The sequence below is a fragment of the Microbacterium sp. SS28 genome, assembly GCF_022761035.1.
GTDB lineage: Bacteria > Actinomycetota > Actinomycetes > Actinomycetales > Microbacteriaceae > Microbacterium.
In genome coordinates this window covers 170,608-227,222 of record NZ_JAKWJP010000003.1, presented here as the reverse complement: position 1 = coordinate 227,222, position 56,615 = coordinate 170,608, and the positions used below count along the sequence as shown (strand labels likewise).

Annotated in this window: 52 protein-coding genes (2 of these 52 only partly in view); 18 read left to right on the top strand and 34 right to left on the bottom strand. The window is 71.6% G+C overall.

Annotation, left to right across the window (positions count from 1 at the left end; all coding sequences use genetic code 11):
- The 3 genes from MJ607_RS10210 to MJ607_RS10200 all read left to right on the top strand — a co-directional run.
- Positions 1–113 carry the 3' end of an ABC transporter substrate-binding protein gene (locus MJ607_RS10210; protein ID WP_243075485.1) on the top strand. The gene continues 883 nt to the left of window position 1, outside the view, so only the last 113 of its 996 coding nucleotides appear in the window; its start codon lies off the left edge, out of view; the stop codon is at positions 111–113.
- A gap of 74 nt (positions 114–187) precedes the next feature.
- Positions 188–1,357: an LLM class flavin-dependent oxidoreductase gene (locus MJ607_RS10205; RefSeq protein ID WP_243075484.1), complete on the top strand. Its 1,170-nt coding sequence runs from the start codon at positions 188–190 to the stop codon at positions 1,355–1,357.
- Positions 1,354–1,878: a GNAT family N-acetyltransferase gene (locus MJ607_RS10200; protein WP_243075483.1), complete on the top strand. Its 525-nt coding sequence runs from the start codon at positions 1,354–1,356 to the stop codon at positions 1,876–1,878. Before MJ607_RS10205 ends, MJ607_RS10200 begins: the two co-directional genes overlap by 4 nt.
- On the opposite strand, the gene MJ607_RS10195 is transcribed toward MJ607_RS10200, so the two are convergent.
- From MJ607_RS10195 to MJ607_RS10125, 15 genes are all read right to left on the bottom strand, one after another.
- The gene (locus tag MJ607_RS10195) at positions 1,865–2,980 is read right to left on the bottom strand and encodes an FAD-dependent oxidoreductase (protein WP_243075482.1); all 1,116 of its coding nucleotides are present in this window, start codon (positions 2,978–2,980) and stop codon (positions 1,865–1,867) included. The genes MJ607_RS10200 and MJ607_RS10195 overlap by 14 nt on opposite strands.
- A complete protein-coding gene (locus MJ607_RS10190; RefSeq protein WP_243075481.1) occupies positions 2,977–4,932 on the bottom strand; it encodes an MFS transporter in 1,956 nt (651 codons plus the stop codon). The genes MJ607_RS10195 and MJ607_RS10190 overlap by 4 nt, the downstream gene beginning before the upstream one ends.
- On the bottom strand, positions 4,929–6,023 hold the full coding sequence (locus MJ607_RS10185; RefSeq protein ID WP_243075480.1) for an LLM class flavin-dependent oxidoreductase: 1,095 nt from the start codon (positions 6,021–6,023) through the stop codon (positions 4,929–4,931). The genes MJ607_RS10190 and MJ607_RS10185 overlap by 4 nt, the downstream gene beginning before the upstream one ends.
- Entirely contained in the window at positions 6,020–6,871 is an 852-nt protein-coding gene (locus MJ607_RS10180; RefSeq protein WP_243075479.1) for a DUF1684 domain-containing protein, read from the bottom strand. Before MJ607_RS10180 ends, MJ607_RS10185 begins: the two co-directional genes overlap by 4 nt.
- 10 nt (positions 6,872–6,881) lie before the next feature.
- Complete coding sequence (locus MJ607_RS10175; protein ID WP_243075478.1) at positions 6,882–8,252, bottom strand: NtaA/DmoA family FMN-dependent monooxygenase; 1,371 nt, start codon at positions 8,250–8,252, stop codon at positions 6,882–6,884.
- Between the two features lie 23 nt (positions 8,253–8,275).
- The gene (locus MJ607_RS10170) at positions 8,276–9,496 is read right to left on the bottom strand and encodes an LLM class flavin-dependent oxidoreductase (RefSeq protein WP_243075477.1); all 1,221 of its coding nucleotides are present in this window, start codon (positions 9,494–9,496) and stop codon (positions 8,276–8,278) included.
- 73 nt (positions 9,497–9,569) lie between these two features.
- Complete coding sequence (locus tag MJ607_RS10165) at positions 9,570–10,637, bottom strand: LLM class flavin-dependent oxidoreductase (RefSeq protein ID WP_243075476.1); 1,068 nt, start codon at positions 10,635–10,637, stop codon at positions 9,570–9,572.
- On the bottom strand, positions 10,634–12,253 hold the full coding sequence (locus MJ607_RS10160; protein ID WP_243075475.1) for an ABC transporter substrate-binding protein: 1,620 nt from the start codon (positions 12,251–12,253) through the stop codon (positions 10,634–10,636). The genes MJ607_RS10165 and MJ607_RS10160 overlap by 4 nt, the downstream gene beginning before the upstream one ends.
- Entirely contained in the window at positions 12,250–13,926 is a 1,677-nt protein-coding gene (locus MJ607_RS10155; RefSeq protein WP_243075474.1) for an ABC transporter ATP-binding protein, read from the bottom strand. Before MJ607_RS10155 ends, MJ607_RS10160 begins: the two co-directional genes overlap by 4 nt.
- Positions 13,923–14,855, bottom strand: a complete 933-nt coding sequence (locus tag MJ607_RS10150; RefSeq protein ID WP_243075473.1) for an ABC transporter permease — start codon at positions 14,853–14,855, stop codon at positions 13,923–13,925. Before MJ607_RS10150 ends, MJ607_RS10155 begins: the two co-directional genes overlap by 4 nt.
- Entirely contained in the window at positions 14,852–15,883 is a 1,032-nt protein-coding gene (locus tag MJ607_RS10145) for an ABC transporter permease (protein WP_243075472.1), read from the bottom strand. Before MJ607_RS10145 ends, MJ607_RS10150 begins: the two co-directional genes overlap by 4 nt.
- A gap of 137 nt (positions 15,884–16,020) precedes the next feature.
- Positions 16,021–16,872 carry a fumarylacetoacetate hydrolase family protein gene (locus MJ607_RS10140; protein WP_243075471.1) on the bottom strand — a complete coding sequence of 284 codons (852 nt, stop codon included), beginning with the start codon at positions 16,870–16,872 and terminating at the stop codon, positions 16,021–16,023.
- Entirely contained in the window at positions 16,869–17,744 is an 876-nt protein-coding gene (locus tag MJ607_RS10135; protein ID WP_243075470.1) for a fumarylacetoacetate hydrolase family protein, read from the bottom strand. Before MJ607_RS10135 ends, MJ607_RS10140 begins: the two co-directional genes overlap by 4 nt.
- 1 nt (position 17,745) lies before the next feature.
- On the bottom strand, positions 17,746–18,525 hold the full coding sequence (locus MJ607_RS10130; protein ID WP_243075469.1) for an SDR family NAD(P)-dependent oxidoreductase: 780 nt from the start codon (positions 18,523–18,525) through the stop codon (positions 17,746–17,748).
- 13 nt (positions 18,526–18,538) lie between these two features.
- Complete coding sequence (locus MJ607_RS10125; protein WP_243075468.1) at positions 18,539–19,321, bottom strand: SDR family NAD(P)-dependent oxidoreductase; 783 nt, start codon at positions 19,319–19,321, stop codon at positions 18,539–18,541.
- A 92-nt stretch (positions 19,322–19,413) separates the two neighbouring features.
- Between MJ607_RS10125 and MJ607_RS10120 the strand changes: the two genes are divergently transcribed.
- A complete protein-coding gene (locus MJ607_RS10120; RefSeq protein WP_243075467.1) occupies positions 19,414–19,971 on the top strand; it encodes a carboxymuconolactone decarboxylase family protein in 558 nt (185 codons plus the stop codon).
- A 39-nt stretch (positions 19,972–20,010) separates the two neighbouring features.
- Positions 20,011–20,817, top strand: coding sequence for an IclR family transcriptional regulator (locus tag MJ607_RS10115; RefSeq protein ID WP_243075466.1), 807 nt, complete (start codon positions 20,011–20,013; stop codon positions 20,815–20,817).
- A gap of 10 nt (positions 20,818–20,827) precedes the next feature.
- On the opposite strand, the gene MJ607_RS10110 is transcribed toward MJ607_RS10115, so the two are convergent.
- The 4 genes from MJ607_RS10110 to MJ607_RS10095 are packed head-to-tail and all read right to left on the bottom strand — an operon-like array spanning position 20,828 to position 25,339.
- Positions 20,828–21,721 (bottom strand): alpha/beta hydrolase, encoded by an 894-nt coding sequence (locus MJ607_RS10110; protein ID WP_243075465.1) that lies wholly within the window; start codon positions 21,719–21,721, stop codon positions 20,828–20,830.
- 13 nt (positions 21,722–21,734) lie between these two features.
- On the bottom strand, positions 21,735–23,975 hold the full coding sequence (locus MJ607_RS10105; RefSeq protein ID WP_243075464.1) for an alpha-L-rhamnosidase: 2,241 nt from the start codon (positions 23,973–23,975) through the stop codon (positions 21,735–21,737).
- Positions 23,976–24,014: 39 nt separating this feature from the next.
- Positions 24,015–24,785 (bottom strand): alpha/beta hydrolase, encoded by a 771-nt coding sequence (locus MJ607_RS10100; protein WP_243075463.1) that lies wholly within the window; start codon positions 24,783–24,785, stop codon positions 24,015–24,017.
- An 8-nt stretch (positions 24,786–24,793) separates the two neighbouring features.
- The gene (locus MJ607_RS10095) at positions 24,794–25,339 is read right to left on the bottom strand and encodes a quercetin 2,3-dioxygenase (protein WP_243075462.1); all 546 of its coding nucleotides are present in this window, start codon (positions 25,337–25,339) and stop codon (positions 24,794–24,796) included.
- Positions 25,340–25,492: 153 nt separating this feature from the next.
- On the opposite strand from MJ607_RS10095, the gene MJ607_RS10090 reads away from it, so the two are divergent.
- Positions 25,493–26,404 carry a LysR family transcriptional regulator gene (locus tag MJ607_RS10090; protein ID WP_243075461.1) on the top strand — a complete coding sequence of 304 codons (912 nt, stop codon included), beginning with the start codon at positions 25,493–25,495 and terminating at the stop codon, positions 26,402–26,404.
- Positions 26,405–26,417: 13 nt separating this feature from the next.
- Here the strand turns inward: MJ607_RS10090 and MJ607_RS10085 are convergent, their stop codons facing one another.
- The 4 genes from MJ607_RS10085 to MJ607_RS10070 are packed head-to-tail and all read right to left on the bottom strand — an operon-like array spanning position 26,418 to position 32,011.
- Positions 26,418–27,281: an ATP-binding cassette domain-containing protein gene (locus tag MJ607_RS10085; protein WP_243075460.1), complete on the bottom strand. Its 864-nt coding sequence runs from the start codon at positions 27,279–27,281 to the stop codon at positions 26,418–26,420.
- The gene (locus MJ607_RS10080; protein ID WP_243075459.1) at positions 27,278–29,449 is read right to left on the bottom strand and encodes a dipeptide/oligopeptide/nickel ABC transporter permease/ATP-binding protein; all 2,172 of its coding nucleotides are present in this window, start codon (positions 29,447–29,449) and stop codon (positions 27,278–27,280) included. Before MJ607_RS10080 ends, MJ607_RS10085 begins: the two co-directional genes overlap by 4 nt.
- A complete protein-coding gene (locus MJ607_RS10075) occupies positions 29,446–30,387 on the bottom strand; it encodes an ABC transporter permease (protein WP_243075458.1) in 942 nt (313 codons plus the stop codon). Before MJ607_RS10075 ends, MJ607_RS10080 begins: the two co-directional genes overlap by 4 nt.
- 58 nt (positions 30,388–30,445) lie before the next feature.
- Positions 30,446–32,011, bottom strand: a complete 1,566-nt coding sequence (locus MJ607_RS10070) for an ABC transporter substrate-binding protein (protein WP_243075457.1) — start codon at positions 32,009–32,011, stop codon at positions 30,446–30,448.
- 238 nt (positions 32,012–32,249) lie between these two features.
- On the opposite strand from MJ607_RS10070, the gene MJ607_RS10065 reads away from it, so the two are divergent.
- Together MJ607_RS10065 and MJ607_RS10060 are read left to right on the top strand one after the other, a co-directional pair.
- Positions 32,250–33,506, top strand: coding sequence for a glycoside hydrolase family 1 protein (locus tag MJ607_RS10065; RefSeq protein WP_243075456.1), 1,257 nt, complete (start codon positions 32,250–32,252; stop codon positions 33,504–33,506).
- 96 nt (positions 33,507–33,602) lie between these two features.
- Positions 33,603–34,721: a YihY/virulence factor BrkB family protein gene (locus tag MJ607_RS10060; RefSeq protein WP_243075455.1), complete on the top strand. Its 1,119-nt coding sequence runs from the start codon at positions 33,603–33,605 to the stop codon at positions 34,719–34,721.
- On the opposite strand, the gene MJ607_RS10055 is transcribed toward MJ607_RS10060, so the two are convergent.
- Both MJ607_RS10055 and MJ607_RS10050 read right to left on the bottom strand, forming a co-directional pair.
- Positions 34,718–35,035 carry a helix-turn-helix transcriptional regulator gene (locus MJ607_RS10055; protein WP_243075454.1) on the bottom strand — a complete coding sequence of 106 codons (318 nt, stop codon included), beginning with the start codon at positions 35,033–35,035 and terminating at the stop codon, positions 34,718–34,720. The genes MJ607_RS10060 and MJ607_RS10055 overlap by 4 nt on opposite strands.
- Positions 35,032–35,511, bottom strand: coding sequence for an SRPBCC domain-containing protein (locus MJ607_RS10050; RefSeq protein WP_243075453.1), 480 nt, complete (start codon positions 35,509–35,511; stop codon positions 35,032–35,034). Before MJ607_RS10050 ends, MJ607_RS10055 begins: the two co-directional genes overlap by 4 nt.
- A gap of 182 nt (positions 35,512–35,693) precedes the next feature.
- Here MJ607_RS10050 and MJ607_RS10045 point away from each other — a divergent pair, with 182 nt between their 5' ends.
- Positions 35,694–36,887 (top strand): CaiB/BaiF CoA-transferase family protein, encoded by a 1,194-nt coding sequence (locus MJ607_RS10045; protein WP_243075452.1) that lies wholly within the window; start codon positions 35,694–35,696, stop codon positions 36,885–36,887.
- Here MJ607_RS10045 and MJ607_RS10040 read toward each other — a convergent pair.
- Positions 36,800–37,786, bottom strand: a complete 987-nt coding sequence (locus tag MJ607_RS10040) for a LysR family transcriptional regulator (RefSeq protein ID WP_243075451.1) — start codon at positions 37,784–37,786, stop codon at positions 36,800–36,802. The genes MJ607_RS10045 and MJ607_RS10040 overlap by 88 nt on opposite strands.
- Before the next feature lie 67 nt (positions 37,787–37,853).
- On the opposite strand from MJ607_RS10040, the gene MJ607_RS10035 reads away from it, so the two are divergent.
- The 7 genes from MJ607_RS10035 (at position 37,854) to MJ607_RS10005 (ending at position 45,259) form a co-directional block, all read left to right on the top strand.
- Positions 37,854–38,870, top strand: a complete 1,017-nt coding sequence (locus MJ607_RS10035; RefSeq protein ID WP_243075450.1) for a LacI family DNA-binding transcriptional regulator — start codon at positions 37,854–37,856, stop codon at positions 38,868–38,870.
- Between the two features lie 340 nt (positions 38,871–39,210).
- Positions 39,211–40,515, top strand: coding sequence for an ABC transporter substrate-binding protein (locus MJ607_RS10030; RefSeq protein ID WP_243075449.1), 1,305 nt, complete (start codon positions 39,211–39,213; stop codon positions 40,513–40,515).
- A 63-nt stretch (positions 40,516–40,578) separates the two neighbouring features.
- Positions 40,579–41,493: a carbohydrate ABC transporter permease gene (locus tag MJ607_RS10025; protein ID WP_243075448.1), complete on the top strand. Its 915-nt coding sequence runs from the start codon at positions 40,579–40,581 to the stop codon at positions 41,491–41,493.
- Positions 41,490–42,407 (top strand): carbohydrate ABC transporter permease, encoded by a 918-nt coding sequence (locus MJ607_RS10020; protein ID WP_243075447.1) that lies wholly within the window; start codon positions 41,490–41,492, stop codon positions 42,405–42,407. The genes MJ607_RS10025 and MJ607_RS10020 overlap by 4 nt, the downstream gene beginning before the upstream one ends.
- A complete protein-coding gene (locus MJ607_RS10015) occupies positions 42,404–43,342 on the top strand; it encodes a dihydrodipicolinate synthase family protein (RefSeq protein WP_243075446.1) in 939 nt (312 codons plus the stop codon). Before MJ607_RS10020 ends, MJ607_RS10015 begins: the two co-directional genes overlap by 4 nt.
- 25 nt (positions 43,343–43,367) lie before the next feature.
- Positions 43,368–44,297 (top strand): dihydrodipicolinate synthase family protein, encoded by a 930-nt coding sequence (locus MJ607_RS10010; protein ID WP_243075445.1) that lies wholly within the window; start codon positions 43,368–43,370, stop codon positions 44,295–44,297.
- Positions 44,294–45,259 (top strand): aldo/keto reductase, encoded by a 966-nt coding sequence (locus MJ607_RS10005; protein ID WP_243075444.1) that lies wholly within the window; start codon positions 44,294–44,296, stop codon positions 45,257–45,259. Before MJ607_RS10010 ends, MJ607_RS10005 begins: the two co-directional genes overlap by 4 nt.
- A gap of 41 nt (positions 45,260–45,300) precedes the next feature.
- Here the strand turns inward: MJ607_RS10005 and MJ607_RS10000 are convergent, their stop codons facing one another.
- Genes MJ607_RS10000 through MJ607_RS09990 form a run of 3 tightly spaced genes read right to left on the bottom strand, consistent with a single transcriptional unit; the run spans position 45,301 to position 48,830 of the window.
- Positions 45,301–47,064 (bottom strand): cytochrome b/b6 domain-containing protein, encoded by a 1,764-nt coding sequence (locus MJ607_RS10000; protein WP_243075443.1) that lies wholly within the window; start codon positions 47,062–47,064, stop codon positions 45,301–45,303.
- 6 nt (positions 47,065–47,070) lie between these two features.
- The gene (locus MJ607_RS09995) at positions 47,071–48,045 is read right to left on the bottom strand and encodes an electron transfer flavoprotein subunit alpha/FixB family protein (protein ID WP_243075442.1); all 975 of its coding nucleotides are present in this window, start codon (positions 48,043–48,045) and stop codon (positions 47,071–47,073) included.
- Between the two features lie 8 nt (positions 48,046–48,053).
- The gene (locus MJ607_RS09990; protein WP_243075441.1) at positions 48,054–48,830 is read right to left on the bottom strand and encodes an electron transfer flavoprotein subunit beta/FixA family protein; all 777 of its coding nucleotides are present in this window, start codon (positions 48,828–48,830) and stop codon (positions 48,054–48,056) included.
- A gap of 123 nt (positions 48,831–48,953) precedes the next feature.
- Here MJ607_RS09990 and MJ607_RS09985 point away from each other — a divergent pair, with 123 nt between their 5' ends.
- Positions 48,954–49,490 (top strand): MarR family winged helix-turn-helix transcriptional regulator, encoded by a 537-nt coding sequence (locus MJ607_RS09985; protein WP_243075440.1) that lies wholly within the window; start codon positions 48,954–48,956, stop codon positions 49,488–49,490.
- Here the strand turns inward: MJ607_RS09985 and MJ607_RS09980 are convergent.
- Genes MJ607_RS09980 through MJ607_RS09960 form a run of 5 tightly spaced genes read right to left on the bottom strand, consistent with a single transcriptional unit; the run spans position 49,423 to position 54,480 of the window.
- On the bottom strand, positions 49,423–50,556 hold the full coding sequence (locus MJ607_RS09980; RefSeq protein ID WP_243075439.1) for a phosphotransferase family protein: 1,134 nt from the start codon (positions 50,554–50,556) through the stop codon (positions 49,423–49,425). The genes MJ607_RS09985 and MJ607_RS09980 overlap by 68 nt on opposite strands.
- Positions 50,553–51,734, bottom strand: coding sequence for an acyl-CoA dehydrogenase family protein (locus tag MJ607_RS09975; RefSeq protein ID WP_243075438.1), 1,182 nt, complete (start codon positions 51,732–51,734; stop codon positions 50,553–50,555). Before MJ607_RS09975 ends, MJ607_RS09980 begins: the two co-directional genes overlap by 4 nt.
- On the bottom strand, positions 51,731–52,501 hold the full coding sequence (locus tag MJ607_RS09970) for an SDR family oxidoreductase (RefSeq protein ID WP_243075437.1): 771 nt from the start codon (positions 52,499–52,501) through the stop codon (positions 51,731–51,733). The genes MJ607_RS09975 and MJ607_RS09970 overlap by 4 nt, the downstream gene beginning before the upstream one ends.
- Before the next feature lie 19 nt (positions 52,502–52,520).
- On the bottom strand, positions 52,521–53,297 hold the full coding sequence (locus MJ607_RS09965) for an enoyl-CoA hydratase (RefSeq protein WP_243075436.1): 777 nt from the start codon (positions 53,295–53,297) through the stop codon (positions 52,521–52,523).
- A 10-nt stretch (positions 53,298–53,307) separates the two neighbouring features.
- A complete protein-coding gene (locus MJ607_RS09960; RefSeq protein ID WP_243075435.1) occupies positions 53,308–54,480 on the bottom strand; it encodes an acyl-CoA dehydrogenase family protein in 1,173 nt (390 codons plus the stop codon).
- 226 nt (positions 54,481–54,706) lie between these two features.
- On the opposite strand from MJ607_RS09960, the gene MJ607_RS09955 reads away from it, so the two are divergent.
- Positions 54,707–56,615: the 5' portion of a choice-of-anchor I family protein gene (locus tag MJ607_RS09955; protein ID WP_243075434.1), read on the top strand. It continues 353 nt past the right edge of the window; only the first 1,909 of its 2,262 coding nucleotides appear in the window; its start codon is at positions 54,707–54,709; its stop codon lies off the right edge, out of view.

Sequence of the window (56,615 nt, the reverse complement as noted above, 5' to 3'; positions counted from 1 at the left end):
TCAACACCCTCATCGAGGACGGCACGTACGGCGAGGTCCTCGAGTTCTGGGGTCTCGAGTCCGAGGCCGTGACGAGCTCCGAGATCAACCCGCAGGGACTCCCCAAGTCCTGACGACCGCCAGGGGCGGGACCGGATCTCCCGGTCCCGCCCCTGCACGCTTCCCGCACCGCGAAGACGAGAGAACCATGACCACGACACCGCTTTCCGTGCTCGACCTGTCCCCCTTCGGCCAGGGCCAGACCCCCGCGGACGGACTGCGCGCGAGCATCTCCCTCGCACAGCGCGCCGAGCGCCTCGGATACTCGCGGTACTGGCTCGCGGAGCACCACCTCAACCCCGGCGTCGCGGGCGCGGCGCCGCACGTGCTGCTCGCCGCGATCGCGGCGGCGACGTCGCAGATCCGCATCGGGACCGCCGCGACGATCATCGGCAACTACTCGCCGCTGCAGGTCGTCGAGGCCGCGGGCGTCGTCGCGGCGGTGCATCCGGGTCGCTTCGACCTCGGCATCGGCCGCTCCGGCTCGACGAGCTCGGCGCAGACCCCGCCGCCGCCGAGCGAGATCCCCGACCGCCTCGTCGCGGGGCTCCTCCTGCCCGCGGCGCGGCCCTTCGCCTTCGACAAGCCGCGCTTCGCCGCACAGACGCGGCTCCTGGGCCGCACCCCCGGCGATGCCGACCGCTTCGTGCAGGACGTGCACGACATCCTCGATCTCATCGCGGGCACCTACGTCGCCCCCGAGGGCGTGCCGATCCATGCGACGCCCGCCGAGGGCCAGGACATCCAGGTCTGGCTCCACGGCAGCACGGCGGGCCCGAGCGCCGAGCTCGCGGGCCGGCTCGGCCTGCCGTTCGGCGCGAACTACCACGTCGCCCCGACCTTCGTCCTCGACGCCGTCCGCGCCTATCGCGCCGCGTTCCGCCCCGGCGTGCTGGACGAGCCGTACGTCACCGTCTCGGTCGACGTCGTCGCGGCCGACTCCACCTCCGAGGCTCTGCGCCTCGCGGCGGGCTACCCTCACTGGGTGCACAGCATTCGCGCCGGCGACGGCGCCATCCCCTACCCGACGACCGAATGGGCCCTCGAGAACCCCCTCGACGCGGCAGCCATCGAGGTCGTCAAGGACCGCGTCGCGACGCAGTTCGCCGGCACTGCCGCGACGGTCGCCGAGCGGCTCGAGACCCTCCAGCGCGCGACCGGCGCCGATGAACTGCTCGTCACGAGCATCACGCACGACCCCGCCGACCGCGAGCACTCGTACGCGCTGCTCGCCGAGGCATGGGGCCTCGAGCCCCTCGAGACGGACGACGAGATCCCGGATGCCGCGGCCGAGCGGCTCGAGGCGGTGGGCGTGTGACCGCCGTCTCCATCCGACTCGTGCGGCCCGAGGAGTACGCCGAGGCGGGCGCCGTCACGGCCGATGCCTACACCGCGAGCTACTCGCAGCTCTCCGACTCGTACCTCGCGTCACTGCGCGACGTCGAGGGCCGCCTCGCGGCGGGCGATGTCTGGGTCGCGGTCGACGACGACGGAGCGATCCTCGGGACGGTCTGGGTCGCGCCCGAGGGACGCCCGCTCTCGCCCGTCGCCGAGCCCGGCGAGACCGATTTCCGCCAGCTCGCCGTGGCTCCCGCAGCGCGCGGGAGAGGCATCGGCGAGGCGCTCACGCGGCACGTCATCGCGCTCGCCGAGGAGCGCGGATCGCACCGCGTCATCATGAACAGCGGCCCCGAGATGCTTGGCGCACACGCCCTCTACGCGAAGATCGGCTTCCAGCGCCTCACCGAGCGCGAGAAGCGCATCGAGGTCGAGCCCGGCCGCTGGATCGACCTGCTCACGTTCGGCCTCGACGTCCCGGTGCGAGCTAGCGTGCCGTGATCAGGTCAGCGAGCACCCTCCCGATGGTGGGCGCGAACTTGAAGCCCTGACCCGAGAAGCCCGCACCGACCGTTACGGGACCGACCCGCTCGAGGAAGAACGCCGAATCGGGGGTCGAGGTGTAGGTGCACGTGATCTCGGCGAGGGATGCGGCATCCACCCCGGGAAGCCATTCCTGCGCGTAACGCCGGATCCGCGCCGAGAGCCCGGGATCGGCGACGAACGTGCGCCGGTCGGGATGCGTCTCGGGCCCGACTCCGTGCCAGCCGGCCTTGACGCCCTCGCCGGGCGAGCCCATGCCGTAGACGCCGCTCGGGAACCACGCCGTGGCAGGGTCGTCGGGCGAGGACGAGTGGTTGAACCCCGGCCAGTCCTCGAGCGCCTCGGCCCCCGCGAGCGGCGCGAAGAAGGCGGGCTGCTCCTGCGTCACGCGCAGCGGGGGCAGCGCGAACGTCGCTCCGAGCGACGCCAGCACGTCGACCGTCCAGGCGCCCGCCGTCACGACGACGCGATCGACGCGCAGCTCCTGCTCGGCCCCGTCCGCAGCGCGCAGCCGCAGCGCGACCCCGTCGTCGACGGAGCCGACGGATCCGCCCACGACGGCCGTCTCGGTCAGCACGCGCGCGCCGCGGGCGGCCGCGGCATCCGCGAATCCCGCGCGGGCGCGGTCGGCGTGCAGGCGCCCCGCCTGCGGCGTGTGCAGCACGGGCCCCGCGAAGCGGAAGCCGGGCCACCGCGCCGACGCCTCGGCCGCGTCGAGCAGCTCCGTCTCGAAGCCTCCCGCCGCGATCGCGCGCCCCGCGGCGACGAGGTCGCGCCCCGGGCCGTGGTTGACGATGCCGGTCGTCGTCAGGATGCCGGCACCCGTCTCGGCCTCGAGCTCACGCCACAGCACGGATGCCTCGCGCAGCCACGCGAGCAGCGCGGGGTCCTCGTAGCTGACGTTGAAGTTGCGCGAGGCTCCGTGGGACGCGCCGAAGACGTGGCCTCGGCCGAAGCGCTCGACGAGCACGACGTCGACGCCGCGTCGGGCGAGCTGCCACGCGGTCGCGGCGCCCATGACCCCGCCGCCGACGACGGCGACCTGCGCGTCGCGCGTCACGCCGGGACGCGCTTCTCGAAGCAGTGCGAGAACGAGATCTCGAGGTAGGGCGGATAGATCGGGATGCGCGCGTAGCCGATCTTCTCGTACAGTGCGATCGCGTCGGGCTGGCGGTCGCCCGTCTGCAGGATGAGCCGGTCCGCCCCCGAGTCCGCCGCGACGCGCTCGAGTTCCGCCATGAGCGCCCGGCTCAGGCCCGAACCCCGCGCGCCCGGCTCGACGAAGACGCGCTTGACCTCGAGCGAGCCCTCGAAGGCGTCTCCGAGGTCGCGCAGCGCGGCGTGGCCGACGGGCCGGCCACCGGCATCCGTCGCCACGATCGTCGCGACGATCGTCGCGGGATCGATCGAGAGGGCCGCCCCGAGGCGCGCCGCCTCGTCGTCCGAGAGGTCGTCGAACCGGTCGGCGTAGCGCGGTCCGATCTCGGCGTCCATGGCCGAGCGGAGGGCCGACGCGCGCTCGTCGTCCCACGCGACGGTCTCGAGGGTCCACTCCGCGGTCGTCTCAGGCATTCCGACATTCTCGCCTGCGCGACCACCCGAGACCGGCGCGTCGGCAACACCCCGTAACCCGGCCGCGGCCCGGCGCAGCGACGGATCGAGCGAGACGAGCGTCGAGACGCCGACCGCGACAGCGCACACCGTGAGCGCCGCCTGGAGCGAGCCCGCGCTCGCGGCTCCCGCGGCGCCCAGCAGGATGCCGGTCGCGAGCGCCACGACGTACGTCGCCGAGAGCCGCTGCGTGAGCTGCAGGAACGAGGCCGCGACCCCGTGCAGGGCCGGCGTCGCGTGCGAGAGCGTCACGGTGCGCAGCGGCGGCTCGACGAGACCGCCTGCGATGCCGAGTCCGAGGTTCGCGGCCGCGACGAGCACGAGCAGCGCCGGCGTCGCGAGGGCCGTCGCGCTCACGGCGAGCGTCGTCGCGAGCACCGTCTCGACAGCGAGTCCCGCGACGAGCACGCCGATGCCGAAGCGCGCGAAGAGGCGCCGACTCACGAGCGAGACGAGCAGCCGGCCGAGCGCGCCCGGGACGAACACGGCGGCGATGATGATCGCCGGCGCGCCCGTGGTCTGCAGCAGATAGAGGGTCAGGACACTCCCCTGCGCGAGCAGCGCGCCGAACCACAGCAGCGCGACGAGGTTGCCGGCGACGAATCCGCGCGAGCGCACCAGGACGGGCGTGAACAGCGCGAGCCGTCCGCGGCGCACGTACGCCCGCTCCCACACGACGAGGGCGACGAGCAGAAGAGTGGATGCCGCGTACACGGCCGTCACGGCGGCTTCGTGCAGCCCCGGCTCGATGACGGGGAGCATGAGCAGCACGACGAGCGCGCCCAGCAGGGCGATGCCGGGCAGGTCGAGCGTCACGCGGGGCGCGGCGACGTCGGTGCGCGGGAGCCCCCGCAGCGCGAGGACGATGGCGGCCGCCGTGAGCGGCAGCGGAGCGAGCAGGATGAGCCGCCACGCCGCGTCGGGGGGCGCGACGGTGAGGATGACGCCCGCGACGAGCGGTCCCGTGAGCCCCGCGACGGCCCCGACCGCCGTGTAGGCGACGAACGCGCGGATGCGCGCGGCACCGTGGTAGAGGTCCTGGATGACCCCGAGCACCTGCGCGCTGACGAATCCCGCGCCGAGACCCTGGACGAACCGGCCGGCGACGACGGCGCCGATCTCGGGACCGCCCGCCGAGAGCAGGCCGCCCACGAGGAAGACGAGCAGGCCCGCGACGAACAGCCGGCGGCGCCCGAAGGCGTCGCCGAGCCGCCCCGCGGGCACGAGCCCGAGACCGAAGGTGAGCGAGAACGACGCGAGGAACCACTGCAGCGCCGCCGTCGACGCGTCGAGGCTCGCCGCGAGCGAGGGCACCGTGTAGGCGACGGTCGTCGCGTCGAAGAGCGTCGCGAACCCCGCGCCGAGGCACGACCACAGAGCGGCCGAGCGGGCCCTGCTCACGCGGCCGCTGGGATGCGGTCCCCGACCCGCGCGCCGGCGTCCTGCGCCGTCCACAGCGTCGTCGGCAGCTCGCGCCGCAGCACCGGGATCACCTCGGTCGCGAAGCGCTCGAGGATCTCGAGCTGCTGCGCGAACGGAACTGTCGTGGGCAGGCTCACGGACTGCAGCGAGTGGCCGAGACGCCCGTGGAAGCGGGCGATCTTGTCGATGACCTGCTGCGCCGTACCGACGAGCACGGGTCCCTCGGCGACGGCGTGCGCGATGTCGCGGTAGGGCGTGTTGTTGCCCGGAACGTTGGTCGCCGCGACGATCGCGTCGTAGACGGGCCCGTACTGGCGCACGGCCTCCTGCGTCGTGTCGGCGATGAAGAGAGCACCGGCTCCTGCCGCGACGTAGTCCTGCCCCGGCGCGTGCCCGTGGCGCACGTACTCGCGGCGGTAGTGGTCGACCAGGACCGCGTAGTTCTCGAGCGGCTGGATCGCGTTCGCGCTGAACAGCGGGTCGCCCCAGCGCGCCGCGAGACCCGCCGAGAAGAGGGTCGTCGCCGACCCGTGCCACACACGCGGGGCGCCGTCGAACGGACGGGGCAGGGTCGTGACCCCCGTGAGCGGGCGCGTGAACTCGCCGCCCGGCCACGTGACATCCTCGCCGTCCCACAGTGCCCGCAGCAGCGCGTACTTCTCGGCGAGCAGCTCCCACTGGTCGTCGATCTCGTACCCGAACAGCGGGAACTGCAGGGCCTCGTTTCCCTTGCCGATCGTCAGGTCGAGGCGTCCGCGCGAGAGCTGGTCGATCGTCGCGTAGTCCTCCGCGACACGGACGGGGTCCAGCACCGGCAGGACCGTGACACCCGAGTTGAGCCGGATGCGCTTCGTCGAGGCCGCGATCGCGCCGAGCAGCACGGTGGGCGACGACGACAGGAAGGGTCCCGCGTGCCGCTCGCCGACGGCGACGGCGACGGCGTCGAAACCGAGCTCCTCGGCCCGCACGGCCGCCGCGACGGTCTCTTCGAGCCGCTCGGCCGCCGACGCCTGCCGCCCCGTGAGGGGGTCGGCGCGGTACGGCACGATGTCGAGGAGCTGGAACTTCATGCGCTCGGACCAGGAGCAGCGACCACTCGAGAAAGCGGCGTCTTCTCGCCCGCCTCGATGCCGATCGGGAGGCGATTGCCCTCGGGCGGCAGGGGGCACGTCGCGAAGTCCGTGTAAGCGCATGGCAGGTTGACGGCGCGGTTGAAGTCGAGCACCGTGAAGCCCTCTGCGTCGGGCGCCGCGACGCCCAGGCTGCGGTTCGCGGCGTACGTCGTGATGCCGCTCGTCGCATCCGTGAACAGCACGAGCAGCTCGTCCGCGCCGTGGCCGGGGAACGCCACGAGCCGGAAGTCCTCGCCGCCGAGCGTGAACTCGAGCTCGCCCGGCGCGTCGTAGACGTGCGTCAGGCCGTCGACGGCCGCGCCCACCTCGGTCGGCCGCGGCTCGGCGTACGGGACGTACCGCGCCTTCGCGCGCCAGCGGGGGTTCGGCACGTAGGTCGGCGTGCCGGCGTACGCGGCGAGGAACGGATGCTCCGGATGCCGCGGCCGCACGATGTCGTGTCCGCCGCGCTTCGCGATCTCGATAAGGTCGCCGCCGAAGCGCGCCGTCACGCCACCGCGCTCCGCGATGACGCCGAAGGCGTGGCGGCCCGTGACTGTCGCGTCGCCGACCTCGAGCGCCTCGTCGGGGGCGAGGTCGACGACGGGTCCCTCGGCTCCTGTCGTCCACTCCCCCGGCAGGCCCGGGATGCGCTGCGGCTCGGCCGAGAGCCAGTACAGGCCCGTCACGGCGAGGAAGCCGTGCGGATCCGCTCGGCGCGCCTCATGGGCGCGGTGCCACTCCTCCCACTCGCGACCGAAGACGACGCGGTCGGTGACGGCGGGGTCGATCGCCTGGGTGCTCATGCGTCTCTCCTCACGCCGTCGCGGCGAGTGCGCCGCGACGTTCCGGAACGGGCAGGCCGAGGTTCTCGCGCAGCGTCGAGCCCGTGTACTCCGTGCGCAGCGATCCGCGCTCCTGCAGGAGCGGGACGACCTTGTCGACGAACTCGTCGATGCCGCCGGGCGTGTGGTGCCCGCCGAGCACGACGCCGTCGGCGCCGTCGTTCTGGATGAAGTCGTCGAGCTTGTCGGCGATCTGCTGCGGCGTGCCGATGAACTCGGCGCGCGACGAGATCTCGGCGGCGACGCCGCGCAGGCTCAGGCCCTTCGCCTCGGCGAGCTCGCGCCACTTGCGGGCCGTCTCGAACCGGTCCTGGTAGATGAAGGCGCGGCCCTGGATGATCGGCTCGGCCAGCGGGTCGGGGTCGATGTCGGGAAGCGGGCCGTCGACGTCGTAGGCGGACAGGTCGACGTTCCACACCTGCTCGAAGATCACCTGCACCGTGCGGTCGGTGAGCTGCTGGTCGCGGATGTGCCGCGCCTTCTCCTCCGCGTCGGCGAGCGAGTCGCCCAGCACGAAGCCGGCACCCGGGATGATCTTGAGCTCGTCGGGGTTGCGGCCGTGCGCGCGCGCCCGCGACTTGATGTCGCGGTAGAAGTCGGCGGCCTCCGGCAGCTTCGAGTACGGCGAGAAGATGAGGTCGGAGTTCGCCGCAGCGAAGTCGCGGCCCTGCGGCGACACGCCCGCCTGCACGATGACGGGTCGTCCCTGCGGGCTGCGCGGCACCGTGAAGCGCCCCTCGATGTCGAACTGCGCGCCCGTGTGCGAGAAGGCGCCGGCCGCGGCATCCACGAGGAACTCGCCCGTCTGCTTGTCGGCGACGATCGCGTCCTCGGACCACGAGTCCCACAGCTCGCGCACCGTCGAGACGAACTCCTCGGCGCGCGTGTAGCGCTCCTCGCGCGTGAGGAATCCGCCGCGGCGGAAGTTCTGCCCCGTGAAGGCGTCCCAGCTCGTCACGACGTTCCATCCCGCGCGACCGCCCGACAGGTGATCGAGGCTCGCGATCTGGCGTGCGAGCTCGTAGGGCTCGTTGAAGGTCGCGTTGAGCGTGCCGATGAGCCCGATGTGCTCGGTCACCCCGGCGAGCGCCGCGAGGACGGGCAGCGTGTCGGGGCGTCCCGCGACGTCATGGTCGAAGACCTGTCCCGCGCGCTCGCGGAGCGCGAGCCCCTCGGCGAGGAAGAAGTAGTCGAAGCGGCCGCGCTCGGCGGTCTGGGCGACGTGGCGGAACGACGCGAAGTCGATCTGGCTGCCCGCGTCGGGGTGCTCCCACAGGGTGTGCTCGTTGACCCCGCCGACGTAGGCGGCGAGGATGATCTGCTTGCGCGGTGTCGTGCTCATGTTCTGCTCCTCGGAGTGCGCGGTCAGGCCGACGCGGACGCGTAGCGGTTGGGGACGGTCGTGGGGAGGCCGAGGCGCTCGCGGAGCGACGTCGGCGCGGCGAGGCCGGCGGCGGCGGGGGCGGCAGCCAGGATCGACCGGCTGCGCAGGATCGGCAGCAGGTCGTCCGCGATGCGCGGCAGGTCGTCGGTCGCGACGCCGGGGCGCAGGCGCACGCCGGCGTAGCCCAGGTCGCCGAGCTCGGCGATGAGGTCGGCGAGCTCGTCGGCCGAGCCCGTGAAGACGCGGGTGTCCGACGCGAGCGGGCGGCCGAGCGCGTCGAGCCGCGCGAGGCGGTCGACGGCGCGCTCCGCGGAGTCGTCGAGGAAGGTCACGATGTCGGCGTAGACGCGCAGCGCCTCGCCGTCGCGCTCGATCTCGGCCTCGATCGCGCGCACCTCGGAGAGGATCGCGCGCGCGTCGTCGAGGTCGCGCGGCGTGACGAACACGAGGTCCGCCGACGTCGCCGCGAAGCGGTACGGCAGGTCGGCGTGCGCGAGGGCGGCGACGACGGGCTGACCCTGCGGCGGGCGCGGCGTGATGGAGGGGCCCCGCACGCTGAACCACTCGCCGTCGAAGTCGACGGTGTGCAGCTTCTCGGCGTCGAGGAACCGGTCGGTCGCGACATCCCGGATCTCGGCGTCGTCCTCCCAGCTGTCCCAGAGCCGGCGCACGACCTCGACGACGTCGGTCGCCTCGGCGAAGAGCTCCGCGATCGCCTCACGGGTGCGCGGGTCGTTCAGATCGTCGAACGACGGGATGTCGCGGCGGCCCGTGTGGCGCGCCTCGTCGAAGCGCCCCGAGACCTTGGGCTGCCATCCGGCGCGCCCGAGGCTCGCGTAGTCGAGCGTCGCGACGGCCTTCGAGACGTGGAACGGCTCGGTGTGCGTCGTCGTGACGGTCGGGATCAGCCCGATGCGCTCCGTCACGGGCGCGAGCCGCGCCGCGATGAGGAGGGCGTCGAGGCGACCGCGCACCTCGTCGATGCGGGTGTCGGGACCGAACGGCGTGCTCGACTGCAGCGCGAGGGAATCCTCGATCGTCGCGAAGTCGATTCCCGCGGCGTCCGCGAGCTGCGCCAGATCGGTCCAGTACTGCGGTGCGAACAGCTCGAGCGGTCGCGAGGACGGCTCGCGCCAAGCGGCGGGGTGCCAGCCCGCGCCCTCGAGCGCGATGCCGAGACGAAGTGCGTCGTTCGTGGTCATGAGTCCTCCAGGTGGTCCGGATGCCACTCTCGCGCCCCGCGGAAGGCGGGGCGCGAGAGTGCGTCAAAGGTGGTCACGCAGGTTCATTCGCCGTAACGATCGAGCGGGCGGCGGCCGGCGTCCCTGTGGAACCGGGCTGCCAGCCGAGGGCCGGCAGGACCGTGTCGCGGATGTCGAACAGGATCTGGCGGTACTCGTCCTCGGCGAAGCCGTACGGCAGGGCGACGCGCAGCTCGGTGCGCCCGTCGATCGAGGGATCGTCGAGGAAGCGCTCGACGATCTCTTCCGACGTGCCCACGAGGTCGCGCTGGAACGCGATCCGCCGCCCGCCCAGCTCGCCGGGCGCCGACGTGCGGGCCTCGCGCGCCTCGGCGTAGGCGAGGTAGTGCGCGCGCTGCTCGGCCGTCGCGGTCGTCGTGGGCACGACGACCCGCTCGACGCCCACGGCGGGCTCGCCGCTGCCGGCGAACTCCGCGTAGTAGAGGTCGAGATGCGCGCGCTGCGCGGGCTCGAAGCTGTCGTGCCCGCCCGCGTCGCTCAGGTTGCCCAGCAGCAGCTTGAGCCCGTGCTTCGCGGCCCACCGGACGGAGCGCTCGGAGCCGCCGCCGAGCCACACGCGGTCGCGCAGCCCCGGGATGTGCGGCTCGATCCGCGGCAGCTGCGGGCCGTACGGGGTGTAGAGCGGCTCGTCGGCGAGGAGTCCGCCCTCGAGTGCCTCGAGGAAGCGTTCGATGAGCGCGTAGGGCTCGACCGCGGCGTCCTGCCGGCCGAGCGAGGCGAGCAGGTCGCCGTGCGGCGCCGACGTCGAGATACCGATGTTGACCCGGCCGCCCGAGAGGGCGTCGACGGTGCCGAAGTCCTCCGCGAGGCGGAACGGCGTCTCGTAGCCGAGCGGCACGACGTCGGTCTCGAGGCGGATGCGATCGGTGCGCTGGCTCGCCGCCGCGAGGAACGGCAGCGCCGACGAGACCCCCCGCTCGAGGTGCCTCTGGCGGATGCCCGCGACGTCGTAGCCGAGCTCCTCCGCGAAGGAGAAGAGCCGCAGCGCCTGCTCGAGGCCCGCGCGGGGATCGCCCTCGGGATGGTTGCCGGCGAAGACGAGTCCCGCGCGCGGGATCAGCGGGGTCGGGCGCGCGGTCACTCGGCGTCCTTCCAGGCCGTCACGAGCGAGTCGAGGCGCGAGTCGGCGCCGAAGACGACGTCGTGGACGTCGGCGCGCGTGCCGAGGATCGACGTGAGCTCGTGGACGGGGATCTGGTAGTACTGGCTCGCGATGCGCTCCTGCGCGTCGGCCAGGATCGCGTCGCGCTTCGCGGGGTCGGGCTCGGCGAGCTGCGCCTGCAGCAGCGCCTCGAGCTCGGGGTCGTCGATGCGTGTCTTGGTCGTCGCCGTCGAGAACTGCGTGCGCAGCACGTCGCCGTCGGCACGCGAGAGGTTGCCCCACGTGATGTCCCATTCGCCGGCATCCTGCTTCGCGAGGAAGTCCGGCACGACGCTGCCCGAGAGCTCGACCTCGATGCCGACCTGCTTGAGCTGCTGCTGGATCAGCTCGAGGCTCGTCTGGTTGGGCCCGAAGTTCGTGACCCAGATGAGCTGCAGCGACAGGCGCTCGCCGTCCTTCTCGCGGATGCCGTCGGATCCCTCCTCCCAGCCCGCGTCGTCGAGCAGCTCGGCGGCCTTCTCGGCGTCGAACGCGAAGTACGTGCTCTGGTCGGCGTACGAGGGGGTGTTCTTCGCGAGGACGCTCGTGCCGACGTTGAAGAGGTCGTTGAGCGACGTGTCACGCACCTCCTGCGCGTTGACGGCCGAGGCGATGGCCTCGCGGACGGCGGGGTCCGAGACGATGGGCCGCGACTCGTTGAAGGTCAGGCCGAAGCTGATGCCGGGGTTCGCGCGCGAGATGAGCGGCAGGCCCGCGGCCTCGACGACCGGAACGTCGTTGGGCTGAACCCCGCCGATGACGTCGAACTGGTCGGACTCGAGTCCGCCCGTGCGCACGCTCGCCTCGGGGACGACCTGGAACGTCACGCTGTCGAGGTGCGCGGCGCCGTCGTTGCCACGGGATGCCGGCGCCCACGCGTAGTCCTCGCGCTGGGCGAGCACCGTCGAGACGTCCTTCGTGTAGGTGTCGAGCGTGAAGGGCCCCGTGCCCACGACGGCCGCGCCGTCGGCGCGGTCGGCGTACGGGACGGCGAGCGTCGCGTCGCCCACGATGCCGAGGCCGACCGTCGAGGTCGCCTGCGGGAAGGCCGCGTTGGGGCTCTTGAAGTGCACCTCGGCGGTGTCGTCGTCGACCACGACCGTCTGCTCGTAGCCGACGAAAGAGCCGATCGCATTGCTCAGGGCGCCCGCCGCGACGATGTCGTCGAAGGTCGCCTTCACCGACTCGGCGGTCAGCGGCGTGCCGTCCGAGAAGGTCACGTCGTCGCGCAGGTCGAACGTGAAGACCGTCGCGTCGTCGTTCACCTCGTAGGACTCGGCGAGCCACGGCTCGAGGCCGTTCGTCTCGGGGTCCTGGTGCAGCAGCGAGTCGACGAGCTGGCGCGTGACGTACCACGTGTCGTTGCCCGAGCCGAAGCCCGACGGGTTGAGCGAGATCGGGTCGTTCGCGACGGCGAAGACGAGGTCGCCGCCGTCGACGGGCGTGTCGGCGTCGGTCGTCGTCGAGGCGGTCTGCGTGCCGCCGCCCGCGCATGAGGTGAGGACGAGGACGGTGGTGAGCGCCGCGGCGGCGCCCAGGATGGTGCGGGTTCTCATGATGCTCCTTGTTGCCGTGCAGAGGTTCGGGTGGTGGGGGCGAGGGGGCGCAGGCCGCCGGGGATCGCGTCGATGAGTGCGCGCGTGTAGGCGTCGGCCGGGTCGTCGAAGACGTCGCCGGTGGCGCCTGCCTCGACGATGCGGCCCGTGCGCATGACGGCGACGCGGTGCGCGATCTGGCGGACGACCGCGAGATCGTGCGAGATGAACAGATACGTGAGGCCCAGTTCGCGCTGCAGCGTGACGAGCAGGCTCAGGATCTGGTGCTGGATCGAGACGTCGAGCGCCGAGACGGGCTCGTCGAGGACGAGCAGCTCGGGCGAGACGGCGAGGGCGCGCGCGATCGCGACGCGCTGCCGCTGGCCGCCCGAGAGCTCGGCGGGGCGGCGCGTGAGCGCCGAGACGGGGAGCGCGACGAGATCGAGCAGCTCCGCCGCGCGGGCGCTGCGCGCGCGGCGGTCGCCGACGCCGAACGCGCGCAGCGGATCCGTGATGACCTGCTCGACGGACAGGCGCGGATTGAGCGTCGCGTACGGGTTCTGCTGCACGAGCTGCACGCGGCGTCGCAGGGCGCGCAGGCGCGCGCCGCGCACGGTCGTGACGTCGTCGCCGTCGAGCAGCACCGTGCCGGAGGTCGCTTCGGCGAGGCGCAGCGCGAGCCGCGCCGTCGTCGTCTTGCCCGAGCCGGACTCGCCCACGAGGGCGAGCGTCGTGCCGCCCGGGATCTGGAAGGAGACGCCGTCGACGGCGCGCTGCACGGCCTGCGCCGACCCCCGCGGCAGCGTGAACTCCTTGACGAGGTCGCGCACCTCCAGGACGGGCGCACCCGTGTCGAGTTCCGAGGAACGGACCGTGGACAGGAGGGATGCCGCTCCCCGCCGTGCACTGAGGCTCGGCGCCGCCGCGATGAGCCGGCGCGTGTACGGGTCCTGCGGGTCGCCGAGCACCTGGGCGGGCGTGCCGTGTTCGACGACGCGGCCGCGGTGCATGACGAGGACGCGGTCGGCGCGGTCCGCCGCGACGCCGAGGTCGTGCGTGATGAGCAGGATCGCCGTGTTGCGGTCGGCCTTGAGACGGTCGAGCTGGTCGAGGATCTGGCGCTGCACCGTGACGTCGAGGGCGCTCGTGGGCTCGTCGGCGATGAGCAGATCGGGGCGGCCGATGAGCGCCGTCGCGATGAGCACGCGCTGGCGCATGCCGCCCGAAAGCTCGTGCGGATACTGCCGCGCGCGGACGGCGGGGTCGGGGATGCCGGCCTCCGCGAGCGCCTCGACGGCGCGGTCCCACGCCGTGCGGCGATCGGCCAGCCCGTGGATCAGGAGCACCTCGGCGACCTGCGCGCCGATCCGCACGACGGGGTTGAGGCTCACGGTGGGATCCTGCGGCACGAGGCCGATCTGACGCCCGCGGATGCCCGAGAGCTCGTCGGCCGTCGCGGTCGCGAGGTCGAGCGCGCCGAGCGAAACGCGCCCGGACGGGATGCGCGCCGTCGCGGGGAGCAGGCGCGCGACGGCGTGCGCCGTCGTCGACTTGCCCGAGCCGGACTCGCCGACGATCGCGAGCGTCTCGCCGGGCGCGACCTGGAACGAGACCTCCTGCACGGCGGCGACGGGTCCGCGAGGCGTGAGGTAGAAGACCGAGAGGTCGTCGACCTCGAGGACGGGGGCGGTCATCGGCTGCTCCGATCGGTGTCGAGCGCGCGCGAGAGGCGGTTCGCGGCGAGCACTGTGAGGGCGATGACGATGCCGGGGAAGGTCGTGAGCCACCACGCGTAGCGCAGGTAGTCGCGACCCGCCGCGACGAGCGAGCCCCACTCGGCGAGCGGCGGCTGCGCGCCGTAGCCGAGGAAGCTCAGGGCCGAGACGGCCAGGATCGCTCCCCCGAGCTCGAGCACCGCGAGGACGAGCACGGGCCCCGCGGCGTTGGGCAGCACGTGGCGCGTGAGGACGCGCACAGTGCGGTTGCCCGAGGCGTACGCCGCCTCGACGTACGGTGCCGAGCGCACGCGGAGCACTTCGGCGCGCATGATCCGGGCGACGGATGCGACGCTCGCGGCGCCGACCGCGATCGCGACGTTGACCGTCCCGAAGCCGAGGGCCGTGATGATCGCGAGCGACAGCAGGAGTCCGGGGATCGCGAGCAGCACATCCGCGCCGCGCATGATGAGCTCGTCGACGCGTCCGCCCGTGAACCCCGCGATGAGGCCCAGCACGGCTCCGACGACGATGCCGACGCCCACCGCGATCGCGGCCGCCGAGAGGGTCAGTGCGGCGCCGTGCACGACGCGCGTGTAGAGGTCGCGCCCGATCTGGTCGGTGCCGAACCAGTGCTCCGCCGAGGGCGGCTGCAGCTTGTCGGCCGGCACGCCGAGGAAGGGATCGCCCGGCGCGAGCAGCCACGGCCAGAGCGCCGCGACCGCGACGAGCACGAGCCAGAGCGCCGAGAGCAGCACCGTGGGGCGGCGCAGCGGCTCGAGCACGCGGCGGGCTCGGGCGCGCGTACGATCGGCGACGGCATCCTCGAAGCGGTCCTGCGCCGTCTGTGCGAAGGGGTCGGCCGAGTGCGTCGACGTGTCAGGCAGGAGGGCGGTGGTCTCGCTCATCGGGTTCCTCCCGCGGGTTCGAGCACGCGCTCGTCTGTCTCGTCGGCGGGAGCGGCATCCGTCGACTGCGTACCGCGCGCCGATCGCCGGCGGGGTGCCGCGTTCAGCACGATGCGCGGATCCAGCAGCGGGTAGACGAGGTCGACGACGAGGTTGGCGATCACGAAGACCGTCGCGGCGAACAGCACGACGCCCTGCACGACGGGGATGTCCTGCTGCTGCACGGCGGCGGCCGTGACGCGGCCGACCCCGGGACGGGAGAAGACCGTCTCGGTCACGACCGTGCCCGAGAGCAGCTGGCCGATCACGAGGCCCGTCATCGTGATCGCGGGGAGGGCCGCGTTGCGCAGCGCGTGCCGCAGGTGCACGCGCGGGCGGCGCGCGCCCTTGGCCCACGCCGTGTCGATGTAGGGCTCGCGCAGCGTCGTGTCGAGGCTCTTCGTCAGCAGCTGGGCGATCGTCGCGCCGGTCGGCACCGCGAGGGTGATGGCGGGCAGCACGATCGCGAGCGGTCCCCCGTCGCCGACCGCCGGGAAGAGCGGGAGCGAGAACGAGAACCACTGGATGAGCAGCAGCCCGAGCCAGAACGAGGGGACCGCGACGCCGAGCGGCGGCAGCCCGATGAGGAAGTCCGAGAGCGTGCGGCTGCGCGTGTAGGTCGCGAAGAAGGCGATGCCCCCGCCGAAGATCACGGCGAGCGCGAAGCCGACGGCCGCGATCTGCAGCGTCGGCGGGATCGCCTCGCCGAGGATCTCGGTGACGGGACGACCCGTCACGATCGAGGTGCCGAGGTCGCCGCGCAGGACGTTCGCGAGCTGCGTGAAGTACTGCACGATGAGCGGCTGGTCGAGGCCGAACCGCGCGCGCAGGTCGGCGAGCTGCTCGGGCGAGATGTCGTTGGCGTCGCCGCCCGCGAGCAGCTGCACGGGGTCGGCGGGCAGCGCGTAGAGCACGAGGAACGAGACGGTGTAGGCAGCCCACAGCACCCCCACCGCCTGCAGCAGTCGCCTGCCGAGATATCGCGCCACGTGCGCCCCCTTCGCCTCCTGCTCTCTCGATCGAGAGCCGAGACGTCAGGCTTTCAGGCGGCGCGGGGGCGCGCGGGGGCGTGTGTCACCCGTGGTCATCCCCCGTCACGCGAGGTCACACGAGGGGACGGATGCCGTCAGTGCGGTGCGGCGAAGCGCGTGGTCAGCGCGCCGATGCCCTCGATCTCGCTCACGAGCACGTCGTCCGGACCGATGAAGCGCTGCGGCGTGCGGCGGTTGCCGATGCCCGACGGGGTGCCCGAGAAGATGATGTCGCCGGGCAGCAGGGGGCAGACGGCCGAAAGGCGCACGAGCAGCTCGGGCACGTCGTAGAGCATCATCGACGTGCGCGAGGACTGAACCTCCTCGCCCGACAGGCTGCACGCGATCGCGAGATCGTCGCGGTCGGCCAACTCGTCGGGGGTCACGAGCCACGGACCCGTCGGGCCGAACCCGGGGAACGACTTGCCGAGGCTGAACTGGGGCGCCGAGCCCTGCATCTGCGTGATGCGCTCCGAGAGGTCCTGGCCGATCGTGAGGCCCGCGACGTGGTCCCACGCGGTCTCGCGGTCGACCTTGTGCGCGTGACGGCCGATCACGACGACGAGCTCGACCTCCCAGTCGACGTTGCCCTCGGGCAGCTCGACGACGGCGTCGGGACCGACGATCGACGACGGGAACTTCGTGAACGTCACGGGCATCGAGTCCGGCGGGTAGCCGGCCTCCGCCGCGTGCTCGGCGTAGTTGAGCCCGATCGCGAACACCTGCCGCGGGCGTGGGACGGGGGCGCCGAGGTCGGACGGGTCGAAGGCGACGGCGGCATCGGGAGAGGCATCCGGAATCGTCCGCGCCCAGTCCGCGAACGCCGCCCAGTCCTCGAACAGAGCCTGGGGGTCGGGGCCGAAGCGGCCGTCCGAGGCCGTCGCGACGTCGACCGCGCCGCCCTCCGTGACGAGGACGGCGCGGCCGTCGAGGTTGGCGATCCTCACCAGTCGACCCGCTGCGGGGCGGGCTCGCCGTAGCGGTCCTCCCACGAGATGACGCGGTTGCGGAGCGTGCCGATGCCCGTGATCTCGGCCTCGATCTGGTCGCCCGGCTTGAGGTAGAAGTCGAACGGGTTCGGCTGGATCGCCGCGACGCCCGAGATCGTGCCGGTCGTGATGAGGTCGCCCGCGCTGTAGGTCTGGGGCGAGTGGTAGGCGACGAGGTGCGGGAACTTGATGCGCGTCTGGTTCGTGTTGCCCTGCTGGCGCACTTCGCCGTTGACGCGCAGCTGCATCGGCAGCTCGTGCATGTCGGGCACCTCGTCGCGCGTCACGATCCACGGGCCGATGGGGCAGAACGTGTCGATCGCCTTCGAGAACGAGAAGACGCCCGACTCCATCTCCTTGCGCTGGATGTCGCGCGCCGAGATGTCGTTGAAGACCGTGAAGCCCGCGATGTAGTCGTCCGCCTCGTCGGGGCCGAAGAACTTGCCCGACTTGCCGATGACGATCGCGAGCTCGAGCTCGTAGTCCATCTCTCGCGTGAGGTGATCCGGGTAGACGATGTCGTCGTCCGGCCCGATGATCGCGTCGACGTTCTGGAAGAACACGATGCCCTTGTGCACGGGGTGCGACCAGTTGACCGCCTCGAGCTCGTTGTGGTGGTCGGCGAAGTTGCCCGCCGTGTGGAAGAACTTCTTGGGGCGGATGGGCGCCTCGAGAGTGACGTCGGCGTACGCGAGGCGCTCGCCCGTCTCGCGGACGTCGCCGCCGCGCTCGAACCACTCGCGGGTCGAGGGCACGTCGAGTTCGATGACGACGCCCTCCTCGAGCTCGAGTCGGCCCACGCGGCCGCCGTCGAAGGTGATCAGTTTCATTTCAGGCTCCTACCATGTTGAATCCGCCGTCGGCGAGCATGTAGCCGCCGGTCAGATGGGCTGCTTCGTCGGTCGCGAGCCACAGGCACGCCCCCGCGACGAACTCGGGCGGCGGGATGACGCCCATGGGCGTCTGCGCGAGCAGCACCTCGCGGCGCCCGTTCTTCCAGTCCTCGCGGCCCAGGAGCCGCTCGGTCTCCATGAACCCGGGGGCGAAGGTGTTGACGCGCACGGCGGGGGCGAAGGCCTTGGCATAGGACTTCGTGATGCCGAGGATCGCGTACTTCGCCGCCGCGTACTGCGGCGCGCGTGCCGAGCCGCGCACGATGACGGTGGAGCCGACCTGCACGATCGAGCCGTGGCCCTGCTGCAGCATCCGCTCGCCGAACTCGTGCGTCATGAGCAGCGTGCCCTTGACGTCGATGTCGATGACGGCGTCGAGGGCCTCCTGCGTCAGCTCGTCCCAGTTCATCTGCTCGCTCGAGACGTCGCCGACGTTGTTGACGAGCACGTCGAGCGTGCCGAACGCAGCCCAGACCTCGTCGGCCATCCTCTTGATCTGGTCCCATGAGCCGATGTCGGCCTGCACGAGGATGCCGTCGCTGCCCGCTTCGCTGATGCGCTGCAGCGTCGCCTCGGCGCCCGCCTTCGATGAGCGGTAATGGATGGCGACCTTGGCGCCCTCCTGCGCGGCGCGGACGGCGATCTCGGCGCCGAAGCCCGTTCCCGCGCCCGTGACGAGCACGGTCTTGCCGGCGAACCGGGGGTAGATCTCTGACATGGTGGGTCCTTCCTCAGACGAGTGTGCGTCCGCCGTCGATGTACATCACGTGGCCCGTGATGAATCCGGCGTGACGCGACGACAGGAACAGTGCGGGGCCGGTGAGCTCGTCGGGCGTGCCGAGCCGGCCCGCGGGGACGAGGCTCTCGAGGTCCTTTCGCTTGCCGGGCTTGGCGAGCTCGCCCGCCGTGAGGGGCGTCTCGATGTAGCCGGGCGCGAGCGCGTTGACCGTGACCCCCGAGACCGCCCACTCGCGCGCCATGACGCGCAGCAGCTGGTTGATGCCGCCCTTCGATGCCGCGTACGGGCCGTGCGAGTGGTGCGCGAGCAGCCCCGAGACGCTCGACAGTGCGAGCACGCGGCCGTGGCCCTGCGCGACCATGTGGCGGCCCGCGGCCTGCGCGAGCCCGAAGAGCGACGAGAGGTTGACCTGCAGGATGTGGTCCCACTCGTCCTCGGTGAAGTCGAGGATGGGGCGCCGGTCGTTGATGCCGACGGCGTGCAGCAGCACGTCGAGTCCGCCGAGCCGCTCGACGACCTGGGCGACGACCTCGGCACCCGCGCCGTGCTCGGTGAGGTCGGCGCGGATGAGCTCATGGCGGGCGCCCAGGGCCGACAGCTCGGCGCCGATCGCGTCGAGCGCGCGCTGGTCGCGGTCGACGACGGCGACGGATGCTCCGGCCTCCGCATAGGCGAGGGCGCACGCGCCGCCGATGCCGCCGGCGCCCGCGACGAGCACGCGTGCTCCCGTGAGTCCGAGCCAGTCGGCGCTCGTGCGGTGAAGGGTGTCTGCCATGACACTTCTCTCGAGTCAGTTCATTGGATGAAAGCTAGTTTCGTCTATTGAATGTATGCTGATCCCAGCGATTCGTCAAATGAAGGAGTCCGATGGCCGCCCGCATCCCTGCGCTCACCCCCGACGCGCTCTCGGTCGCCCAGTTCGACCTGTACGACGCCATCGCGGGCGGACCCCGCGCACAGGGGCCGCAGCACTTCGCCCTCACTCGCCCCGACGGCTCGCTGCGCGGCCCCTTCAACGCGTTCCTGCTCGCGCCCGAGCTGGGCGGCGCACTCCAGGACGTGGGCGCGGCCCTGCGCTATCGCGGCTCGCTGAGCGACCGGGCGCGCGAGATCGCGATCCTGCTCGTCGCGGCGCGCTGGGACAGCGCCTTCGAGCGCGAGGCGCATGAAGCCGTCGGCGCCGCCGCGGGCCTCAGCGAGGACGAGCTCGCGGCGCTGCGCGCGGGTGAGGTCGCGGGATTCACGGGCGAAGAGGGTCTCGTCGCCCGCGTGACGGCCGCGCTGCTCGACGGCGACCTCGACGACGGACTGTGGGACGCGGCATCCGTCGCCCTCGGCCCCGAGGTGATCTTCGAGCTCACGACGCTCGTCGGCTACTACGCGACCCTCGCGCTGCAGCTGCGCGTCTTCCGGGTCGCGCCGTGAGATTGCACGGCTCCACAGCGGAAGATACGGTTTCACACGATGAAAGCTGACGAGCCCGACACCGAGGCGGCCGAGAAGACGCCGAGCCGCTATCGCATCGAGGCGCTCGCGAAGGGACTCGACGTCCTGCGGCTCTTCGACGAGTCCGTGACCTCGCTCAAGCTGCGCGAGATCAGCGAGCGCACCGGCATCCCGATGCCGACGGCGTTCCGCGTCGTCGCGACCCTCGAAGAGGGCGGGTACCTCGAGCGGCTGCCCGACGGCGGCATCCGCCCCGGCGTCGCCGTCCTGCTGCTCGGGTCGGCCGCGCTGCGCGGATCGAGCCTCGTGCAGCTCAGCGAACAGCCTCTGCGGCACCTCGCCGAGCGGTCCGGCGAGACGGTCAACCTCGGCGTCCTCGTCGGCGACCAGGTGCTCTACCTCGCGCGCCTGCGCAACTCCGACCTCGTGACCGCCAACATCCAGGTCGGGTCGACGCTGCCCGCCGCGTACACGTCGATGGGCAAGCTGCTGCTGGCCTATCTGAGCGACGCGGAGCTCGCGGCGACCCTTGCGACGCATGATTTCGGAGCGGATGCCGGCCCCAACGCCGCCCGCTCGCTCGACGAGCTGCGCGAAAGGCTCGCCGTCATCCGCGAACAGGGCTACTCGCTCCAGGACCAGGAGGTCGCGGCGGGCCTGCGGTCGGTGTCGGTGCCCGTGTTCGGGCGCGAGACGAAGCCCGCCGCCGCGATCAACATCGCCGTCTCGACGCAGCGGCACGACCTCGCGTCGCTGCGCGGGCCGATCCTCGATCGCCTGCGCGCGACGGCCGACGACATCTCGCGGCGGCTCCGCGCCGCCTGACGCCACCCCCCTACGCGCGGGCGACGGCATCGGTCAGGAGCTCCAGTGTGAGCTCCGCGGCCGGGTGTCCGATCTCGTTGAGATAGCCGTGCATGGCCTCGCGCGCCCTCAACACCCGCACATCGACGCTCGAGGATGCGAGTTCGGCGGCGAAGGCTTCACCGGAGGCGCGCAGACTGTCGAGCTCGGCGTTGACCATGAGCACCGGCGGGAGCCCCGCGAGGTCGCGGCCGCCGGGGAATGCGTACCCGGAGGGGTCGTCCTCGGCATCGGGCAGGTAGTTGCGGTTGATCGCGTCCCGCGTCTCGGACGTGAAGATCCGGGACAGGGGAACATCCTCGAGCAGTCGAGCCAGCTCGGCGTTCGGCTGCAGGATCCCGTCGTGCAGCGAGGGGTAGACCAGTGCCAGCAGCACCGGCGCCGTCGTCCCGCGATCGCGGAGGCGCAGCGCCGCACCGGACGAGAGGTTCCCCCCGGCGCTCGCCCCGCCGAGCGCCACCCGCCCGGGGTCGGCGCCGTACCGGTCGGCGTTGTCGACGGCCCAGTCGAACGCGGCGACGATCTGCAGCGATGCGACGGGGAATCGCGCCCGCGGGCCCGCGCTCGCCGCCTCGGCGCGGAGCTGCTCCGGCGAAGGGAAGCCCTCGGCCTGGTCGGGCGGCGGACCGAGCGACTCGAGCGCGTCCAGCGGCGCGAGCGTGTAGTCCACCGACACGACGGTGATGCCTGCGGCGCTCAGCCTCTGACCCACCTGGTCGGCTTCGGGCATGTCGAGCGTGCCGAACATGAACGCGCCGCCGTGCAGCCAGACGAGCATCGAGCCGTTCGGCTCGGCCGCCGGATACACGCGCACGCGGAAGTCGTGGCCTCCGCCCGCCAGGGCGACATCGTGAGTCTGCGTCATTCGTCTCTTCCTCTCATCGGGTGTGGATGCCGGAGCCGAGGTTCTCGTCGGCACGACCGGGGAGCCGGAGCACGGCCTCGGCACCCTCGGGCACCGTGACCTCGACTCGGAGGTCGGCCCCGTCGAGGTCCCAGCGGACGGCGGCCGCACCGTGCGGCGTCTCGAGGCTCGCCTCGGCCCACGTGAGTCCGCCGCCGGGCTGCGGTGCCACGAGGATGCGGCGGTAGCCCGGTTCGAGCGGCGCGAGCCCCGCGACCGAGCGGTGCATCCAGTCCGCGACGGCGCCGAAGGCGTAGTGGTTGAACGACGTCATCTCGCCCGGATTGACGCTGCCGTCGGGCAGCAGCGAGTCCCAGCGCTCCCAGATCGTCGTCGCGCCCATCGTGACGGGGTACAGCCACGACGGGATCTCGCGCTGCAGCAGCAGGGCGTACGCGTCGCCGAGGTGGCCCGTCGACGTCAGCGCGTCGAGGATGAACGGCGTGCCCGCGAACCCCGTGCTGATGCGGTGTCCCGACGCGCGGACGAGCTCCGCGAGGCGAGTGCCCGCGCGCGAGAGGTCGGCCTCGTCGAGGATGCCGAAGACGATCGCGAGCGCATAGGCCGTCGTGCTGTCGCTCTCGATGCGGCCGTCGCGCACATACCGCACGCGGAAGCCCGCTCCGATGCGGTCGCGCAGCACACGGAACTCGGCGGCATCGGACTCCTCCCCGAGCACCTCAGCGGCCTCGGCCATGAACGCCGCGGTGCGGTAGGCGCTCGCGGTGGCGACGACGGCGGCCGGCGCCTTCGACTTGCCGGGGTCGTCGGCGGGCGCGTCGGGGTCGAGCCAGTCGCCGAACTGGAAGCCCGTGTCCCACGCGCCGTCGTGGGCGAGGACGTCGGCGACGCTGCGCAGGTGCGCCGTCATGAGCGGGTACGCGTTGCGAAGCGTCTGCTCGTCTCCGTAGGCGGTCCACAGCGCCCACGGCACCCAGACCGCGGCATCGCCCCACACCGCGGTCGCGCCCGGCTCGGGGAAGCCCGTCTCAAGGTGCTTCATGACGTTCGGCACCACGACGGGCACGGTCTGCTCGGGCGTCGCCCGGCGCTCGAGCTCGGCGTCGACGAGCCAGTCCGCGAGGAAGGACTCGACGTCGCCGAGGAACGCCGCCGTCGGCGCGAAGACGGCGAGGTCCCCCGTCCAGCCGAGCCGCTCGTCGCGCTGCGGGCAGTCCGTCGGCACGCTCAGGAAGTTGCCCTTCATGCCCCACACCACGTTGCTGTGCAGCTGGTTCAGCAGGGGGTCGGAGCACGCGAACGTGCCGGTGGCCGGCATGTCGGAGCCGACGACGATCGCCGTGAGCGCCCCGGGGTCGAGCTCGCCGGGCCAGCCCGTGACCTCGGCGTACTGGAAGCCGTGGAAGGTGAGCGTCGGCTCGAACACGTCGTCGCCGCCGCTCAGGATGAAGCGGTCGGTCGCCTCGGCGCGGCGCAGCGGGCGCGTGCCGAGCTCGTCGCCCTCGAGCACTTCGGCATGGCGCAGGACGATCTCGGTGCCGGCCGGCCCCGACACCCGCACGCGGACGAAGCCCACGAGGTTCTGGCCGAAGTCGACGAGCGTCTTGCCCGACGGCGAGGTCCAGACGCGCTCGGCGGCGCGTTCGCCCAGCCGGCGGACGGGCGGCGATGTGCGGGAGACGAGGGCGCTCGCGTCGAAATCGACCGCGCTGACGGCATCCCATGCGGAGTCATCGAATCCCGGATGCCGCCACGCGGTGTCGCCGAGACGCGCGTCGATCGTCTCGCCGTTGTAGAGGTCGTCCGCGAGGACCTCGCCCGTCCCCGCGCGCCATACCTCGTCGGTCACGACGCGCTGCACGTGGCCGTCGGCGAAGCGGATCTCGAGCTCGGCGTACCCGGCGCGCTCGTCGCCGTAGACCGCGCGCTGCCCCGTGAAGCCGAGCCAGCCGCGGTACCAGCCGTTTCCGAGCCGCAGTGCGAGGACCGTCTGCTCCGCGACCGCGAGCGTGACGTCGTGCTCGATCAGGCGCACGCGCCATTCGTAGCTCGTCCACCCCGGCGCGAGCAGCTCGTCGGAGGAGGGGATGCCGTTGACCCACGCCTCGACGACGCCCAGCGCCGACGTGCGCAGGGTCGCGTTCACGACGTCGCCATGGCCCCCCTCGAGCGCGAACTCGCGCCGCAGGAGAGGCGCGGCCTCGGTCGGGTGCTGGGGTGCGATGAACCGGGCGGCTGAGGGCGTCTCGCCCATGGTGTGGACTCCTGAAGATTCGAGGGATGGAACGGCGACTCAGGCTGTGACGCGCCGGGCGAAGCCGATCGCACGGTCGAAGAGGGGTGCGGTATCGCTCACGCCTCGCCAGAAGTGCCCGCCGCCTGCGACCGCGTGGAACTCGACGTCGGCTCCGGCGTGTCGCAAGGCCGCCGCGAGCGCCTCGCTCTGGGAGAGCGGGACGAGATCGTCGGCGGTGCCGTGCGAGATGTGGAAGGGCGGGGCCTCCGCGTGCACCTGATGCACGGGGCTCGCGGCACGCGCGGTTTCGGGATGCTGCGCCGCCGTCCCCCCGATCCAGCGGGCCTCGCGGGTCCGGTCGGGCGGATCCCCCATGTCGTGGTCGGCCATCGTGAAGAGGTCGGCCGGACCGAACCAGTCCACGACCCCGCGCACGTCATCCCGCCGGAGCCCCGCGAGCGCGGCGAGGGTCGCGCCGGCCGACACTCCCCACAAGACGAGCCGCGAGGCATCCGCCCCGTACTCGGCGGCGTGGTCTCGCAGCCACGCGAGCGCGGCATCCACGTCCTCCAGCTGTGCGGGGAAGCGCGCCTCTCCGCTGAGCCGGTACTCGACCGACGCGATCGCGAAGCCGGCGGCGACGATGCGGTCGAACGAGTCCGCAGCGCCGATGCCGGGCGTGAAGACCTTGCGGCTGCCGCGCAGCCACCCCCCGCCGTGCAGGAACACGATGAGGGGTGCGCCGGCGGCGTCGGGGGTGCGCAGGTCGAGCGACAGCGGCCGGAACCCTTCCGGCTGCGCGAAGTCGACCTCGAGGAGCGAGGGCACGAGCAGGGTCAGTCGCGGAACTGGAACTCGGGCATGAACTGCGTCCAGTACTTCTCGCCCGCCGCGCGCATCGTGGGGTAGTCGGGCACGGCGACACCCCGCGGCTCGGTGAGGTCGGTCTTCTGACCCATCGCGTGGAAGAAGCGCTCGAAGCCCGCGGTGCCCACGCCGAACACCTTCGTCGTGTTGTGGATCTGGAACGCGTGCACGACGTTCGCGGGGATGAACGCGAAGTCGCCCGTCGTCAGCGTGGTCCTGCTGTGATAGTCGGCCTCGTCATCCATCCAGATGCTGATCTCGCCGTCCACGACGTAGAAGATCTCGTGCGTCTTGAAGTGCTTGTGAGCCGGGATGCGGTCGCCCTTCGGCCCGACCATCGTGAACGCCCCGTACTGATCGTCGGTCTCGTCGGCCGACAGCAGGATCGTGAACAGCTGGTCGAAGACGAGGGACTTCTCCCCCTCGCCGTTGCCGAGCACGAAGGGCTTCGGAGCCGCGGGAAGGATGCCGGCGAAGGGGACCTTGTCGGGGTCGTCAGCGGGGAAAACTGTCATGTCTACCTCCATGTAGGACACTTCTGCCGTTAGGCAGAGGGAATCATCGGGTCGTTCCGTGGGCGATTCCTCGTGCACCAGTCTTCGGTCCGGGGGCGGGGAAATGAAGTTCGAGATCCCTACCCTTCGTTAGCCGCAGGCTAAGATCGGCGCATGGATGTGCCGATCCACGTCATCCGGTATTTCTGCGTGCTCGCCGAGGAGCTCCACTTCGGCAGGGCCGCCGAGCGCCTGAGCATCACGCCCCCGTCTCTCAGCCAGCAGATCAGCCGGCTCGAGCAGCAGCTCGACGTCAAGCTGTTCGACCGCAGCCCCCGCAAGGTCGAGCTCACGGGCTACGGCCGCGACCTGCTGCCGCTCGCCCGGCGGGTGCAGGACGACCACGACCAGATCCTCGCGTGGGCGCGCGCCGTGCGCCGCGATCAGCGCACGCCGCTGCTGCGCGTCGGGGTCGTCGCGGCGGGTGCCGGAGCGCTCACGACCGCCGCGATCGCGGCGACGATGCAGGCGATCCCGCAGGCGCGCATCGAGATGCGACGGCTGGGGTTCTTCGACGTCGCCGCCGAGCTCGAGGCGGGGCGGGTGGATGTCGTGTTCGCGCCGTCGCCGATGGTGCTCCCGCCGCGCATCCGCGTCGAGCCGCTGTGGCGCGAGCCGCGCGTGCTCGTCGTGCCCGGCGGCCACGCGCTCGCGGACCGCGAGTCGGTCACGATCCTCGAGACGAACGGCGAGGTCTTCGTCGCCGTGGCGGGCGGAGTGCCCGAGGTCGTGGACTGGTGGATCGTCGACCCCCGCCCCGACGGCACGCGGCCCCGGCGCGGGCCCACGGCCGACAGCGTGGACGGGCTCTTCGAGCTCGTCGCGGCCGGAGCCGGGGTCAACATCGCGGGGCAGTCCGCGTCGCGCCAGTACCGCCGCGACGAGCTGGCCTTCGTGCCGATCACCGACATCGAGCCCGCGACGATCGTGCTGTGCAGCCTCAGCGACTCGCCCAATCCGATGGTCAAGACGTTCCGCGAGACGGCGGAAGAGCTGTCGCCGCTCGTCGACGCGACGCTGCACTGACCCGCGGGCGGACTCAGGCAGCCGCCGCCTTCGCCTCGGCCCGCAGTCTCTGCCAGACCTCGCGCCGGCGGGCCTGCTCGTCGGGGTCCGGCACGGGCGAGGCTGCCATGAGCACGCGCGTGTAGTCGCTCTGCGGATTGCGGATGACGTCGGCCGTCGGCCCCTGCTCCATGACCTTGCCCCGGTAGAGCACGACGACGCGCTGCGCGAGGAACTCGACGACGGCCATGTCGTGCGCGATGAAGAGATAGCCGAGGTCGGCGCCTGTGCGCAGCTCGGCGAGCAGATTCAGCACCTGCGCCTGCGTCGAGAGGTCGAGAGCGCTCACCGCCTCGTCGCACACGACGAGCCGAGGATCCGTCACGAGGGCGCGCGCGATCGCGATGCGCTGCCGCTGACCGCCCGAGAACTGCCGCGGATACCGGTCGTACGAGCCGGCGGGCAGCCCGACGGCGGCGAGCACGTCGTTCGCGCGGCGCTTCCGCTCGTCGCCGGCGACGCCCGCGACGCGCAGCGGTTCGGTGAGCGCGTCGCCGATCACGCGGCGCGGATTGAGCGACGAGAACGGGTCCTGGAACACGGCCCGCAGGTCGCCCTGCAGCGCGCGCCGCTCGGCGACGCTCGCGCGCGTGATGTCTCGTCCGTCGAAGAGGATCTGCCCCTCCGACACGGCCTGCAGACCCAGGATCGCGCGCCCGATCGTCGTCTTGCCCGAGCCGGATTCGCCCACCAGGCCCAGGGTCTCGCCGCGGGCGATTGTGAACGAGACGTCGTCGACGGCCGCGGGGCCCTTCTTGCCGTAGCGGACGACGAGATTGCGTACCTCGAGGAGCGGGGTCTCGGTCGTCGGGCGCCCGGACGTCTCTGCCGTCGTCATCGCACTCCTCCTGTCTTCACGGGCAGCCGCCATTCGTCCTGGCGCCCCTGCACCTCGTCGCGGCGCACGCACCGTACGCCACCCTCGCCTTCGGCCCGCGGTTCGAGCGGCACCGTGACGAGGCATTCGTCCCGCGCGAAGCGGCAGCGCTCGGCGAAGCGGCATCCACTCGTCCAGGAGCCCGGCAGCGGGACCTGCCCCGGGATCGACGCGAGCCGCGTCGTGCCCTCGAGATCGAGGATCGCGTGCGGATCGGCCGCGAGCAGCGCCATCGTGTACGGGTGCTCGGGCCGCAGGAGGACATCGCGCACCGAGCCGGTCTCGACGATCTCGCCCGCGTACATGACCGACACGTCGTCGCAGATGTCGGCGACGACGCCGAGGTCGTGGGTCACGATGATGATCGACATCCCGCGCTCCGCGACGAGCCCGCGCAGCAGCGCGAGGATCTCCGCCTGGATCGTGACGTCGAGGGCCGTCGTGGGCTCGTCGGCGACGAGCAGGCTCGGCGTGCCGCTCAGCGCGAGGGCGATCGCGACGCGCTGCGCCATGCCGCCCGAGATCTGGTGCGGGTAGCTCTTGAGCACGCGCGGCGGGTCGATGATCCCGACGTCGGTGAGCAGCTGCGTCGCGATGCGCTTCGCCTCCGCACGGCCCACGCCACGCAGGCGCCGGATCGCGGCGGCGAGCTGCGCGCCGACCGTGAACATCGGGTCGAGTGCGCGCGTCGGCTCCTGCGAGATGAACGCGATCTCGTGGCCGCGCACGCGCTGGAGCGTCTTCTCCGCCGATCCGGCGAGGTCGGCGCCGCGCCATCCGATGCGCCCCGACCGCACCGAGAGTCCGGGTGCGAGCAGCCCCAGAAGCGCGTACGACGTGACGCTCTTACCGCAGCCCGACTCGCCCACGAGCCCCATGACGGTGCCGGGGCGCACGCGCAGCGAGACGCCGGTCACGAGCGCGGGGCCCCCGTCGACGCCGATCACGAGGTCCTCGACGACGAGCCCCTGCCCGTCGCCCTGGAGCCGCTCGTGGGTCGTCGAGGCGCCGGGCAGAGCCGGGCCCGACGTCGGCCCGTCCACACCGTCGGCGGGCAGTCCGCTCAGGGCGATGACGTCGACGGGTGCCTCGGCGGCGCGCAGCGGGTCTGCGTTGGAGCCGGGGTACGAGGCATCCCCGATCATGTCGAGGGACTCCGGCGCCGGGTCGTCGATCCGCCCCGCGATCGGGAGGTCGTCGGCGACGGCGGATGCCGCGAGCTCGGTCGCCGCGACGGGTCGCTTGCGGCGGCGCAGGGCGACGAGCGGCGGCGGCACCGCCGTGCCGCCCGCGAGCACGTCGGCGAGCGAGTTGGCGGCGATGAGCGTGAGCGCGAGGATGCCGCCGGTCGGCACCATCATCCACGGCTGCTGGAAGATGAAGCGCGACGCCGTCTGGATCATGCCGCCCCACGTCGGCTCGGGCGGCTGCGGGCCGAGCCCGATGAACGCGAGGGCCGCCTGCATCCCGATGCCGACTCCGAAGAGCAGCACGAACTGCACGATGACGGTCGTCGACATGTTCGGCAGGACGTGACGGATGCTGGCCGCCATCGGCCGCACGCCGTCGATCGCGGCGGCCTCGACGTAGAGCTGCGTGTGCAGCGACTTGGCCTGCCCGAAGAAGATCTTGTACATCGCGCCGAACAGCAGGAGGCCGAACGCCGCCATGACGAGCGGCATGTTGGTGCCGACTGCCGCGATGAAGGCCAGGATGATGACGGTTCCCGGAAGCGACAGGACGATCTCGCTGACCTGGTTCATCGCGCCTTCGCCGCGGCGGCTCCGTGAGGCCCACAGCGTGATCGGGATCGTCACGAGCACCGCGACGATGGGCACGACGAGTCCGATGAAGATCGTGGGGGCGGCGGCCGTGACGAGGCGGGACAGGATGTCGCGGCCGAGCTCATCGGTGCCGAGGAGGTGTGCGAGCGAGGGTCCCTGCAGCACGACCGAGAGGTCCTGCTCGAGCGGGCCGTAGCGCAGCCAGAGCGGCGACGTGAGTGACGCGAGCACGAGGCCCACGAGCCAGATGATCGAGATGACGGCGGCCGGCGAGCGCAGGACGCGCAGGCGCAGCTTCCGCTCGGACCGGCGGGGGCGGACGATCGAGGTCGTCGAGACGGTCATGAGGCACGCAGCTTCGGGTCGAGGGTCCGGTTGAGCAGTTCCAGGGCGACGTTCACGATCACGACGACGAGGGTCGCGACGAGCACGAGCGCCTGCACGAACGGCAGGTCCGCCGAGCCGACGGCGCTCTGCATGGCCTGGCCGATGCCGGGCAGGGCGAACAGCACCTCGATGACGACCGAGCCGCTGAACAGGACGATGAACATGACGGCGACGCTCGCGAGGATCGGCAGGCTCGCTCCGCGCAGCGCATGCACGTAGATGATGCGGTTCGTCGGGGTGCCGACGGCACGGAGGGTGCGGATGTGCTCCTGCGCGAGCGACTCGGACATCGAGGCCCGCGTCTGCCGCGCGATGCCGGCAGCGGAGGTGATGGCGATCGTGAGCACGGGCAGCACGAGCGAGCGGGCCCACGCGGCCGGATCCGTCGCGAACGGCACGAAGCCCGTCGCGGGCAGGAGCCGCAGCTGGACGGCGAAGACGTAGACGAGGAGGACTCCGACCCAGAAGGCAGGGACGGAGAGGAGGATGCCGGAGGTCGCGGTGATGGTCCTGTCCACCGCGCCGCGGCGAACGGCCGCGACGACGCCCATGACGATGCCGATGAGCGCTGCCACGAGGGTCCCGAACACGGCGAGGGCGGCGGTCACGGGGAGGCGCTTGGCGATGTCGGCGCCGATGGGGCGCCCGTCGATGAGCGATGTGCCGAGGTTGCCCTGCAGCACCTGACCGACCCACGCGAAGTACTGCTGGAGCCACGGCTCGTACCAGCCGATCGACTCGTTGTACGCGACGACCTCTTCCGGCGTGGCCGACTGCCCGAGGGCGACTCCGCCGGGCGTCGAGCCCGACAGGTGGACGAGCACGAAGGCGATGAACGATGCGATGAGCAGCGTCACGATCCCCCAGGCGACCCGCTTCAGGATGAAGATGAGCATCAGAACTCTCCCTGACGGGCGGCGCCGGCGACGCGGGGTCGCCGGCACCGCCGTCGGATCAGGATGCGGGCTGGATGGAGGAGAGGATCGGGAAGGCCTCGGCGCCCGGGAACGTGGGCTCGGCGACCTTCGCGGTGTTGTAGGCCCACGGAGCGAGCTGTTCGAAGAGCGGGATGAGCCACCCCGAGTCGACGATCGCGCGGTTGAGATCCTTGAGCGCCGCGGCCTGCGCCTCTTCGTCGCCCGTCGCTGCGCCGTAGGCGCCGGCGGCTGCCTGGATGTCGGGGTTCTCCGCGCCGTGGAAGTTCGCGAAGCCGAACAGCACGCCGAAGACGTTGCCGAGCGGGTTCGTCCACGTCAGCGGGATCGGTCCGCCGAGCGGCTCGGTCTGCACGACGGCGAAGATCTCTTCCGTCGAGGCGGCGTTCTTCAGCGTCATGTTCACGCCGATCGCCTCCCAGTACGGCTGGAGCGCCTCGAGGTCGCGCTGACTTGCCGGCGAGATCGTGAAGTCGAAGTCGAAGCCGTCGGGGTACCCGGCCTCGGCCAGCAGGTCCTTCGCGGCATCCGGGTCGTACGCGTACTCCTCGTCGAGCTCGGGCAGGTACCCCGGGTTGTCGGCGGGCAGCGCGTTCGCGGTGGGCAGCTCGCCCGGGTGGATCGCGTTGACGTAGGCCTCACGGTCGATGGCCATCGAGAGCGCCTGGTAGACGCGCGGGTCGCCCCACTGCGGACCGAGGGCGCCCGTCTTGTCGAAGGCGATGATGTTCTGGACGGTGCCGCCGTTCGCGACGAGCCCCACGCCGGCCGACTCGACCTGGGCCTGCGTGTCGGAGGTGATGTTGGCCATGTCGACCTCGCCCGAGATCACGCCGTTGACGCGCGCCTGAGGGTCGAGGATCGGGCGGAACTCGTACGAGTCGAAGGGGTAGTCCGCCGCGGCGTCGTTGTCGTCCTTCTTGACGAGCAGGTACGAGTTGCCCTTGACGGTGGCCTCCTCGTCGACCATGAGCGGTCCCGAGCCGTCGGGCGTCGTGTCGAGCGTGGAGCGGTCGGCGGCGCCGGTCGGGCCGACGATCGCGCCGGCGGGGAGCACGAGGTTCGCCTCGAAGCCGGGCTTCGGCGTCGCGAACGTGAGGGTGACGGTGTCGTCGTCGACGACTGTCACGTCCGAGATCTCGTTCTCCCCGCCGGTGGCGAAGCCGCTGTAGGCGGACAGGTCGGGGTTGCCTCGGGCGTCCAGGTTCTCCTTGACGAGATCGGCGCTCAGCGCCGTGCCGTCGTCGAAGGTCGCGGTCGTGTCGAGGTCGAGGGTCAGCTGCGTGTTGTCCTCGTTGTACTCGAACGACGTGACGAGGTCGGGCACGACCTGACCGTTCTCGTCGAGCAGGAAGAGCGAGTCGTAGATCCCCTCGAAGAAGAAGCGCTGTCCGCTGCCGTAGCGGACGGGGTCGTAGCCGAGCGCGGCCTGGTCGGAGTCGAGGCCGATGACGAGCTTCGATGTGTCGGATGCACCGCCGCTCTCGCTCGAGCCGCCCGAGCCGGTGCATCCGGCGAGGGCGAGGGCGGATACGGCGACGGCCGCAATGACGGCGGCGCCACGTGCTGTGGTGAGTCGGGACATCCTGATCTCCTGTGATCGGTGTTGCTGCTGCGGACTTCGGTGTCGACGATCGCAGTTCGGGGATGCGATCTTTCGGTCCAGAGTGACGATCCGGGGCCCGTTTGGCCATTCGGATTCCCTCTGTGCTTCGTTAGCCGCGGCCTAACGCGGCCTCGGATTCTTGCTGCGTTCAGTGAAACACGCTTTCGTAGAATGAACAAGTGAGGCATGATGGACGAGAGTTCAGAGAGGACCACTCATGCCCGCAGCATCCTTCCCCGCCGACTTCCTCTGGGGCGTCGCGACCGCCGGCCACCAGAACGAGGGCGACAACGTCACGAGCGACACCTGGTTCCTCGAGAACGTGCAGCCGACCGTCTTCCGCGAGCGCTCCGGCAAGGCGACGAACGGGTGGGAGCTGTGGGAGTCCGACCTCGACCTCGTCGCGGGCCTGAACCTCACGGCCTACCGCTTCTCGGTCGAGTGGGCGCGCATCGAGCCCGCGGAGGGCTCGTTCGACGAAGCGGCGCTCGATCACTACGAGGCGATCGTCGACGGATGCCGCGCCCGCGGCCTCGCGCCGATCGTGACGTTCAACCACTTCACGTCGCCGCACTGGTTCGCGCAGCGCGGCGCGTGGCTCGACCCCGAGGCGCCGGCGCTGTTCGCCCGCTACTGCGGCGTCGTCATGGACCGGTTCGGCGACCGCATCGCATTCGCCCTGACCTTCAACGAGCCCGATCTCCCCGAGATGCTGACGTGGGCGGGCCTTCCGCCGTTCGTCGCCGAACTCGAACGCGCGACGCTCACCGCCGCGTCGGAAGCCGCCGGTGTCGAGCGCTACCGCGCCGGCAACGTCATGCTGCGCGAGGACTTCGCCGGGATGCGGGCGGGCATGACGGCCGCCCACCTCGCCGCGAAGGACGCGATCAAGGCGCGTCGCGCCGACCTGCCCGTGGGGCTGTCGCTCGCGATGTGCGACGACGTCGCGGCGCCCGGCGGCGAGGAGATCGTGGCGCGCAAGCGCGCCGAGGTCTACGACTACTGGCTGCGCCTCGCCGCGGACGACGACTTCGTCGGCGTGCAGAACTACGAGCGCCTGCACTACGGTCCCGACGGGCTGCTTCCCGCAGAAGAGGGTGCCGTACTCAACGGCATGGGCACGACGGTCGACCCCGATTCGCTGCGCGGCGCCGTCGTCTACGCGCACGAGGTCAGCGGCGTGCCCGTGCTCGTGAGCGAGCACGGTGTCAGCACGCCGGAAGACGACATCCGCGCCGCCTTCATCGAGCCGTCCCTCGAAGGCCTCGCGCAGGCGATCGCCGACGGCGTGCCCGTGCTCGGGTACTGCCACTGGACGCTCATGGACAACTTCGAGTGGATCTTCGGCTACGGGCCGCAGCTCGGACTGCACTCGGTCGACCGCGAGACCTTCGAGCGCACGGCGAAGCCCAGCGCGGGCGTCTACGCCGACCTCGTCGCCGGCATCCGCAGCGGCGGGGAGGGCAGCCGCTGAGGGGTCGAGCACACCCGCTCGCGCCGCGTCAACCCTGAATCGCGCGTCCTCCCGTCGGCGTAGCCTGCCCTTCCCGGATGGGTTGGAGAAACGCGCATGGACCCCAAGACGAGCGAGCGCTCCGACGTGAAAGAGGAGACGGCGCCCGCGCCGGACGATCCCCGCAAGCCTGATGAGCTGAGCGATCTGCACAAGCGGTCGTGGGGCTACATCGTCAAGAAGACGTTCCGCGAGTTCGGCGAGGACGAGGCGACCGACCTCGCGGCGGCGCTCACGTACTACGCCGTCCTCGCGGTGTTCCCCGCACTGCTGGCCGTCGTCTCGATCGTCGGGCTGTTCGGCGACCCGCAGCAGACGACCGACATGCTGCTCGGCATCCTGAGCGGGCTGCTGTCGGACCAGACGATCGACGTCATCCGGGAGCCGCTCACGGGCCTCGCGCAGTCGCCGTCGGCGGGACTCACCTTCGCCGTCGGAGTCATCGGCGCCGTGTGGTCGGCCTCCGGGTACGTCGTCGCGTTCTCGCGCGCGATGAACCGCATCTACGAGACCGACGAGGGCCGCCCGTTCTGGAAGCTGCGGCCCGTCATGCTCGGCATCACCGTCGTCGGCCTCATCGCCGCCGTGATCGCGGCCGTCCTGGTGACGGCATCCGGTCCCGTCGCACGCGAGATCGCGCAGGCGATGGGACTGCCCGAAGAGGCCGTCGTCGTGTGGGACATCGCGAAGTGGCTGCTCATCGCGGTGCTCGCGGTCGTGATCGTCGCCGTCCTCTACTACGCGACGCCCAACGTGAAGCAACCGAAGTTCCGCTGGATAAGCGTCGGCGCGCTCGTCGCCCTCGCGACGTGGGCGCTCGCGAGCCTGGCCTTCGGGTTCTACGTGGTGAACTTCGCGAGCTACAACCGCACGTACGGCGCGATCGGCAGCGTCATCGTGTTCCTCCTGTGGCTCTGGATCTCGAACCTCGCGCTGCTCTTCGGCGCCGAGCTCGACGCCGAACTCGAGCGCGGCCGTCAGCTGCAGGCCGGGATCAAGGCCGAGGAGACGATCCAGCTGCCGCCGCGCGACTCGCGGCAGAGCGACAAGAAGCAGCGAAAGAGGGAGGAGGACGTCGAAGAGGGGCGTGCGCTGCGGGAGTCGAGCGGGAAGGATGCCGAGAGCCCGCGCGATCTCGACGCCAAGGAGCGCGAGACGAGCAGCCGAGACGGCTAGAGCGACTCGGCGATCGCCTTGATCGCGGCGAGGCGGCGGTCCCACTCGACGCCGATCGCGTCGAGCCGCCGGGCTGTCGCGCTCAGCTGCGCGCCGACGACCCGATAGCGCACTTCCCGTCCGGCGCGGAAGGACTCGACGACGCCGACCTCCTCGAGGACGGTGAGGTGGCGGGCGATCGCCTGCCGACTGACGGGCAGACGCCCGGCGAGGGCGGACGCCGAGGCGTCCCCCTCGCCGAGCGCCGCGAGGATGCTCCAGCGGGTCTCGTCTGCGAGAGCCGCGAACACGGGAACCAGCGCCTCGGTCGTCATGAACCGCCCTCGAGCAGCGCGACGAGCTTGTCGAGCTCGCCGTCCCAGCCCTCGCGGTGCGATTCGAGGTTGGCGGTGGGGTCGGACGTGTTCTCGAAGCCCGATTCGACGACCGTGAGCTGCGTCGCGCCGGCGGCCTCTTCGAGCGTGAAGGTGAAGACCGTCGAGCGCGTCTCGTCGAGCTCGGCTTTCAGCTCGCCGAGGGCGTCGTCGTTTCCCCAGCGGTAGGTGACGGAGCGCGGCGGGTCGTACGCCTCGACGCGGATCGGGACGTCGCCGTAGCCGGGGAACGTCAGCGTGCCCGACGCGCCGACGCCTTCGCCCTCGAAGCGGGCCTGTCCGAACCACTGCGAGATGTGCTCCGGCCGCGTGACGGCCGACCACACCTTCTCGACGGATGCGTCGATGCGGATCGTGCGGCGGACGACGAAGCGGTCCTCGTCGACGATCGAGCCGGGGTTGGCGGTCATGCTCATGATGATGGTCCTCTCGTGCGATTGATGCAACTCGTGCGTTGCAGTTTGTGGCAACCCCAGAGTTGCACATCCCATCTGCCTATTGCAACCCCCGAGTTGCAGAACCGAGTGACCCGACCAAATTGATACCTGCAGGGTATGAATCAATGCATTCGAATCCCGCTCCATGGAGACTTGTCGACGTGACCCCGGATGCCGCTCCGCCCCTCGTCCCGTCCGCGGGCGGTCCCCTCGCGGGGGTCGTCGTCGCCGACTTCTCCCGCGTGCTCGCGGGACCCTACGCGACGATGCTTCTCGCCGACATGGGCGCCCTCGTGATCAAGGTCGAGAGCCCCGCGGGCGACGACACGCGCGGGTGGACGCCGCCTATGCGCGACGGAGAAGGCACCTACTTCCTCTCGGTCAACCGCGGCAAGCACTCGATCGCACTCGACTTCGACGACCCCGCGCAGCTCGCGACGGCGCACGAGATCGTCGCGCGCGCCGACGTCCTCGTCGAGAACTTCCGCCCCGGCTCCCTCGCGCGCTTCGGGCTCGACTACGAGACACTGTCGGCGCGGCATCCATCGCTCGTCTACGCCTCGATCACGGGATTCGGCGCGGCGCTCGGCGCCGACCTGCCGGGGTACGACCTGCTCGCGCAGGCCGTCTCGGGCCTCATGGACCTCACCGGAGCACCGGAGGGTGGGCCGACCAAGGCGGGCGTCGCGCTCGTCGACGTCGTGACGGGCCTGCACGCGACGGCGGGCATCCTCGCGGCGCTCCACGCGCGCCATGCGACGGGCCGCGGCGACCGCATCGAGGTCGACCTGCTCACCTCGATCCTCTCGGGGCTCGTAAACCAGACCTCCGCCGTCGTCGCAGGCGGCGTCGTGCCGACGCGCATGGGCAACGCGCACCCGAGCCTCTACCCGTACGAGCCGTTCCCCACGGCCGACCGCGACCTCGTCATCGCGGTCGGCAATGACGGGCAGTTCGCCCGGCTGTGCTCGGTGATCGGGATGCCGCTCCTCAGCTCCGACCCGCGGTTCGCGACGATGGCGGCACGCAACGTCCACCGCGATGCGCTGCGACCCCTCCTCGCCGACCGCCTGCGCACGCGCGGCGCCGACGAGTGGTTCGAGGCGCTGCGGATCGCGCGCGTGCCGAGCGGGCCCATCCAGACCGTCGAGGGCGGCATCCATCTCGCGACGCGGCTGGGCCTCGAGCCTGTCGTCGAGACGGGGACGGGCGAGCGCCGCATCCCCGCGGTGCGGCACCCTATCCGGTACGGCACGGGCGAGGTCGACTACTCCCAGGCGCCGCCGCTGCTCGACGCGGATCGCGAGCGCGTGCTCGCGTGGCTCGGGGTGGGCGCCGTCACGCCGGGAGGCTGAAGACGGCGCGCGACACCTCGATGACGGCGTCGACGGCGGGGGCCGATCCCCCGCGCCGCCACGCGAGGCGCACCTCGACCCCGCCCAGATCGGCCGCGAGCGGCAGGAAGCTGACGGCGCCCGCAGGCAGGTTGTCGCGCACGCCCGAGAGGGTCAGGGCGATCCCGACCCCCCCGTCGACGAGCAGCAGCTCGGTCGACGAGCAGCAGCTCGGTCGCCGAGTCGGGCGCCGTCTGCACGATCCGCGGCACGAAGCGGCCGCGCTGACCCAGCAGGTGCAGGCGGTCGGACAGCGTCGCGCCGCTGCCGCCGGGCAGGACGATCCACGGCTCGTCCGCGACATCCGCCGCCGTCAGCTCCCGCCGCTGCGCGAGCCGGTGCGAGGTCGGCACCGCGACGAGCAGCTGCTCGCGCGCGATAACCCGAGAGTCGACGTCGGCCGGCAGGAAGTCCCAGCGGCCGATGAGCACGTCGAGCGAGCCGTCGAGCAGCCGCTCGAGACCGGGGCGCGAGAGCTGGGCGCTGTGCAGCTCGACGGCGAGGCCCGGGCGCTCACGGCGCAGCGCGCGGGCGAGCTGCGCGACGAGATGATTGACGGATGCCCCGGCGAAGCCGAGCCGCACGCGCCCCGTCTCGCCCGCGCCCGCCTGCCGCACGATCTCCTTCATGCGCTGCGACAGCATGACGAGCTCGCGAGCGGGCTCGACGAGGGCCTCCCCCTGGGGCGTGAGGCTCACGGCGCGTGTGCTCCGCTCGAACAGCGGGGCCTCGAGCTCGTCCTCGAGCTGGCGGATGAGCCGGCTCAGCGGCGGCTGGGCGATGTGCAGCCGCGCCGCCGCCCGCCCGAAGTGCAGCTCGTCCGCGAGCGCGAGGAAGGCTCGCGCGTGGTGCACATCCATGCCGCCACAGTACGGCCCGCGGCATCCGTGGACTCGTCATCACCGCGTTTACCGGTAACCTCTCCCCATGACCCGGCCGCATCCCGACCGCCCCGCGACGATCTACGACGTCGCGAAAGCAGCCGGCGTCTCGCACCAGACGGTGTCGAAGGTGCTGCGGGGCCTCGGCGGGATGCGCCCCGAGACGCGCGAGCGGGTCGAGCAGGAGCTGCGCAACCTCAACTACCGACCCAACGTCGGGGCGCGCGAGCTCGCACGCTCCCGCCAGCGGCGCATCGGCGTCGTCGGCTACGAGACGTTCGAATCCAGCACCAGCAAGGTGCTGCGCGGCGTCGCCGACATCGCGGAAGAGGCCGGCTACCTGCTCGAGATCGTCAACGTCAAGCCGCTCGGCGACGTCGCCGAGATCACCGAGGCGCTCGAGCAGCTCAACGCGACCGACGTCGCGGGCGTGCTCGCGACCTCGCCGACGCGCAATGTGCGCGAGGCGCTCGACCGCGTCGAGTTCCGCATGCCGGTCTTCCTCGACGTCAACGGCGACCAGCGTCCGGGCGGCGACGCCGAGGGAACGCACGAGAGCATCGCGGCAGGGCTCGTCGTCGCGCATCTCGAGGACCTCGGCCACGAGCGGATCGCGTTCGTCGCGGGACCCGTCGGCTGGGACTCCGCGACCAACCGCGAGAACGTCTACCGCGCGCACGCCGCGGCGAGGGGCAGCGAGCCCGCCGTGCTCGGCCACGGCGACTGGTCTGCGGCATCCGGCTATCGCATCGTCGCGGACTGCGAGAGCCTCGCCGACCACACGGCGATCTTCGTCGCGAACGACCGCATGGCCCTCGGCGTGCTGCGCGCCCTCGCTGAGAAGGGCGTGCGCGTCCCCGAGGACGTGAGCGTCGTCGGGATCGACGACATCCCCGAGGCGGCGTACTTCACGCCACCCCTCACGACGGTGCACATCGACTTCACCGACGGCGGTCGCGTCGCCGCACGCAGCCTGCTCTCGCTCATCGAGCAGCCCGGCTCGTCGCTGCCGCAGTACCCCGAGAGCCGCCTCATCGCGCGGGCGACGACCGCCGCGAGCTGACCCCCTGCCCGGCGGCGTCGGCCGCCCCGTTGCAACCACAACGCCGCGGATAACCACATCGCCTCACGGATTCCGGCTGCCGGCTCCGACATTGCGGTTATCTGTGACGCTACGGCGGGCGAGCAGGCGGGGACGGATGCCGCGAGCCGGCGTACGGGCGACGATCCCCGCGGCTGCGCCCACACCTGAGGCCGGCTCGGCGCCGAACCCGCCGGATCGGCGCTTGCGCACTCCACCATTCGCGTGTAGTTTACCGGTAATCCAATCGGGTTACCGGTAAACAAGCTCCCGAGCACCACCGGCCCTTGGGTCCGCTGATCACACGACAAGGAAGTTGCACATGAGCAGGAAGACGTCCCGCGCCATCGCCGGCGCACTCACGGTGGGGCTCGCGGCCTCGCTCCTGGCGGGCTGCGCGAGCAGCGCCGCGGAGACCGAGGAGGACGGCCCCGTCATCCTCCGGTACTGGTCCTGGGCGCCCAACATCGCCAAGATCGTCGAGGTCTGGAACCAGTCGCACCCCGACGTGCAGGTCGAGGTCAACACGTCGGTCGGAGCGAACGACATCGTCGCGAAGCTCTCGGCCGCGAAGGAGGCGGGCAGCCTTCCCGACCTCTCGAACACGACGTACGAGAACCTCCCGAACCTCATCGTCAACGGCGTCGCCTCGGACATCACCGAGGCGTTCGGCGACTACGAGGACCAGATCGCGCCCTCGGCCTGGAACCTCACGACGTTCGACGGCAAGAACTTCGCCGTGCCGCAGGGCACGGGCCCGCAGTTCCTCTACTACCGCGCCGACATCTTCGAGTCGCTGGGCCTCGAGGCCCCCACGACGTGGGACGAGTATGCGGATGCCGCACGCGCCATCCACGCGGCCGACCCCACGAAGTACCTCGCGACCTTCCCCGCCAACGACGCGCAGCTCTTCGCGGCGCTGAGCGCCCAGGCCAGCGCGGAGTGGTGGACGCAGGACGAGAGCACGTGGTCGGTCGGCATCGACGGCGAAGGCAGCACGAAGGTCGCCGACTACTGGCAGGGCCTCGTCGACGAGGGCGTCGTGACGACCCTCAAGACGTGGACGCCCGAGTGGCAGGCCGCACTCGCGGACGGCACGCTCGCGAGCTGGCTCAGCGCCGTGTGGGCGCCGCCGCTCATCCTCCAGAACGCGCCCGACACGGCGGGCAAGTGGGGCGCCGTCCAGATCCCGCAGTGGAACGAGGGCGACTCGGTCTCTGCCGCGCTCGGGGGATCGGCGACCGTCGTCACGACCGGCACGAAGCACGCGAAGGAGGCGCAGGAGTTCGCGATCTGGCTCAACAACTCGACGGAGGCGCTCACCGCCTACATCGAGAACGCGAGCATCTGGCCTGCGAACCTCGCGGGCCGCGAGCTGCCGGGTCTCAAGGACACGATCCCCGCGGCGCTCGTCCCCGAGCAGACCGACTTCTGGGAGCTCGCCGCCAAGACCGACGAAGAGGCCGTCCCCGTCACGTGGGGCCCCAACGTCGCGACCGCGTACAGCACGTTCGGCGATGCCTTCGGCACGGCGATCAGCTCGGGCGGCTCGTTCGCGGACGCCCTCACGACGGTGCAGGACGCCGTCGTCGCCGACATGGAGAAGCTCGGCTTCACGGTCGAGTGATCCGCTCCCATCCCTGATCCGACGGGTGGGCCCGCAAGCTCCGGGCCCACCCGAAAGGAAGCCATGACCCTTCTCCGCACTCATAGCCACCGACCTCGCGTCGCGCCGTGGCTCTTCCTGGCCCCCGCCATCGTCCTCTCGGCCGGCCTGCTGTTCGCGCCGCTCGTCTACACGGTCTTCCTGAGCCTCCAGGGACGCCGCGTGACGGCATCCGGAATCGGCATCGCCACCGACGTCTTCGTGGGCCTCGACAACTACGTCCGCTCGCTCACCAACCCGGCACTGCTCGCCTCGTTCGGGCGCATGCTCGTCCTCGCACTCATCGCCGTCCCCATCACGATGGGCCTCGCGCTGCTGTTCGCGCTGCTGCTCGACCACCTCTCGAGCCGCTTCACGCGCTTCTCGCGCATCTCGATCTTCGTCCCCTACGCCGTGCCCGGCGTCATCGCCGCCGTCATGTGGGGCTTCATGTACCTGCCCGGCGTGAGCCCCGCAGGCGAGCTCTTCACGCTCTTCGGCCTGCCCGTCCCCGATCCGCTCGAGGGGGCCTCGGTCTTCTTCGCCGTCGCGAACGTCTGCATCTGGGGCGCCATCGGATTCAACATGGTGATCCTCTACACGTCTCTGCGCGGACTGCCTCAGGAGATCTACGACTCGGCTCGTCTCGACGGCTGCAGCGAGACGCAGCTCGCGCTGCGGATCAAGCTGCCGCTCATCCTCCCCAGCGTCATCCTGACGGGCCTGTTCACCGTCATCGGCGCCCTCCAGATCTTCAGCGAGCCCAACATGATGATGACCCTGACGAACTCGATCACGTCCGACTGGGTGCCGATGATGCTCGTCTACCGCGACGCCTTCGTCACCAACGACCTGTACGGGGCATCCGCGACCGCCGTCATCATCACGGTGGTGACGATGGTCGCGAGCCTCGGCCTGCTGCGCCTGCTGCGCACCCGCGCCTTCGGAGGAGAGTCATGAGCGCCGCGACCGAGACCCGCCGGTCCGCCCCGGTGAACCCTCGCCTCGCCGCCCCCGACGCTCCGCGCCGGCCCGCCGCGCCCAAGGGCGGCTTCTGGCCGACCGTCATGCTCCTCGTCGGCGCCGCGTACTCGCTCTTCCCGGTGTACTGGCTGCTCGCGGCCTCGACGAAGAGCGCGGGCGAGCTGTTCACGACCTCGACGCTCGTCCCCAGCTTCACGGGCGGCTTCTTCGAGAATCTCGTCGCACTGCTGCAGTTCGGCGACGGCGCCTTCCTCGTGTGGAGCGGCAACAGCATCCTGTTCTCGGTCGGCGGAGGGCTTGCGGCGACGGCCGTCGCCGCTGCCGCGGGCTACGCCCTCGCGAAGTACGAGTTCCGCGGCAAGCAGCTCGTCTTCACGTTCCTGCTCATCGGCGTGCTGATCCCCGGTGTCGTGCTCGCGATCCCGCAGTACCTGCTGCTCGCCAAGCTCGGCATCGCGGGCACCTACTGGTCGGTGCTGCTGCCGTTCGCGATCAGCCCGTTCTCGATCTACCTCGCGCGCATCTATGCCGCCGCGGTCGTCCCGAACGAGCTGCTCGAGGCGGGACGCCTCGACGGCGCGAGCGAATGGCGGCTGTTCCGCTCGATCGGCCTGCCCGCCATGGTGCCGGGACTCATCACGATCTTCCTGCTGCAGTTCGTCGCGATCTGGAACAACTTCCTGCTGCCGTACATCATGCTCAGCCGCGAAGAGACCTTCCCGCTGACGGTCGGCTTCTACGCGATGATGAACCAGGGCACCGATCAGCTGAACGTCTTCAATCTGGTCATCATGGGATGCCTCCTCGCGATCATCCCGCTGATCCTGCTGTTCCTCTTCCTCCAGCGCTACTGGCGACTGGACCTCGTGAGCGGATCGCTCAAGGGATGACCGCCGCGACCCTGCCTCCGGGCGCGTGGCCCGTCGTCCTGACGCCGTTTCGCGAGGACCTCTCGATCGACGTCGACGCCGTCGACGCCTACACCGATTGGCTCATCGAGCTCGGCGCCGCGGGCCTGTTCACGGTGTCGCTCTCGAGCGAGATGTACGACCTGAGCGACGACGAGCAGGTCGCCCTCGCGGCGCGGGTCGTCGAGCGCGCGGCGGGCCGCGTGCCCGTCGTCGCGACGGCGACGGCCTCGGGGGAGGTCGCGCGACAAGCCGATCGCGTCGTCGAGATGAGCGCGACAGGCGTCTCGGCTGTCGTGCTCGCCTCGTCGCTCGTCGCCCCGATGGATGCGCGCGACAGCGAGTGGCGACGCACCGTCGAGGGGATCATGGATGCCGCTCCCGGCGTCGACCTCGGCGTCTACGAGTGCCCCCTGCCGTTCAAGCGACTGCTCCCACACGAGACCGTCGGCTGGCTCGGCGAGACCGACCGCTTCACGTTCTTCAAGGACACGAGCCATTCGCTGCCGACGATGCAGAGGCGTCTCGAGGCCCTCGGCGACTCCCGCGTGAGTCTCTACAACGCCGCGATCGCGTCGCTGCGCGACTCCGTGCGACTCGGCGCCGCAGGCTTCTCCGGCTACGCCGCGAACGTGTACCCCGAGCTCGTCGACTGGCTCTGCCGGCACGCGCACGACGACGATGCCGACGTCGAGACCGTCCAGCGCGTGCTGACGGTCACGGAGCACAGCATCAACCTGAGGTATCCGACATCCGCGAAGTATCTGCTCGACGTGTCGTCGCGACTGTCGTGGCGCGCGCGGAGCCGCTGGAAGCCCGAGCGCATCGGCGACCACGAGGGCGAGCCGCTTCGGCAGCTCGCCCGGCTGATTCACGATCTTCCGCTCGGGCGCGCACGCCTGAGTCCCGCCCGCTGACCGCTCCCCACCACTGGAGGCCCCCTTGTCCCGCCCCGCGCACCACGGCGCCTGGCCCGTCATGCTGACGCCGTTCACCACCCGCGACGAAGTCGACTTCGAGACCGTCGACCGCTACGTCGACTGGCTCATCGACGAGGGCTCGACGGGACTGTTCCCCGTCGCGCTGTCGGGAGAGATGTTCCAGCTGAGCGAGCCGGAGCGGCTCGCGGTCGCCGCCCGCGTCGTACGGCGCGCGGCGGGCCGCGTACCCGTCGCGGCCGCGATCGCCGAGCACGGAACGCCCGCCGCGACGGCGGAGGCCGCGAGCCGGCTCGCCGAGGCGGGCGTCGACGTCGTCGTGCTGATCGCCTCGGTGGTCCTTCACGAGGGCGACGACGAGTCGGTGTTCGTCGAGGTCGCGCGCGCCGTGCTCGACGCGAACCCGGGCGTGACGTTCGGCGTGTACGAGTGCCCGCTGCCGTACCACCGGCTGCTCTCGGACGAGCTCCTCGAGTGGATCGCCGCGACGGGCCGCTTCTCGTTCCTCAAGGAGACGAGCCACGACACGGCCGTCATGGCCACGCGCGTGCGGATCGGATCCAGCGCAGGCCTGCAGATCTTCAACGCCGGCATCGAAGATCACGTCGACTCCCTCGCGGTGGGCGTCGCGGGGCTCTCCGGCTGGGTCGTCAATGTCGCTCCCGACCTCGTGGCCGAGCTCGGCGACATCGTCGCGCGCGACGGGGCGACGGCGCGGGCGCGCGAACTGCAGGACCTGCTCGCCCAGGTGGAGGACCGCATGGGCCCCACCTACCCCGGGTCTGCGAAGGCGATCGTCGAGGCCCGCGCCGGCGTCGGCTTCACGACGAGGTCGCGCTGGCGCCCGTCCGACGTGGACGTCGCCGACGCCCGAGCGATCGCCGAGCTGCTCGACGCCGCGGCGCAGGCCGCGCGGTCGGGCGCGCGCTCGTGAGGCACACGACCCTGGGCCGCTCGCGGCTCGAGGTGTCGCGGCTGTGCCTCGGCACGATGAACTTCGGGTCACACGTCGACACGCAGGGCTCCCACGCGATTCTCGACCGCGCGCACGCCGTGGGCATCAACTACATCGACACGGCCAACCGCTACGGCCCCGCCGACCGCCCGCACGCGTCCGAGGAGATCCTCGGCGAATGGTTCGCGCAGGGCGGCGGGCGCCGTGAGCGGACGGTCCTCGCGACGAAGGTCTTCGAGCAGACGGATGCCTGGCCCAACAACGGCGGACTGTCGGCGCTCAACATCCGCCGCGCGTGCGACGCGTCGCTGCGGCGCCTGCGCACCGACCACATCGACGTCTACCAGATGCACCACATCGACCGGGGCGCGCCGTGGGACGAGGTATGGGAGGCGTTCGACGTCCTGCGCGCGCAGGGCAAGATCCTCTACGCGGGCTCGTCGAACTTCGCGGGCTGGCATCTCGCCGTCGCACAGGGCGAGGCGCGAGCGCGCGGCGGCCTCGGGATCATCTCGGAGCAGTCCGTGTACAGCCTCGCCCAGCGCACGGTCGAACTGGAGGTGCTGCCGGCGGCCCAGCATCTCGGCATCGGCGTCGTGGCGTGGAGCCCGCTCGCGGGCGGCCTCCTCGCGGGCACGGGCGGCTCGAGCGGCCGGCGTGCGACTCCCGAGTTCGCGGCTCGCCTCGCCGCGCACCGCGACGCCCTCGACCGCACCGCGGCCCTCGCGGACGAGGCCGGCGTCTCGATGCCCGTGCTCGCGCTCGCGTGGCTGCTCAGCCGACCGGGCGTCGACGCGACGATCGTCGGCCCCCGCACGGCCGAGCAGCTCGATGCGCTCGTCCCGGCCGCCGAAGTCGCGGTCGAGCCGCTCGTGCTCGAGGCGCTCGACGCCGTATGGCCCGGCCCCGGAGGACCCGCCCCCGAGGCCTACGCCTGGTGACGCCGGTCGCTCTCATCCGCGAGATGAGCGGCCGCTGACCGTCAGCGCGCCGTGACCTTGCCGAACAGGCGGGCGATCGGCGCGATGACGAGCGGCCGCGCGGCGATCCAGGCCGCTGCGATGACGACGAGCGACAGGGCGAAGATCCAGAAGCCCGTCCAGTTGACGACATCCTGCGACGCGTACATGTGGTTCAGGTTGCGCAGCGCCCCCGTCGCGAAGACGAGCGCGACGTGCACGAGGATGAACAGCACGAAGTAGAGCATCACGGGGAAGTGCAGCTTGCGCGCCCACTCGACGTCGACGATGCGGTTGAGCCGCTTGGCGTCCTTCGGCCACACCCACGACATGCGCGCCCCCGTGATGATCGCGAGCGGCGCCGCGATGAACACCGTCGTGAAGTACGCGAGCTGCTGCAGCGAGTTGTAGTTGACCCAGCCGTTCTCGGTCGGCCAGTCGAGCGACACGTACTGCAGGCCCGCCGAGATCGCGTTCGGGAAGACCTCCCACGACGTCGGCACGATCTTCATCCACTGCCCCGTGACGAACAGCAGCACGACGAACAGCACCCCGTTGATGATCCACAGCAGGTCGAGCGCCTGGTGGAACCACATCGTGAGGCTCATCTTGCGGCGGCCGTTGCTCTTGGGCGACCAGAACACGCTCGGACGCTTCTCGCTGCGGATCGTGAGCCCCGACCGGATGATGAGCACCATCAGGAACACGTTGAAGAAGTGCTGCCACCCGAGCCACGGCGGCATGCCGACGGGCGCCCCCTCGGGCAGGTGGTACTCGCCCGGGAACGCGACGAGGAACTCCTGCATGAACTCGAGGCTCAGGAACCACCGCGTGAAGACGACGGCCATCCCCGCCGCGAAAAGGAGCCCCGCGCCGCCGACGATGACGGCACCGGCCCACTGGGCCTTCGTGAAGGGTCCGATGCGCTGGGGTTCGGGCGCGGGCTTCGGGCGAGCCTTCGCCGCCGCCCCCGGCCAGACGGTGCGGGTGAACGGCAGCGGCGCGCGGTCGGCGAGGGCGACGGCCTCGGCCGCTGTCGCGACGGCGGGTGCGGTGGTCTCGGTCGCCGGCGTGCGCGGCAGGCCGCGTCGGACGGGTGCGGGGACCTCCGGCTCGGTCACGGTTGCGGCGGGCTCGACGACCGGCTCCTCCACCCCGGTCTCCGACTCCACCACGGTCCCCGAGCTTGCCGAGGGGTCGTCCAGGACACGAGTCGTCCGCACGGCAGTGGCCGCGGGCCACGCCTCTCCTCCCGCGATGCGCGGCAGGCCGCGGCGCAGCCTCTCCCCGGCGGCAATGGGCGGGTCGACTGCACCGGCACCCACCGTGTGCCGCTGCTGAGCAGCTGAGCTCGTCGCCTCCCCGGCGGCACTGTGCGGGTCACCGGCGTCGGCACCCACCGTCTGCCGCTCCTGAGCAGTCACGACGGCGGCAGCGCCGGCGACGGCACCCGCCGGGACGACGTCGGCCGGCGGCCAGGGCTCGCCGCCCGGCACTCGCGGCAGGCCGCGGCGCAGAGCAGCGGACCCGGCGTCCCCGGCGGAACTCAACGCCCCATCGGTCCCGGAGCTTGCCGAGGGGTCGGCGACCGTGGTGACCGGCGACGCTTCGGCAGGCTCAGCGACCGCGGGGGCGACCGCGACGTTCGACGCTTCGGCGAGCTCAGCGCCCGTGGAGACCGGCTCAGCGACCGGGACGGCAGCGGCGACGCCGTTCGACGGAGGCCACGCCTCGCCTCCTGCGACGCGCGGCAGCCCGCGCCGGATCGACCGAGAGAACGTCGCCACCGCGCGCTACGCCTTCTTCGCCTCGAGGGCCGCGATCAGCTGCGGCACGACGGTGAAGAGGTCGCCGACCACGCCGTAGTCGGCGATGTCGAAGATCGGGGCATCCGGATCCTTGTTGATCGCGACGATCGTCTTGGCCGTCTGCATGCCCGCCTTGTGCTGGATCGCGCCCGAGATGCCGAGCGCGACGTACAGCTGCGGCGACACCGAGACGCCCGTCTGCCCGACCTGGTACGACTGCGGCACGTAGCCCGCGTCGACGGCGGCGCGCGACGCGCCGACGGCCGCACCGAGGGCGTCGGCGAGCTGGTCCACGAGGGCGAACTTCTCGCCCGAGCCGAGTCCGCGACCGCCGGACACGACGCGAGCAGCGCCACGCAGCTCGGGACGCGACGACGCGACGACGGCCTCTTCGACGGAGTCGACGGATGCCGCGGGCTTGCCCGACGCGCGCACCTCGAGCGCCTCGACCTCGGGCGTGCGCGCCTCGGCCCGCGCGTCGACCGCGCCCTGCCGGATCGTGATGACGGGCGCGCCCCACGTGACGGCGGAGTCGACGTTGTAGGCGCCGCCGTAGACGGAGTGGTGGGCGACGACGCCCTCGGCGTCGCGCGAGACGGCGACGGCGTCGACCGCGAGGCCCGACCGCGACCGCGCCGCGTACCGGCCGGCGACGTCGCGACCCTCGATCGAGTTGGACACGAGGATGGCGTCGGGGCGCACGAGATCCACGGCCGCGGCGAGCGCGTCGACGGCCGGCACCGTGAGCTGCGCCGCGTCGCCTGCGGCGGTCAGCACGACGGCCGCGCCCAGGTCGCCGGCGGCGGACGCGAGGGATGCGGCATCGGCGCCCACGATCACGGCGACGGGAGTGCCGATGGACGCGGCCGCGCCGAGCAGCCCCGCCGACGACTTGGCGAGCGCGCCCGAGGGCGTGACATCCAGCAGGACGAGGATCGAGTCTTCAGCGAAGTTCGCCATGTCGCCCCTTACGCGAGCCGGTTCTGGATGAGGAACTCGGCGAGCTTCTCGCCCGCGTCGCCCTCGTCGGTGATCTTGACGCCCGCCTGACGCGGGGGCTTCTCGGTCAGGCCGATGATGATCGATCGCGATGCGGAGTGGTCTTCGGGCTCGATGCCGAGGTCGGCGAGCGAGAGCGTCTCGAACGGCTTCTTCTTCGCCGCCATGATGCCCTTGAAGTTCGGGAAGCGGGCGTCCGGCAGTGCCTCGGTGATCGAGGCGACGGCGGGCAGCGGTGCCGACACCGCGAGCGTCGCGCCGTCCGACGCGCGCTCGCCCGAGATGCCGCCGTCGGTGATCGCGATCGAGTTGAGCGCCGTCACGCTCGGCACGCCGAGCAGCTCGGCGACCATCGCGGGGATGACCCCGCCCGACCCGTCGGTCGAGAGGTTGCCGCCGATCACGAGGTCGAAGCCCGTGCGCTGCAGCGCCGCCGCGAGCACTTCGGCGGTGAGGCCCAGGTCGGCGCCGAGCAGTCCGTCGTCGACGACCTGCACGGCCGACGCCGCGCCCATCGCGAGCCCCTTGCGCACCGTCGCGGCCGACGCCTCGGACGTCATGGAGAGCACGACGACCTCGGTGCCGGGTGTCTTGTCGGCGTACGAGAGGGCGACCTCGAGCGCGCGCTCGCCGATCTCGTCGAGCACCCGTTCCGACGCACCTCGGTCGGCAAGCCCTGTCTCGAGCGACAGCTTGCGGTCTCCGTAGGTGTCCGGGACTTCCTTGACCAGGACGACGATCTTCATGCGGCTCCGCTCCTTCTTCCCGTCGAGTCTATGGCGCGCACCGTGAGCAGACGCACCCGCGCGGAGCCCCGTGACGAGCCCCGGACGGCGCTACCGTGGGACACGCTGCGAGGGAGGTGCCGCATGCCGAGGCAATCGCCGTTGCCCGTCGATCCGATCGCCGAGGCGAAGCGACAGTGGGTCGCGCACGGCTGGTCGGATGCGGCCGCCGGCATGTCGGCCGTGACGTCGGTCATCCGCGCGCAGCAGCTCATGCTCGCGCGCATCGACGCGGTCCTGCGGCCGTTCGGTCTGTCGTTCGCGCGGTTCGAGATGCTGCGGCTGCTCGCCTTCACACGAGCGGGACGGATGCCGATGGCGAGCGCCATCGCACGCCTGCAGGTGCATCCGACGAGCGTCACGAACACCGTCGACCGGCTCGTCCGGGACGGCCTCGTCGTGCGCGAGCCGCATCCCGTCGACGGGCGCGCCGCGATGCTCGTGCTCACGGATGAGGGGCGCGCGCTCGTGGAGGGCGCGACGACGGCGCTCAACGCCGAGATCTTCGAGCAGCCGGGGCTGACCGAGGACGACACGACCGAGCTCGTGCGGATCATCGCGCGGTTCCGGAAGGACGCGGGCGACTTCTCGGATCCCCGGCCGGCTCCGGATCCGCTCTGACCCCCGCCGCCCGAGCGGCCTCGGCCAGAAGCGCGGGAACGCCCCGCTCGAGGGTCGGCGCGAACGTGTCGCCGGGGCGCTCGCCGTCGAGCCAGCGCGTGTGGATCGCCTCGCAGAACACGGCAGCCTTCCACAGGGCGAGCGCGCGATACCAGTCGAGCGCGCCGACGTCGGCGCCGGTCCGCTCGACGTAGCGGTCGATGAGAGCCCGCCGCGAGGGGAAGTCCGGCAGGCGTGTCACGGGGCTCAGCTCGAGAGGCGTCTCGGCCGAGTCCGCCTCGGCGTACGTGGCGGCGAAGTAGCCGAGGTCGGCGAGCGGATCGCCGAGCGTCGCCATCTCCCAGTCGAGGATCGCGTTGAGTTCAACGGGCGCGTGCGGCGCGAGCATGAGATTGCCGATGCGATAGTCACCGTGCACGACGCTCGCGCGCTGCGAGAGGGGGCGCTGGGCGGCGAGCCAGTCGGCGAGCGTCTCGACGGCCGGGATCGACCGGCGCGAAACCGTCCCCCACAGCGATGCGAAGCGCTCGACCTGGCGCACGAGGTACCCGTCCGGCCTGCCGAGCTCCGCGAGCGGCGGCTGCGAGACGTCGACCGCGTGCAGGTCGGCGAGCGCGTCGATCGCGACGAGCGGGATGCGCGCGCGGTCTCCCTCGAGCACCGCGGGCACGGCATCCGTCACGACGACGCCGTCGAGATGCTCCATGACGTAGAAGGGCACGCCGAGAACCGAGGCGTCCTCGCACACGGCGAGGATCTCGGGCACTCGCACCCCCTCGGCGCGCAGCAGCCGCTGCACGCGCGCTTCACGCACCATGTCGTGCGTCGTCGGCGGCAGCGGCGGGCGGGGACCGCGGCGCAGGACGACGCTCCGCCCGCCGACCTCGACGAGGTACGTGACGTTGGAATGCCCGTCGCCGATGCGGCGCCACGACAGGGGCCCCTCGCCGATGCCCTCGCGCGCCAGGTATGCCGCCAACTCGTCGACCACGAGCAGCGGAGGACGCGGCATCCGCTCGGCGTCGGCTCGCGTCGCCGCGACGTCGTCCGTGACCGCGTCCGTCACGGCACCACGTCGAGGCGCGGCTCGCCCGCCTGCACAGCGCGTTCGCGGGCGGATGCCGCGCGCCGCGCGATCGCCCAGCGGTGCGACTCGCTCGAGCCGTCGTAGATGCGGAACGGCCGCACTTCGTTGAGGTACTGGATGAGCGGGAGTCCCGAGCTGACGCCGTCACCGCCGCACAGCTGCACGGCGCGGTCGATGACGCGGAAGACGGCCTCGGAGCAGTGCACCTTCGCGATCGAGGACAGCGTCGCTGCGGCGCGCGTGTCGCCGGAATCGACGGCGGCGACGGCCTTGTCGATCACGGCGTCCGAGGTCGCGAGGTCGATCGCGCTGTCGGCGAGGAGCGCCTGGGCGACCCCGAGGTCGCGGAGTCGCTGGCCGAAGAGCTCGCGGGAGTTCGCTCGGTCGAGAGCCGTGTCGAATGCGCGCCGCGCGAGGCCGAGCCAGCGCATGCAGTGCGTGAGGCGCGCGGGGGCGAGGCGCACCTGCGCGTAGCGGAACGCGGCGCCCGGCTCGCCCAGGACATCGGCGTCGGGGACGAAGCATCCCTCGAACGTCACGTACGGGTGCCCGCCCCCGATCGCCGCCTCGATCGTGCGGATCGACGGACCGATCGTCACGCCCGGCGCGTCGAGCGGCGTGAGGAGCATCGTGGCGCCGCCCACCTCGTCGGTGCGGGCCATGACGATCGCGAAGTCGGCGGCCTCAGCGCCCGAGATGAAGCGCTTGCGCCCGTCGATGACCCAGCCGGCGTCGACGCGGCGCGCCGTCGTTGCGAGCGCATCGGGGTCGGACCCCGCGCCGGGGTGCGGCTCGGTCATCGCGAAGCTCGACCGCGTCTCGCCCGCGACGAGCGGTGCGAGCCAGCGCTCCTGCTGCTCGGGCGACGCGACGAGTTCGAGCAGGCGCATGTTGCCCTCGTCGGGAGCCATGCAGTTCAGGGCCGCCGCCCCGATGGGCGAGTAGCCGGCCTCCTGGAAGACGGGCGACCACTCCCGGATCGGCAGGCCCAGGCCTCCGAAGGCGACGGGCGCGTGCGGCGCGTAGACGCCTGCGTCGCGCGCCGCGGCACGCAGTCGGGCGAGCGTCGCGTCGTCGAGCGCCTCGCCCCACCCGGGCTCGGCGGGCATCACGACCTCGCGCACGAACGCGCGCGTCCGCTCCACGAGATCGCTCACGCGCTGCCTCCTGCCGAGAGCAGACCGCCGTCGAGGGTCAGCACCTGGCCCGTGATCCACGACGCACCGTCGCCGCACAGGAACGCGACGGCCTCGGCGACGTCCTCGGGAACACCGAGGCGGCCGAGCGGGTAGCCCGACGCGACCTCCTCCTCGCGCCCCTCGTAGAGCGCGCGGGCGAAGCGCGTCTTGACGACCGCCGGCGCGACGGCGTTGACCCGCACGCGCGGGGCGAGTTCGACCGCCAGCGTGCGCGTGAGGTGCGCGACGGCGGCCTTGCTGATGCCGTACCAGCCGATCCCCTCGGCCGGGGTCTGCCCCGTGACCGACGACAGGTTCACGACCGAGCCGCCCGCCGCGCCGTCGCCCAGGCCGTGCGCGAGCGCCGCCTGCGTCCACGCGAGCGTGCCCACGACGTTGACCTCGAGGATCTTTCGCGCCGCTGCGAGGTCGAGGTCGCGCAGCGGCCCGTAGACGGGGTTGATCCCCGCGTTGTTGACGAGGATGTCGAGGCCGCCGAACTGCGCGACGGTGCGCACGAGGGCGTCCTCGCGGTGATCGGGGTCGTCGGCGCCGCCCGCGACGGCGATCGCCGTGCCGGGCGCGAACTCGGCAAGCGCCTCCTCGAGAGGTTCCGCGCGTCGCGCGGTGATGCACACGGAGGCGCCCGCCGCCGCGAGCCGGTGGGCGATCGCGAGTCCGATGCCCCGGCTGGCGCCCGTGACGACGGCGACGCGGCCCGAGAGCGGAAGGTCGGCTGCACTCATGAGATCCCCGTCGTGCGGGTCAGCGGTTGGTGAAGTCGGGCGACCGCTTCTCGCGGAAGGCGGCCATGCCCTCCTTCTGGTCGGCGGTGTCGAACAGGCTCGCGAAGACGTGGCGCTCGAAGCGGAGCCCCTCGGCGAGCGGCGTCTCCATGGCGGCATCCAGCGCGGCCTTCGCGGCGTAGAGCGACGGCAGCGACTTCGCGGCGATCGTGTCGGCCACCTTCGCGGCCTCGTCGAGCAGGTCGGCGGCGGGGACGACGCGCGACACGAGCCCGGCGCGCTCGGCCTCGGCGGCATCCATCATTCGTCCCGTGAGGATCAGATCGGCGGCCTTGTAGTAGCCGACCGCGCGGATGAGCCGCTGCGAGCCCCCCATGCCGGGCATGACCCCGAGGTTGATCTCGGGCTGGCCGAACTTCGCGGTGTCGGCGGCGAGGATGAGGTCGCACATCATGGCGAGCTCGCAGCCGCCTCCGAGCGCGTAGCCCGAGACCGCCGCGATGACCGGCGTGCGCACCGACGCGAACTGCGCCCACCCGCCGAAGTGGTCGCCCATGAGCATTTCGAGGCCGGTCTTGGACTCCATCTCCTTGATGTCGGCGCCCGCCGCGAAGGCGCGCTCCGACCCCGTGACGACGATCGCGCCGATGCCCTCGTCGGCGTCGAACGCCGTCGCCGCGGCGACGATGTCGGCGCACACCTGCGTGTTGAGCGCGTTGAGCGCCTCGGGTCGGTTGATCGTGATCCAGCCGACGCGTCCGCGCGTCTCGACCAGGATCGTGGCGTATTCGGTCATGGGTCCGAGGCTAACCGAGCAGCTCCCGGCCGATGATGACGCGCATGATCTCGTTCGTTCCCTCGAGGATCTGGTGCACGCGCAGATCGCGCACGACCTTCTCGATGCCGTAGTCGGCGAGGTAGCCGTAGCCGCCGTGCAGCTGCAGCGCCTCGTTCGCGACGCGGAACCCCGCGTCCGTCGCGAACCGCTTGGCCATCGCGCACTGCATCGCGACGTCGGGCGCCTTCGTGTCGAGCGCGTGCGCGGCATCCCGAACCAACGCGCGGGCCGCCTGCAGGTCGGTGGCCATGTCGGCGAGGGCGAAGACGACAGCCTGCTTCTCGGCGAGCGGCTCGCCGAACGTGAAGCGCTCGTGCACGTACTGCACGGCACGGTCGAGCGCCCACTGAGCGCCGCCCAGCGAGCACGCGGCGATGTTGATGCGGCCGCCGTTGAGTGCCGACATCGCGATCTTGAACCCCTGCCCTTCGGCGCCGAGCATGCTCGACGCGGGCACGCGCACCTCGTCGAGGATGACCTGCCTGGTCGGCTGGGCCTTCCAGCCCATCTTGTGCTCGTTGACGCCGAACGAGAGTCCCGGGACCCCGTCCGGCACGAGGAACGCGCTGATGCCGCGAGCGCCCGGCTCGCCCGTCCGAGCCATGACGATGTAGACGGATGCCACGCCCCCGCCCGAGATGAACTGCTTGACGCCCGTCAGCACGTAGTCGTCACCGGACCGGATCGCGGTCGTCGCGATGGCGGCGGCATCCGATCCGGCGCCGGGCTCGGTGAGGCAGTAGGCGCCGAGATCGCGCATCGTGACGAGCTTCGGCAGCCACTCCTGGCGCTGCTCGTCGGTGCCGTAGCTGTCGATCATCCACGCGACCATGTTGTGGATCGAGATGTACGCAGCGAGGGACGGGTCGGCCTTCGCGAGCTCCTCGACGACCGCGGCCGTGTCGCTGCGCGAGAGGCCCGTGCCGCCGACGTCCTCGCGCGTGTAGAGGCCTCCGAGGCCCAGCTCTCCGCCCTGGGCGAGCACGTCGCGCGGCAGGTGCTCGGCGGCATCCCATTCGAGCGCGTGCGGCGCGATCTCGGACTGCGCGAAGTCACGCACGGCCTCGAGGATCGCGGTGCGCTCCTCCGCCGAGAGGGACGGGACGACTGCGGTGGTTTCGAGCGGGAGTTCCAGGGTCATTGTGCGACTTCCTTGTGGGACGGCATTGTCACTGTGCTCAGTTTACATGGACTTCCTAGTATTCGGTCGGGTGTCCTGCGACCTGGGAGATGACGGATGCCGCACCGCACGCCAGACGACCGTCCGGCATCCCGTTCCCCGCCGTTCACCGGCCCGCCACTCCTCGGCGATAGGACGGGAGGGCGCAGTCGCGCGTTCCCGTCGCCCGCACACCCCGAGGACACCCATGCCTTCCCACGCCCGCAGAGCCGTCGCGATCACCGCGACGGCCACCCTCATCGGCGCGCTCGCGCTCGCCCCCGCCGTCGCGGCGAGCGCCGCGATCGTGCCCGACCTGATCGCGACCTCGGCTGACGACGCGGCGCTCGCGCTGACGCCCGCCGGCACGTTCGAGACCGGCGTCTTCGACGAGTCCGGCGCCGAGATCGTCCAGGCCTTCGGCGATCGGCTGTTCGTCGTCAACGCGCAGGCGGGCTCCGTCAGCGTGCTCGACTACTCGAACCCCGCCGCCATCACCGAGCTGTTCGCGGTGTCGTCGGAGGGCGTCGCGAACTCGATCGCGATCACGCCGTCCGGCATCGGCGTCGTCGCCTTCGAGGCGCTCGTCAAGACCGACCCCGGCCACCTGCTCTTCTTCGACGCGACGGCCGACGTCGCCTATCCGCTCGGCGAAGTGACGGTCGGCGCGCAGCCCGACATGGTGACGATCTCGCCCGACGGCGCGTACGCCGTCGTCGCGAACGAGGGCGAGCCCGCCGACGACTTCTCGAGCGACCCCGAGGGCTCGATCTCGATCGTCACGCTCCCGCCGGCGGGATACGGCGCGCCGGCGCAGAGCGCCGTGCGCACGGCCGACTTCCACGCCTTCGAGGCGGGCGGCGCGAAGACCGTGCCGGAGGGCGTCCGCATCTACGGACCCGCGCCCCACGGCGACGACCTGCGCGTGAGCCGCAACCTCGAGCCCGAGTACATCGCGGTCGACGGCGGCACCGCGTACGCGGCGCTGCAGGAGGCCAACGCCGTCGCGGTCGTCGACCTCGCGACGGCGACGGTCAGCGACATCCTGCCGCTCGGCTTCAAGGACCACTCGGTCGCGGGCAGCGGCATCGATCCGAGCGACCGCGATCCGCGGGACGCGCCGACCTTCGACATCCGCACGTTCGAGGGCCTCTTCGGCGTCTACTCGCCCGACGGCATCACGTCGTACCGGGCGGGCGGCGAGACGTATCTCGTGACCGCCGACGAGGGAGATGCCCGCGAGTGGGGCGACTACTCCGAAGTCTCGCGCGTCGGCGCGCTCGCGACGGACGGCTACGGCCCCGTGTGCGCTGACAGCACGCTCGCCGGTTCGCTCGCAGGCGACCAGCTCGGCCGCCTCAACGTCACGACCGAGCTCGGCTTCGACACCGACAAGGGCTGCTACAGCGAGCTGTACGCGTTCGGCGGGCGCTCGTTCTCGATCTGGAAGACCGACGGCACGCAGGTGTTCGATTCGGGCGACTCACTCGAGCGCGTCACGCACGACGCGAACCCCGCGTTCTTCAACTCCAACCACACGGTCTCGGCCGCCGAGGGTCGCAGCGACGACAAGGGACCCGAGCCCGAGAGCCTCGCGATCGGCACCGTCCACGACCGCACGTACGCGTTCGTCGGCCTCGAGCGGGTGGGCGGCATCGCGGTCTACGACATCACCGACCCCGCGGCATCCCGATTCGTCACCTACGTCAACAACCGCGACTTCTCCGTCTCGGTCGAAGACGCCGACGACCCGTCGGCGGTGCTGTCGCAGGCGGGCGACCTCGGCCCCGAGGGCGTCACGTTCATCCCCGCGGCCGCCTCGGCGACGGGGGCACCGCTGCTCGCCGTCGCCAACGAGGTATCCGGCACGACGACGCTCTTCTCAGTGGTCGACCTGCTCGCGCCCGTCAACACGGCGGCTCCGACGATCACGGGCAGCCCCGACGTCCTGCGGCAGCTCACGGCCGACCCGGGAACATGGCAGGGCGTCGGCGCCGGCCGGGTGACGTTCGGCTACCAGTGGCTGCTCGACGGGGAGCCCATCCGCAACGCGACGAGCCGCACGTACCGCGTCTCGCTGCTCGATGCGGGGCGCGAGCTCTCGGTCCGTGTGACGG

Coding starts and splice junctions, on each gene's coding strand:
- MJ607_RS10025 (WP_243075448.1), top strand. CDS start 40,579: ATGACCCTTCTCCGCACTCATAGCCACCGACCTCGCGTCGCGCCGTGG.
- MJ607_RS10115 (WP_243075466.1), top strand. CDS start 20,011: ATGAAAGCTGACGAGCCCGACACCGAGGCGGCCGAGAAGACGCCGAGC.
- MJ607_RS10055 (WP_243075454.1), bottom strand. CDS start 35,035: ATGACGACCGAGGCGCTGGTTCCCGTGTTCGCGGCTCTCGCAGACGAG.
- MJ607_RS09990 (WP_243075441.1), bottom strand. CDS start 48,830: ATGAAGATCGTCGTCCTGGTCAAGGAAGTCCCGGACACCTACGGAGAC.
- MJ607_RS10120 (WP_243075467.1), top strand. CDS start 19,414: ATGGCCGCCCGCATCCCTGCGCTCACCCCCGACGCGCTCTCGGTCGCC.
- MJ607_RS10205 (WP_243075484.1), top strand. CDS start 188: ATGACCACGACACCGCTTTCCGTGCTCGACCTGTCCCCCTTCGGCCAG.
- MJ607_RS09965 (WP_243075436.1), bottom strand. CDS start 53,297: ATGACCGAATACGCCACGATCCTGGTCGAGACGCGCGGACGCGTCGGC.
- MJ607_RS10170 (WP_243075477.1), bottom strand. CDS start 9,496: ATGACCACGAACGACGCACTTCGTCTCGGCATCGCGCTCGAGGGCGCG.
- MJ607_RS10065 (WP_243075456.1), top strand. CDS start 32,250: ATGCCCGCAGCATCCTTCCCCGCCGACTTCCTCTGGGGCGTCGCGACC.
- MJ607_RS10030 (WP_243075449.1), top strand. CDS start 39,211: ATGAGCAGGAAGACGTCCCGCGCCATCGCCGGCGCACTCACGGTGGGG.
- MJ607_RS10075 (WP_243075458.1), bottom strand. CDS start 30,387: ATGCTCATCTTCATCCTGAAGCGGGTCGCCTGGGGGATCGTGACGCTG.
- MJ607_RS10095 (WP_243075462.1), bottom strand. CDS start 25,339: ATGACAGTTTTCCCCGCTGACGACCCCGACAAGGTCCCCTTCGCCGGC.
- MJ607_RS10070 (WP_243075457.1), bottom strand. CDS start 32,011: ATGTCCCGACTCACCACAGCACGTGGCGCCGCCGTCATTGCGGCCGTC.
- MJ607_RS10125 (WP_243075468.1), bottom strand. CDS start 19,321: ATGGCAGACACCCTTCACCGCACGAGCGCCGACTGGCTCGGACTCACG.
- MJ607_RS10050 (WP_243075453.1), bottom strand. CDS start 35,511: ATGAGCATGACCGCCAACCCCGGCTCGATCGTCGACGAGGACCGCTTC.
- MJ607_RS09995 (WP_243075442.1), bottom strand. CDS start 48,045: ATGGCGAACTTCGCTGAAGACTCGATCCTCGTCCTGCTGGATGTCACG.
- MJ607_RS10085 (WP_243075460.1), bottom strand. CDS start 27,281: ATGACGACGGCAGAGACGTCCGGGCGCCCGACGACCGAGACCCCGCTC.
- MJ607_RS10040 (WP_243075451.1), bottom strand. CDS start 37,786: ATGGATGTGCACCACGCGCGAGCCTTCCTCGCGCTCGCGGACGAGCTG.
- MJ607_RS10035 (WP_243075450.1), top strand. CDS start 37,854: ATGACCCGGCCGCATCCCGACCGCCCCGCGACGATCTACGACGTCGCG.
- MJ607_RS10180 (WP_243075479.1), bottom strand. CDS start 6,871: ATGAGCACCCAGGCGATCGACCCCGCCGTCACCGACCGCGTCGTCTTC.
- MJ607_RS10060 (WP_243075455.1), top strand. CDS start 33,603: ATGGACCCCAAGACGAGCGAGCGCTCCGACGTGAAAGAGGAGACGGCG.
- MJ607_RS10015 (WP_243075446.1), top strand. CDS start 42,404: ATGACCGCCGCGACCCTGCCTCCGGGCGCGTGGCCCGTCGTCCTGACG.
- MJ607_RS09970 (WP_243075437.1), bottom strand. CDS start 52,501: ATGAGTGCAGCCGACCTTCCGCTCTCGGGCCGCGTCGCCGTCGTCACG.
- MJ607_RS09985 (WP_243075440.1), top strand. CDS start 48,954: ATGCCGAGGCAATCGCCGTTGCCCGTCGATCCGATCGCCGAGGCGAAG.
- MJ607_RS10130 (WP_243075469.1), bottom strand. CDS start 18,525: ATGTCAGAGATCTACCCCCGGTTCGCCGGCAAGACCGTGCTCGTCACG.
- MJ607_RS10160 (WP_243075475.1), bottom strand. CDS start 12,253: ATGAGAACCCGCACCATCCTGGGCGCCGCCGCGGCGCTCACCACCGTC.
- MJ607_RS10175 (WP_243075478.1), bottom strand. CDS start 8,252: ATGAGCACGACACCGCGCAAGCAGATCATCCTCGCCGCCTACGTCGGC.
- MJ607_RS10080 (WP_243075459.1), bottom strand. CDS start 29,449: ATGACCGTCTCGACGACCTCGATCGTCCGCCCCCGCCGGTCCGAGCGG.
- MJ607_RS10185 (WP_243075480.1), bottom strand. CDS start 6,023: ATGAAGTTCCAGCTCCTCGACATCGTGCCGTACCGCGCCGACCCCCTC.
- MJ607_RS10020 (WP_243075447.1), top strand. CDS start 41,490: ATGAGCGCCGCGACCGAGACCCGCCGGTCCGCCCCGGTGAACCCTCGC.
- MJ607_RS10155 (WP_243075474.1), bottom strand. CDS start 13,926: ATGACCGCCCCCGTCCTCGAGGTCGACGACCTCTCGGTCTTCTACCTC.
- MJ607_RS10135 (WP_243075470.1), bottom strand. CDS start 17,744: ATGAAACTGATCACCTTCGACGGCGGCCGCGTGGGCCGACTCGAGCTC.
- MJ607_RS10105 (WP_243075464.1), bottom strand. CDS start 23,975: ATGGGCGAGACGCCCTCAGCCGCCCGGTTCATCGCACCCCAGCACCCG.
- MJ607_RS09960 (WP_243075435.1), bottom strand. CDS start 54,480: ATGACCCTGGAACTCCCGCTCGAAACCACCGCAGTCGTCCCGTCCCTC.
- MJ607_RS10110 (WP_243075465.1), bottom strand. CDS start 21,721: ATGACGCAGACTCACGATGTCGCCCTGGCGGGCGGAGGCCACGACTTC.
- MJ607_RS10090 (WP_243075461.1), top strand. CDS start 25,493: ATGGATGTGCCGATCCACGTCATCCGGTATTTCTGCGTGCTCGCCGAG.
- MJ607_RS10150 (WP_243075473.1), bottom strand. CDS start 14,855: ATGAGCGAGACCACCGCCCTCCTGCCTGACACGTCGACGCACTCGGCC.